This is a genomic window from Nitrospirota bacterium (genome assembly GCA_016207885.1).
In the GTDB taxonomy this organism is placed as follows: domain Bacteria; phylum Nitrospirota; class Thermodesulfovibrionia; order UBA6902; family UBA6902; genus JACQZG01.
Genome location: JACQZE010000005.1, coordinates 1 through 57,671, shown reverse-complemented (window position 1 = coordinate 57,671; position 57,671 = coordinate 1). Strand labels below are relative to the sequence as shown.

The window sequence follows — 57,671 nt, the reverse complement described above, 5'->3', positions numbered from 1 at the left end:
CCTGAAAATGTGCGAGTGTTTCGATACGGACCGCTTCAGTCAGACGGCGCAAGTAAAACAGATCAGAAAGTTGTATTTGAAGGGGACGCGTTCTTTCCCAGTGCAAACTCACATTGGAAGAGTAATGTCGAAGGGATGCACCGTGTCGGACGGTCCGGAAAACTTCTGAATGTTGGCAAGACGATATATCACCGGCTTTACTGGGATTCATTTTCAGCCAAGACCCTCGACAACATTTGGCTGGACACGCAGTCCGGCGGGTTCAATGATCCGAAAGTGTACGTTGTCCAAACAACCACTAAAGTCGTTCAACGTTGCCTTCTCATGGCCACCGACCCCGGCGATCTCGTGCTCGACCCTACCTGTGGCTCTGGAACCACCAGCTATGTTGCCGAACAATGGGGCCGACGCTGGATAACCATTGATACATCTCGCGTTTCTCTTGCGCTTGCCCGTGCCCGTATCATGGGCGCTCGCTATCCCTATTATTTGCTTGCCGACTCACCTTATGGTCAGCGCAAGGAAGCTGAATTCACTCGCTCAATGCCATCAAGCCAACCAACGCGTGGTGATATCCGGCATGGCTTCGTTTATGAGCGTGTGCCGCATATCACTCTGAAGTCTATAGCCAACAATACAGAAATTGATGTCATATGGGAGAAATATCAGGAAACTTTGGAGCCGCTGCGTGATCAACTCAACAAGGCTCTGAACAAGAAATGGGAAGAATGGGAAATTCCCCGCGATGCTGATGACAAGTGGCCGGACAAGACAAAGAAGCTACACGCCCAGTGGTGGGAACAGCGGATTGCCCGACAGAAGGAGATAGATGCATCTATCGCTGCCAAGGCAGAGTTCGAGTATCTTTACGATAAACCATATGACGATAAGAAGAAGGTTCGAGTTGCCGGGCCATTCACAGTTGAAAGTCTTTCCCCTCATCGCGTGCTGACTGTAGGTGCTGATGATGAGTTGATTGATATCGTATCAGAAGCAAAGGACGGCTACGGCGGAGAACATGACTTCGTGCAGATGATCCTGGAAAATCTTAAGACCGCCGGAGTACAGCAAGCACATAAGGAAGACAAGATCACCTTTACATCATTGACACCTTGGCCTGGCGATCTGGTCTGCGCTGAAGGACGATACGAAGAAAAGGGTGAAGAGAGAAGTAAGAAGAGTGAAGGGGAAAAGCGAGCAGCTATTTTCATCGGCCCCGAATTCGGCACAGTCTCACGTCCTGATCTGGTCGCCGCCGCTCGTGAGGCTGGTGATGCTGGATTCGATGTGCTCATTACCTGCGCCTTTAACTACGATGCTCACTCTTCGGAATTCAACAAGCTTGGCCGCATTCCGGTGCTGAAGGCGCGTATGAACGCAGACTTGCATATGGCAGATGATCTTAAAAACACCGGCAAGGGGAACCTGTTCGTCATCTTCGGTGAGCCTGACATAGATATTCTTGATGCCGAAGACGGACAGATTAAGGTCAAGGTAAACGGCGTTGATGTCTTCCATCCAAATACAGGCGAAGTCCGCAGCGACGGCGCTGAGGGAATAGCCTGCTGGTTTATTGATTCCGATTACAACGAAGAAAGCTTCTTCGTAAGACACGCCTACTTCCTGGGTGCAAACGATCCTTATAAAGCTCTCAAGACAACACTCAAAGCCGAGATTAATGAAGATACATGGGCGACATTGAACAAAGATATATCTCGTCCATTTGATAAACCCAAGACCGGGCGGATTGCGGTGAAGGTGATTAATCATCTTGGGGATGAGGTGATGAAGGTTTTTAGGGTGGAATAATGCAATTCCGCATAGCCGATACATTTACCGACAGCCTCGCAAAACTAACCGGTGACGAGCAGAAGGCAGTAAAAACCACTGCCTTTGACCTGCAACTGAACCCGGCTAATCCGGGCATGCAGTTCCACAAGCTCGACAAGGCAAAGGACAAAAACTTCTGGTCGGTGCGTGTTAGCAGTGATCTCAGGATAATTGTCCATAAGACCAGCGAAAGTCTTCTACTTTGCTATGTGAATCACCATGACCCTGCTTACCGTTGGGCTGAAAAGCGCAAACTGGAAATACACCCCAAGACCGGAGCGGCACAATTAGTGGAAATTCGGGAGACTGTGCAGGAGATCATCATTCCCAAATACGTGGAGGCGGTACAACCGGCCCCTCCCAGTCTGCCTTTGTTTGCTCATCTCTCTCAAGATATATTGCTCGGTTATGGCGTGCCTGAAGAATGGATTGATGATGTGCAAAAGGCTGATGAAGATTCTCTGTTGACTCTGGCAGAACATCTGCCCGGCGAGGCGGCTGAGGCGCTGCTTGATCTGGCAACTGGTGTAACACCGCAAATTCAGCAACCTGTAACAGCGGGGATCAGTCCCTTTGATCATCCTGACGCACAGCGCAGGTTCAGGGTGATGAATAATGTTGAAGAACTGGAACGCGCCCTCGACTATCCCTGGGAGAAGTGGACAATATTTCTCCATCCGGCACAACAGCAGCTTGTTGAACGTGATTACAGTGGCCCCTGTCGGGTCTCGGGATCGGCAGGCACCGGCAAAACAATTGTCGCTTTGCACCGGGCAGTCTTTCTTACACGATCCAACCCTGATGCACGGGTACTGCTTACTACATTTTCCGATACGTTGGCGAGTGCATTGAGAACAAAACTGAGACGATTGATTGGCAATGAACCCCGTCTTGGCGACCGGCTGGAGGTGCATGCCATGAATGCAATCGGCCGTCGGCTCTATGAATTGAATTTCGGTCGGCCACAGATAGTATCAAAGTCTGTTATGGACAAGCTGCTTGCTGAGGCTGCTGACGCTGTCACCGGGCACAAGTTCAGCCTTCACTTCTTGCGGACTGAGTGGGAGCAGGTGGTAGATGCGTGGCAGTTGGATACATGGGAAGCGTATCGTGACGTAACGCGTCTGGGACGAAAGACCAGATTGCCGGAACAGAAGCGCCAACAGCTCTGGTCAATCTTCGATCAAGTTAGGTCTCAACTCATAAGCCGCAATCTTGTTACGTATTTCGGCATGTTCAGCAAACTGGCGACACGTCTTGCTGACAGTAAACATCCACCATTCGACTTCACCGTTGTGGACGAGGCGCAGGACATTAATGTGTCCCAATTGCGATTTCTCGCTGCGCTGGGCGCAGGACGGCAAAACAGCCTATTCTTTGCCGGTGACCTTGGACAAAGGATCTTCCAGCAGCCTTTCTCATGGAAGACGCTTGGTGTTGATATTCGAGGCCGCTCCAGGAACCTGCGCATCAATTACAGGACTTCTCATCAGATCAGAATGCGGGCTGATAAATTATTGGGGCCGGAATTGTCTGATGTTGACGGCAATACCGAAGAGCGGCGTGGCACTGTATCAGTATTTAACGGCACTGAGCCGGCCATAATGGTATTGGACACTGCGGACAAGGAAATTGAAACAGTCGGGCAATGGCTTGCAAATCGAATCGACGAGGGACTCAAGCCCCATGAAATCGGTTTGTTTGTACGATCAGAGGCAGAACTTGACCGCGCCCGTGCTGCTGTTGAACAGGCGGGGCTTTCCTTTAAAGTGCTTGATGAGAATGTTGAAACAACAATTGGTTGCGTGTCTATCAGCACCATGCACCTCGCAAAGGGGTTGGAGTTTCGCGCCGTTGTTGTTATGGCATGCGATGACGAGATTATCCCACTTCAGTCCCGCATTGAAACGGTAACTGACGACGCTGATCTTCAGGAAGTCTACGACACCGAAAGGCACCTTTTGTATGTCGCTTGCACTCGCGCACGGGACCATCTGCTGATTACAAGCGGCGGCGAACCATCAGAGTTTCTGGATGATCTAAGGATGTGAGTTAGGCGATGTCTCAAAAGGCTGTCTATCATTAACCCATTATTATTTTAATTACCTTTCCGTTTATAATAGGATGAATATTTTCCGGGATATATCTGTCATATATCCAGTTAAGGAGAAGGGATGCAGATAGGTTTTATAGGCCTCGGCAGGATGGGTATAAATATGGTTCAGCGCCTGCTTGACGGCGGGCACGAGGCCATTGTTTATAACCGCACTCCTGAAAAGGTAAAGCAGGCTGAAGCATTGGGCGCGATTGCGTCTGATTCCATTGAGAGCCTTGTCAATAAACTCCAATCCCCGCGCATCGTCTGGCTCATGGTTCCCGCAGGCGCAGCCACAGACGAGATCATAAAAGAGACTACCTCATTCCTAAAAGAAGGCGACATACTCATTGACGGCGGAAACTCTTTTTACAAAGACTCTGTTAAAAGAGCTGAGATGTTCAAGGAGCAGGGAATCTATTTTCTGGATATCGGCACAAGCGGCGGCATATGGGGGCTGAAGCGCGGCTACTGCATGATGATCGGCGGAAAGAGAGAGGTGTTTGAGAGAGTCGAGCCGATTCTTAAGACGCTTGCGCCGAAAGACGGTTATGCCCATGTCGGCCCTAATGGCGCCGGGCATTTCGTAAAGATGATACATAACGGAATTGAATACGCGATGCTTCAGAGTTATGCCGAGGGTTTTGAGATATTAAAGGCGAAAAAGGACTTTGATCTCGACCTTAAGCAGATATCCGAACTATGGAATCACGGGAGCGTTATAGAGTCCTGGCTTCTGGAACTTGCGGGATATGCTTTTGATAAAGACCCGAAGCTCGATTCGATAAAAGGTTATGTCGAAGATTCAGGAGAGGGGCGATGGACAGTTGCCGAGGCGATCGAACAGGACGTACCCGCTCCGCTTATAACCTTGTCATTGCTGGAACGCTTCCGCTCAAGGCAGGATGACTCTTTCAGCGCAAAGGTCATCGCCGCGCTGCGTAATGAGTTTGGCGGGCATGCTGTTAAGAAGAATACTTAAAATAAAGAAAAGGGGAAATACATCTGTGAATAAACTTGATGAACTGGCAAAAATCGGACAGAGCATATGGCTTGATAATATCAGCCGTTCGATGATCGAGAGCGGCAGGCTTCAGCAGGAGATAAATAAGGGCCTGAGGGGAATGACCTCCAACCCAAGTATCTTTGACAAGTCAATAAGCTCAAGCAATGATTATGACGCTGCCATGAGGGATCTGAATGCGAAAGGGCTCTCGACTTTTGAGATATATGACGAACTCACAATAAGGGATGTGCAGGACGCGGCAGACCTGTTTAAGCCTGTCTATGAAAGGACGAACGGGCTTGATGGTTATGTCAGCCTTGAGATAAACCCTGACCTTGCTATGCAGACAGATGAAACAATTAAAGAGGGCAGAAGGCTTTATAAAAAAGTTAACCGGCCTAACCTGATGCTGAAGGTTCCCGCTACTGACGCGGGGTTCGAAGCTGTTTCAGAACTTTTAGGCGACGGCATCAATGTCAATGTCACGCTTATATTTTCTATGAGCCAGTATATAAAGACCGCGAACGCGTATATAGAAGGCCTGAAACGTTTATCAAAAAAAGGCGGAAACCTGAAACATGTCCATTCTGTCGCAAGCGTATTTGTGAGCAGGATAGATACCGCTATTGATAAGCTCATAGATGAAAAATCTGAAGAAAAACTGAAAGCATTAAGAGGCAAAGCAGCGGTCTCAAATTCAAAGCTGATCTTCAGTAAATACGGAGAGATATTCTCAGGAGCCGGCTTCAGCGAGCTCAAGGCAAATGGCGCAAATATGCAGAGGGTCTTATGGGGTTCGACAGGCTCAAAGGACGCTTCATACAGCGATATAAAATATGTGACAGAACTTATCGGAAATCCTACAGTCAATACCCTGCCTGACAATACATTCAATGCGTTTCTGGATCACGGCATAATAGAGGAATCCCTGAGCAAGGATGTTGCCGGCGCCGAAAACACGATTGATACACTCAAAGCGGATGGCATTGATATAAATGATATATGCCTTAAACTTCTTGATGACGGGGTTGTCGCGTTTCAGAAATCTTTTGAATCACTCCTGAAAGCGATCGAGACAAAGAAGAAGTAGTTCTAATTACAAGGGGGTATATAATGGAGATTTTGAAATCAAAGCTGGAAGTCCTTTTAAAAGACATGCCTGACAAAGTTGATGTTGATGATTTTATGTATCGCATCTATCTTCTGCAGAAAATTGATGCAGGTGAAACAGATATTAAGGAAGGGCGGACATTGTCACACAAAGATGTTGTTGAAAGGCTCTCTAAAAAATGTCAAAACTGATATGGTCTGAAAGTGCCATTTCGGATATGGAAAATATGTATGATTATATTGCCAAAGATTCACCGATGTATGCGCGATTAAATGCTGAGAGAATTTTCGAATCTGTTGAACGGTTACAGTATTTTGCTGAATCAGGGCGTCATCTTCCCGAGTTCCCATATCTGCCCCATAGAGAGATAATTTCTAACAATTATCGAGTCATCTATCGATACGATACTGAGAGTAGTGAAGTTAAAATTGTTGCTGTTGTTCATGGCAGCCGTCTTTTGACAAAGGAAATTCTTTCGGGATAAAGAGAAGAATTAATCATCTGTTTTTAGGGAGCACTTCATGAACCGCACTGAAAAAAACAACCTTGACCAACTCTGCATCAATACCATCCGCACTTTATCCATGGATGCGGTGCAGAAGGCGAACTCCGGGCATCCGGGAACGCCGATGGCCATGGCGCCGGTTGCGTACTGCTTATGGCAGCGGGTCATGAACTTCGACCCTGCAAATCCCCTCTGGCCGAACTGCGACCGCTTTGTGCTTTCAATGGGGCATGCCTCAATGCTGCTGTACTCTATCCTTCACCTCTGCGGCGTAAAAGATGTTGATAAAGAGGACAGGCTCTCCATAGAGCTTGATGACATTAAAAACTTCCGGCAGCTTGGAAGCAGGTGCGCCGGGCATCCTGAATACGGACTGGCTCCGGGCATTGAGACCACAACCGGCCCGCTGGGGCAGGGCGCGGCGATGAGCGTCGGCATGGCTCTTGCCGGAAGATGGATGGCGAACTGGTTCAACCGCGTGGGCTTTGAGCTCTTCGATCATAATGTCTACTCCCTCTGCAGCGACGGCGACATGATGGAAGGGATATCATCTGAGGCCGCCTCTATTGCAGGGCATCTTAAGCTCTCCAACCTCTGCTGGATATATGACGACAACAAGATAACGATAGAGGGGATCACATATCTCGCTTTCAGTGAAAATGCGGCCGCCCGCTTTGTGAGCTACGGCTGGAACGTTATACGCATAGAAGATGCAAATGACATCAGCGCGTTTGAAGGTGCTTTGACAATATTCAGGAACACAAATGACCGTCCCACCCTGATCATTGTTAACAGCCATATCGCGTATGGTTCGCCCAATAAACATGATACCAGCGCTGCCCACGGCGAGCCGCTCGGGGAAGAAGAGGTAAGGCTGACAAAGAAAAATTACGGCTGGCCTGAAGATTCGAAATTTCTTGTTCCGGACGGGGTGCGCGAGCATTTCCGGTTCGGCATCGGCAAACGCGGTAAAGAAGTTTATGATAAATGGACTGAGAAGTTGGAAGATTACCGAAATAAATATCCCGAACTTGCCAGGCAGATAGATATAATGCAGAGCCGCGAGTTGCCTGAAGGATGGGATGACGGCCTGCCTGCCTTTGCCCCAGATCCAAAAGGAATAGCGACAAGGGTATCTTCCGGCAAGGTTTTAAATGCAATTGCCAAAAATGTCCCCTGGCTAATGGGCGGTTCAGCTGACCTTGGACCTTCTACAAAGACGCTGCTGGAGTTTGAAGATGCGGGAACGCTTACACCTGATAATCCCGGCGGCCGGAACATTCACTTCGGCATTCGCGAGCATTCAATGGCTGCGATACTTAACGGCATGGCCTTGTCGAATATACGCCCTTACGGCGCGACATTTCTCATATTCAGCGATTACGCGCGTCCTGCCATCAGGCTGAGCGCTATTATGGAGCTTCCTGTCATTTACATCTTTACACATGACTCGATAAGCCTTGGTGAAGACGGCCCGACACATCAGCCTGTTGAGCACCTCGCCTCATTGCGCGCAATGCCCGGGCTTATAACGATCCGCCCTTCTGACGCCAATGAGGTGGTTGAGGCATGGAGGGTTGCAATGAAGCTGCGCGATAAACCCGCTGCGCTTGTTCTTTCAAGGCAGAATCTGCCAACCCTTGACCGCAATAAATACGCACCTGCCTCAGGATTGGCAAAAGGGGCGTATATTCTGGCTGACGCGAATAACGCAGATCCTGATGTCATACTCATAGCAACAGGCAGCGAGGTATCGCTCTGTATTGAAGCATATGAAGAACTAAAGGCAGATGGGATCAGGGCGCGTGTGGTGAGCATGCCTTCATGGGAGCTCTTTGAAAGGCAGGAGAAAGAGTATCGTGACAGCGTATTGCCGCCTTCAGTCACGGCTCGTGTCGCTGTTGAGCAGGCTTGCGGCTTTGGATGGGAGAGGTATGCCGGCAAAGACGGGCATATTATCGGCATGCACTCTTTCGGTGCATCCGCGCCTGACAAGGATCTCAGGAGATGGTTCGGATTTACCGCTGCCAATGTGATCTCTGCTGTAAAAGCAGTCATAGAAAAAAGAGGATGAATAAAGAGAAAGAGGTTTTGATCTTTAAAGATATTGAAGAGATATCGGGTTTTGTTGTGAAGAAATGGCTGGAGATATCGGGCCGTGCCGTATCGAAAAAGGGAAGATTCAGTGTTGCCCTCTCCGGCGGCAGGACTCCCCTTCCGCTGTATAAACGTCTTGTTGAATCAAAAGGACTCTTCCGTTGGGATAAGACAGACATATTTCTTGTGGACGAACGTTTTGTCCCCTACAGCGATCCGGAGAGTAATTTCGGGATGATCAGAGAAAACTTTTTCAGGCATATTAATATCCCTGCTGAAAACCTTCACCCTGTTCCCATAGAAGAGGATGCTGAATTATCAGCTGCACGATATGGAAAGGATCTGGCCTCATCTTTCGATCTTACGGCGGGCGCTGTGCCGCAGTTCGACCTGATCCTCCTCGGCATCGGCCATGACGGGCATACGGCTTCGCTATTCCCCGGAACGCAGGCGTTAAATGAAAAGGCGCATCTTGCGGCGGCTGTTATACTGCCAGACATATCAAAAAAGAACAGGGTCACAATTACCTTGCCTGTGATCAATAATTCCGATAACATATTCTTCATGGCAGCAGGAGCAGATAAGGCAGAAACAGTTAAAGAGATTATTGAAAATAGAGACTCTCTCTTGCCCGCCGCAATGGTCAAGCCGGAGAAGGGCAGGCTCTTTTTTTTAATGGATGAGGGCGCAGGCTCTCTTTTGTCGAAATTTTAAAACTGATTTAAAGGAGGCTGCAATGGCAAAGGTTGAAGATACACCGGAAAACGCTTCAGTATGCCTTGAGTTTTGCGGGCCATGCCCCACCTTCCCGGAAGTCGAAGGTGAGGCATTATTTTGCGCAAGGGGCAAAAGCATCGCGCCGAAGCAAAAACACGGCTGCAACTGCACTATGTGTACTGTCCAGGGCAAGTCAGGATGCAGGGGCACTTACTACTGCATAAACGACAGATGTGAATGAAAATTATCGATCAGAAAAGCGGCAAGGAATATTTAAGGCTTTTCTGATAAAATATTGACCAGTTATTTATTATTGACTATGTCAATCTCATTTTGTATTCTTTTACCCGTAACCCAGGAGGTTAAGTAATATGGTATTAAGCAAGATGTTTCCGAAAGAGACCGACTTTTTTTCTATGTTCGCACAGGCAGGTGAAAACCTTAAAGACGGCGGGATCCTTCTTGTTGAACTTATGGAGAACCTTGAGAAATCCGAGTATCTCGCAAAACAGATATATGAGATCGAACAGCAGGGCGATATGCTTACGCATGAGATAATGCGCAAGCTCAACAAGACCTTTCTGACGCCGTTGGACAGGGAAGACATACACGCGCTTGTCTGCCGCATTGACGATGTGCTTGACCTCATATGGACCTGCGCCGACAGAGCCTTCCTCTTTAAACTTGATGGAATAGACCCTGCTGCAGTTGAGCTCTCAAAGACGTTAAGCACAACTACAGAAGTGATAGAAAAAGCCATAAATTCCCTGAAGAATAAAAAGTATTCCTACATACAGGAGTTCTGTATAGAGATAAACCGCCTTGAGAACAGGGCGGATACAACCTTCAGGGCGGCCCTTGCAAGGCTCTTTAATGAAGAGAAGGACCCTATCCAGATACTTAAGTGGAAGAATATCTATGAACATCTCGAAGACGCGACAGACGCTTGCGAAGATGTCGCAAACATCCTTGAAGGCATAGTTCTCAAACATGCATGATACTTTCTTTCTTCTTATCGCCGTAATAGTACTCGCTACGGTTTTTGATTTTATAAACGGCTTTCATGATACGGCAAATGCCATAGCAACATCTGTATCAACGCGCGTGCTCTCTCCCAAAACAGCTGTCATAATGGCTGCAAGTTTAAATCTGTTAGGGGCCTTGACCGGCACTGCTGTGGCTGCAACAGTTGGAAAAGGGCTTGTAGATATCCACTCTATCACTCAGGTAACGGTCATTTCAGCCCTCTTATCAGCTATCGTGTGGGATCTTATCACATGGTATTTCGGGCTGCCTACATCTTCAAGCCATGCGCTGCTTGCAAGCATACTCGGCGCGTCAGTCGCCACTGCCGGCACCGAGGTTATCATTCAAAAGGGTGTTTATAAGGTATTGATAGCGCTGATATTATCGCCGCTTGTAGGCCTGCTCTTCGGTTTTCTCCTTATGCTGCTTTTGATGAAGATCTTCGGGCACTCGCCGATCTCGTTCGTAAATAAATTTTTCAACAAGATGCAGATCGTATCAGCGGCATATATGGCGTTCAGCCACGGCAACAACGACGCTCAAAAAACAATGGGCATTATTACAATGGCGTGGGTGAGCTATTACAAACTTCCTGACTTTATCGTTCCTAAATGGGTAATGCTGCTGTGCGCAACCGCAATGGCCTTAGGCACGGCCCTGGGCGGCTGGAGGATCATAAAGACACTTGGCGTGCGCCTTGTACACATGCAGCCTATCCATGGATTTGCGGCAGAGGCGTCTGCCGGAACGATCATAGAGATAGCTTCCAGGTTCGGGCTGCCCCTTTCAACAACTCATATAATCTCTTCAACGATCATGGGTGTCGGAGCTACCAAAAGATTGTCAGCGGTCAGGTGGGGGATTGCATTGAATATAGTGATAGCATGGGTCTTGACCCTTCCGATGTGCGCTATGTTCGCCTGGGGGATATATAAGCTTCTGGCAATGACGCTGTAAGGCTGCTTATAACACAATCCTGCCTTCTCTCAAGACCTTCTGCGGTTTCACTGTAACATCCACTATGGTTGAAGGCTTGCCGCCAGGAGTCGCTCCTGCATCGATAATCAATTCGATACGGTTTCCAAAGTATTTTATGACTTCATCAGGATGCCTTGCGGGAGGCATTGACGAAGGATTGGCGCTGGTTGCGGTGATCGGGAAGCCCGCCGCCCTTGCCATAGACAATGCAAAGCCTGCTCCCGGCACCCTTGCCGCTACCTTGCCGAGGCCTGCGGTCAGCAGCTCCGGCAATCCAGCCCTGGCTTCAAATATCATTGTCAGCGGGCCGGGCCAGAACTTCTTCATCAACATCCGCGCTTCTTCAGGCACAGATCTTACAATTGTCATAAGAGCCTTTTCACTACCGACTATAACCGGCAGCGCTTTTTGGATCGGCCGCTTCTTAATATCATAAAGCTTCCTGAGTGCGGCCTCATCTGAAGCCATGACCCCCAAGGCATAATAGCTCTCTGTGGGATATGCTACGATACTCCCTTTCTTGAGCGCGGCAACAGCCTCTTTGACGGCAGCTTCCGAATCACTCTCAATAGATAATATGCGCATTTCCCATTGTAACACAGACAACCTCTGTGAATAGCGCCCGCATTTGTTATAATCTTCCACTTGTAATTTATAAAGGATTTTGTTAATTTCATATACTTATATTTTGTAAATCTCAGGAGGAGATAAATGAAGAAGCCTGCAAGATTGATCGCCTTACTTTTTGTATTAATGGTTTCATACGGATGTGCGGCAGCCCTCTTGGTTGTCGGCGCAGGCGTCGGTGTCGGCGCTTATAAATATATCGACGGAAGCCTTAGCAGGGCCTATCCCGTTGAATATTCAAAATCATGGGATCAGGCAAATACCGCGCTTGAGAATCTCCACATAAGCATTACCGCAAGTTTAAACGAAGGCACGAAAGGCACTATTGAAGGTGTAAAGCAGGACGGCCAGAAAGTGGTGATAAAACTTGAGGATAAGGGCCAGAAGGTCACATATATCTCAATCCGTGTGGGAATGTTCGGCAATCGTGAGGAAGCAGAGCGCATACATGATGAGATAGCAAAGATCGCCGGTATATAGGGCGCTATTTCAGGAGGCCCTTCATCTCTTTTGACACAGCTTCAAAACCCTTTTTTCTGAGGGTATTGATTATTTTAGGGGAAGAAAATTTCTTAAGTATTCTCTCTCTCTTTTTGCCGTCAGTTATCTTTATCAATGCCTTTCCGCGCAATGACCTGAGAAGCTTCAGGTATTTTGCAAAATCCGCGTCATAAACCTCCTGTATCTCTTTCCGTATCATCTTTGCGGCGGCAGGGCTTGCGCCTTGTGTTGATATTGCGATAGTCAGAGGGCCCCGCGTCAGCAAAGAGGGTACGATAAAATTGCCTTCGGACGGGTTGTCCGCGACATTGATAAGCGGGCAGGAGAGCGCCTTTGCGTCATTGGCGATCAGGATATTGGTTTCTCCGGATGAAGTGCATGCTGCAACCACAAAGGCGGACTTAAGGTCTCCCTTTGCATAGTTTCTTGCTTTATGTTTTATCTTCCCTTCGGTTTTGTACTTCTGAAGGCGGGGTGTCAGCGAAGGGCTTACCAGTTCTACGGCTGCGCCTGCTTTAATAAGTGTGGATGCCTTTCTCCCGGCAACGCTTCCGCCGCCGATCACAACAGCTTTTTTAGATTTCAGGTCAAGAAAAAGCGGGTAATATTTCATTCACCTTACTTTAATGAAGTGATAATTTCCTGTGCATCTTTGGCAAGCCCGGTAGCAGGGAACTTCTCGATAAGTGTGGAGAATGCCTTCAGCGCCTTCTCTTTCTCCCCGAGGTTCTTGTATGAAAGGCCTAAATAATAATATACGTCAGCCTCTTTGTTCAGGTCAGGATATTTCTCAAGCAGTTCATTGAACCTGCTTGCTGCTGAGGCGTAAGCCTCTTTCTTGAAATAGAACATCCCGACATATAACTCATGTTCGGCAAGAATGCTTAAACACTTGGCTATCCTTGTCTCGGTAACATCCATATACGGGTTTCTCGGGTAATTCTCCTGCAGCGTCCTGAACTCCTTTAACGCCCTGAGCGCAAGCGAATAGCTGACATCCACCGTGGTCATCTGTTTGTAGAAGCTCATCGCCAGCTGGAACTGAGCGTACGGGGCGTATTTGTTGTACGGATGCATGGAGAGAAAATTTTCATACTCAATGGAAGCTTCGTCAAAGAGCTCCTGCTCAAAATATATATCTGCCAGACGGACCTGTGCCAGGGCCGAGAACTTCATGGTGGTATCGGTTGTCTTGACCTTCTCAAGCAGCGTTTTTGCCGCTTCATAGTCCTTATTCGTTATCTTCTCGTTTGCCTGGATCAACGCCTCTTCTGCCTCGGAGATATTCGAATCCCTGACAGCTGCTTTATCCGAAGAGCATGCGGCTATAAAGAAGAGAATAAATACAGGGAGGAAAAGCCTTTTTAGAATATTAAAGTCTTTCATAAATAGATATAGATAAAAAATGGCGGGGCGGACGGGACTCGAACCCGCGACCTCCTGCGTGACAGGCAGGCGTTCTAACCGACTGAACTACCACCCCACTCTTTATTTATCGTTTGAGACGGGAGTATCAAAAAATGGTAGGCGGAACAGGGATCGAACCTGTGACCCCAGCCTTGTAAGGGCTGTGCTCTCCCAGCTGAGCTACCCGCCCGGCCAACTCAAAACGAGTTATTAATATAGCAGATAAGTATATCAAATTCAAAGTTCTTTTGTCTTGCAACAGGCTGAAGAGGATATCTGCAAAAATCAACGGGTTAGGATCAGTCTGCCGGCAATAATTTGTTCCGCTTTAAAATATCCTCAATTTATGGCAATATTATGTAAACCTTTTAAATTAATCCTATATTAAAGGAGATAACTTATGAAAAGATCAGCCTCAATAATCGCATCTGTCTTTTTCGGCATCTTCATCTTCACATCCTTTGTCCATGCTGCATGCACAGAGGGCAGCTGTGCAACAGGGACCGGAACAATGGCCTTTGAAAACGGCGACAAGTATGCAGGAGAATGGAAAGAGAGCAAGAAGAACGGGCAAGGCACGATGACATATGCTAACGGCAATGTGTATGTCGGCGGATGGAAAGATGACCTTAGGGACGGGCAGGGCACCATGACTTACAAAGGCGGGGACAAGTATGTAGGCGGATGGAATAACGACCTGATGGACGGGCAAGGCACATATACATGGATAGAAGGGGACAAGTATGTAGGTGCATGGAAGGACGGTTATCGGGCAGGGCACTTACACATGGCCAAGCGGCAGTAAATATGTGGGCCAATGGAAAGACAGTTATGAGAGCGGCCAGGGAACCATGACCTACACAGACGGCGGCAGGTATGTCGGTGAATTCAAAAATGACACAAGGGATGGACAGGGCACATACACATGGGCAAATGGAGATGTGTATGTTGGCGGATGGAAGAACGGCCAAATGAACGGACAGGGCAGAAAGACATGGGGAACCGGACAATGGCAAAACGATCTTTATGTCGGTGAATGGAAAAATGACCTGATGGATGGATACGGCACTTATACATGGGGCAATGGACAATGGCAGGGCGATATGTATGTCGGTGAATTTAAAAATCACATGAAGAGCGGGCAAGGCACATATACCTATACAGACGGCAGCAGGTATGTAGGCGGATGGAGCAATGACATGATGGACGGGCAAGGCACATATACCTATCCGGACGGCGGCAAGTATGTCGGTGAATTCAAAAATGACGAGCGCAACGGATACGGCACATACACATGGCCGGACGGCGGTAAATATTCAGGCGAATGGAGCAACGGCATGCAGAACGGCCAGGGCACGCATGTATGGGCAGACGGCCAGCAATGGTCAGGACAATGGAAGAACGGGGAACAGGTGCAGTAGGATTTGGGTCATATAACTGAACAGGGCTTGAAATGACAACGGATCCGCGATTTGCAAACCGTAATGATCAGGAGAACAGAAGACGCAGTAAAGGCCCGGATGAGAAATTCTGTGAATCATGCGGGGAGGCCATAAAGGCAAATGCTGCGGCATGCCCTGTCTGCGGCGCCGGTCAGAAAGATAAGCTGAACAAAACAGCCTTGCTGCTGCTCACATTCTTTCTCGGAGGATTTGGCGCGCACAAGTTCTATACACGCAGAAACCTGGAAGGCTTTTTTTATCTGATATTCTGCTGGACGATGATCCCGCGCCTCATCTCCCTGGTCGAATTTGTTATTTACGCATTCACAAGCAGTGAGGATCTTCAGAAGAAATATTCCGCGACCGGCAACGGGGTGGTTATCGCTATCGCAGCCGCAGGCATTGTACTGATATTGCTGATCGGAATAATTGCCGCAATTGCCATCCCGGCATTCCTTACAAACAGGAACGCTGCCCGTCAACGATCCATAAGAACAGAATTAATGACTTTAAAGACTGCCGAGGAGATATATTTTGCCGACAATAACAGATATTCAATAAACATTAGAGAGCTGAACTTTATACCTTCCTCATCGGACGTAAACATTGAAGTAGTAAGCGCTGACGAAAATTGTTTCTTTGCAAGAGGCGCACATAATAAATCGGAAAAGTTCCTGCTTATAGATTGCCATGGATCAGAGCAGTATTCAGATTAAACAATAACCTGCTTTAAGATATCATCACTTTATTTTTAATAATACCAAGGAGAAATATATGGCTGACGAAAAAAAGGAACCCTGGCTTAACTACCTCGCGCTCGCGACCGTCCTATTAGCGGTCTGCGCCACGCTCGCGACCTTTAAAGGCGGCGGCTTCTCCACGCGTTCAGTGCTTGCGCAATCACAGGCCTCAAATCAATGGGCTTACTATCAGTCTAAAAGTATAAAAAGTTATATATACGAGATGCAGAAAGACAAGCTTGAGCTTGAACTTAAGGAGAAGAGGCCGAAGCTTGCCCCTGAAATAATCGGGGATTACGAGAAGAAGATCGAGGCATATTCTGGCAAGATAAATAAGTACGAAGAAGAGAAAGCGGCAATTGAGAAGGACGCAAAAGCGCAGGAGGCCATAAGGGACAATGCCCAAAAACATTCCCAGATGTTCGGCATGGCTGTCATATTCCTGCAGATAGCGATACTCCTCTCATCAATCGCGGCACTGCTCAAGCAAAAACCGGTCTGGATGATAGGGCTTCTAAGCGGCGCAGTCGGGATATTCTATTTTGTGAATGGGTTTTTGATGGTTGTTAAATAGAGGGGAGTTCTTAATCTGGAACACCATGCGTTATTCTAAAACCCGAAATCAGTTTTGTTATCGCTTCTTCTATAAGCGCGAATTTCCCGGCATCGATCCATTCTTTTTTAAATATGCCTCCGCCGAAGGCAACAGCATCCGCGCCTGAAGAAAAGAACTGGCCGATGGTTTCGGCTGATATGCCGCCGCAGGCAAGGAGCTTTATATCCTGAAACGGGCCTTTTATCTCTTTCATGTAAGACGGGCCGAAGAACTTTGCGGGGAAGACCTTGACCATTGTTGCACCGGCATTCCACGCGTTATATATCTCCTGAGGGGTGAGCGCTCCGGGAAAGACAGGGATGGAGTTCTTTACGCAATATTCCATAACATCAGAAATAAGTGTTGGCATTACAATGAATGTCGCACCGGCATCAAGGGCTGAGTGCAGGTCTTTAAGTGAGAGCACGGTTCCGGCGCCGACAGCGATGCGGCCATCAGCCGCCCGGACCATCTGGCTTATAAGGCCGGCTGCATCAGGAGTGTTCATTGTGATCTCTATCGCTTTGAGGCCGGAGGATACCGCAGTTTCAGTAAGCGGCTTCACGCTCTCTGACGTGATGCCGCGCAGTATCCCCAAGATGGGCAGTTCTTTAAAGCGGTTTACGTCCATATCTCAAACAATATACGGAAATTATCTAATCAACAATGCTGTCGTAAAAGGCCTTGTAGTCTTCCTTTTTATCGCTGTCTCTTAAAGCGATCGCGTTTTTTGGATGTTCATTCAGCATACCTGCTATGGCATAAGGTATGATGTACCCCCACTCCATCTTCTCCCTGAGCGGGATGAACTCTTTGGATATCAGGTCCAGGATGGGGCGTATATCATATTTCGGATTCTTTAAAAAACCTATAAGCAGTTCAAGCGGGCAGTTGCCTGAGCCGCGCCCTATTCCGTAGACTGTGGCATCCATATAATTGGCATTATGGATGATCGCCTCTATCGTGTTTGAGAAGGCAAGCTGCATGGAGTTATGGCCGTGAAAGCCGATCTCTTTTGTCTTGATTATCGACTTGAACCTTTTGACCAGTTCCTCAATGTTTTCCTGATACAGCGAGCCAAAACTGTCAACGATATTGACAACATTCGCCTTGCTCTCTTCCTCTATCTGGTGAAGGGCCTCATCAAGCTCAGGCCCCCTGTCTTTTGATATCGCCATTATGTTGATGGCGGTCTCATAGCCCTTGTCTGCAAAATGGTTGCACATGTAAATAGCCTTGTCTATGCCCTTTACATAAGTGGCAGTTCTTATAACATCTACAGGGCTCTGGTCAGCAGGCTTTATATCATCAAGATGAACGCGCCCGACATCCACCATGACGGAGATCTTGGCCTTTGATTCTATCCCGTCTATGACTTTTCTGATCACATCATCGTCACAGAACTTCCACGGCCCGTATTCAGCGGGAGAGAAATACTCTTTGGAATTCTTATACCCTATCTCAATGTAATCCACGCCTGCCGCTGAGATAGCCTTATATACCTCGCGCACAAACCTCTCGTCAAAATTGTGCTTATTTATAAGACCGCCGTCACGGATCGTGCAGTCTAATACTTTTATCTGTTCCCTGTACATAATTCCTCCTTGATAAGCAAATACATTAAAATATAATGGAAGTATAAGTGTAATTTAATGGAATATGGATTGTAAAGCGCGGTTTAAGATTTTAATATCCGGTTCATGCCCTGTCCTGCTCCAGCCTCTGATCAAGGTGTCTCTGAACTGATTCAACCGCTTCCAAGATCTCATCGGTCTTGGGAAGGTGCTTAGCGACCTTTTTTATATACTCTCTCTCAGAAAATAATTTTAATGATGAATAAAAATTAAGGTCAAAGACCCAGGAGAGATGCATAAGCTTAAAGTCATTCAGCGTCTTTGCGTCATTAAAAGATGCGATCTTCCCTTTACAGATAGAGGAGAGTATCTCCTTTGAATATTCATCATTATCAGGAAGTCCATGTGCCGGGACTGCTGACCTTTCCCCGCCGGCGTCTTCGTAATATTCGATAAAGACCCTGAGGATATCCAGTTTGTCGGCATCACGGATGAGCCGGAGATAGAGGATCATCTCATCCTGAAGTTTTGGTATTGAAAAGGCGTTGTGAAACTTAACTCCTGTAATAACCATTCCGGCATCTCTTTCAGAAAGGTTTTTCAAAACCCCTTCTTCCACAAGCACGTCAGCGCCGAGCATCCCATGGTTAATAGATATCCTGTCATTAAATGTTTTGAACTTTGCATATTGCGGGAACCTGCCGATGTCATGAAAGAGGGCTATGGCCTCGGCAATGATTGTCTTGTCAGCGCTCAGTGATTCAGCCTGCGCGATATGAACAATATTTTCACATACATTGCGGGTGTGTTCGATCTTGAGGTTATAGTTTTGATTATCTTCTTCCGCAGATGAATGAAAAGAGGAGGTGTAATCTGAAAACCATTTTTTTAAGGACTTCAGGTCGTCAACTGTCATGGAATTTAATTTCTCTTCTTCAGGATGATAACCACATTGGGATAAAAAAATTCTTCGGCTGATATCTCTTTCGGCGAGCCCTCAGTGATCTTTTCATCAGGATAACCGAGATGTTCGCAGACATAAATGCGGGTATCTCCGGCAGATGCCTGCAACAGCGTTTGAGCTATCTTTGAGGGATTATTTATCCTGTCAGTCAGCACTGCAATCTTGTCATATACATCAAGAAGCTTCGGGATATCATCAGCCTCATACTCAAGCGTTCTCCTCTTGCCGGGGTCAGGCCCGCCGTGAAGGCTCATGAGAAACGCGTCGCCCCACGCCTCCTTTATTCTTGAGAAGGCGACCTGAACGCTTGAGAGGTCAGGGAATATCTCTACAGCCTCCTTATCGAATTCTTTCAGCACCGCCCTGCCAAAACCGAAGAACATCGGGTCGCCATCCGCGAGCACTGAGATCTTCTCTTTATCAAAATTGCCGCGGATATATGCGATGGTCTCATGAATATCGGCTGTAACTTTCAGTTTGCTCTTAACATCCGCAAACTCACGGTATCTCTTAAATACATCAACGAGCCGTTCCGTAGCGAGTACCACATCAGACCTCCGTATAATGTAAGAGGCTTTTTCCTCCAGCGGCCTGTAGCCGATGCCTATGACGTAGAATTTATTCATTTGTCACTTCCTTAATACTGATACTCATACGCCATCTGATCCATCGAGTCTGTACGCAGTAAATATTTTACATTATCTTCAGCTATCATCTTGAAGGCATGTACGATTATCTCTTTATAGAAATCACAGAAGACTGCTTTCTTATTGATATTGCCGCGCGAGTACATCTCGGCAGGGCATGGCGAACCGCAGATGTGCCGGAAATCGCAGACATCGCATTCTTCAATATTCTCAACCATTCTCGATCTTATCTCTTTAAACGGCTTCGATTCCATCGCTTTGGCGATTGACGTCCTGAAGATATTTCCGCCTGAGAATTCCTTCATGCCGATAAATTCCCCGCATGGAACCATTGCCCCATCCGCAGTGACAGTCAGGAATGTCCTGCCTCCGCCGCATGGAGAGATGTCGCACATCATGCGCCTTGCGGTCGGCGATATGATAGCCAGCAATACGTTTGCAAAGTTACCGATAACGATCTGCTGTTTGGTCTTCTTTGTAAGATCCATTGCGGTATCAACAGCCTTTATCAGGTTCTGCGCAAAGACCTTGTCATCAGGCTTGACCTTGTCAGAGCGTTTCTGTGTCACACGGACGGGATTAAGAAGCACCATCGGCACCTTTTTCTTATGGAGGAATTTAACGTGCTCAGAGAGTTTATCTACATTGAATGTATTAACGGTGCAGATAACATTAAGGCCTTCATATCCCTTAAACCAGTCAATCGCCTGCACAGCCTTTTTGAAATTCCCCTCGCCCTTTCTTGATACGCGGGAGCGGTTATTCACCTCGGCGGTTGAAGCGTCAAGCGAAATGCCGATACCCACGCGATACTTCTTTATGAAATCCACGTCCTCTTTTTCGAGCAGAAGCGCATTGGTCTGTATGCCGAAGAGCATCTTCTTGTGATACTTCTTTATCGCGCCGAAGAGAATATCTTTTACGAGAAGCGGCTCGGCAGCGTGAAATACGATCAACGGTTTTTTCTTCGCGCCCTTAAAATGATCTTCGACCTTACTGAGGACTGTATCGAGTTGTTCAGCAGTCATCTGCGTTCCCTGCTGTCTTATCTTTGAAGGTATGTAACAGTACGGGCAGTTGGCGTTGCACCTGTCTGTAGGGTCAATGTATACGCAGTTTAAAGGCTCATTGAACCTGAAGTTATGCATCTCAGTCTCAAGGTGTTTCATCTCTTTTTTATAAAGGCCTATCAAATCCTGGGGAAGCGTGAAGCTGCCGTTATTTTTCGGCAATACGCTCCAGAATATATTGTCAGGGTCAAGCGCCAGCTTCCAGTCAGCGTCAATATCAGAGAATGAGAGTCCGCGGTTAGTTGGTTTCATTGTTTTTAAATCTCCTTTTGGGTTGTTTTTTTATTATTGAAAAATCTCCCCTAACCCCTCTTTTTCAAAGAGGGGAACTACAAAAAGACTCCCACTTTAATAAAGGGGGACTGAGGGGGATTTTAAAATTAGCAATTAATAAGTCAGGCATCCTGCAGGGGCGTATCGCGATACGCCCCTGCAGAATAAAATCCTATAACGGCATCTTCTTTTTAGGCACGTCTCCGTACATGACGAAATGTGTCAGGCCGTTAGCGGTCGTGGCGCACTTCATATGATAAGAGATGGCCTGAACTTTTTTTGCCTTCTTCGCCTTCTTCAAACAATTCACCCCCTTTTATTATCTGATCTTATATCAGTAACAGCCTTGATCCTTTCAAGCGCCACTTCAGCCAGCTTGTCGTGAAAGCCGAGCGGCTCTGTATAAATAAACTTCACATCAGGATGTATCTCTTCCGCTTCCCTGATTATTTTTGGAATGCTCTTTATCACATGAATACCGCTGCTTAAAAAGAAGGGGTGAACAATTATTCTTTTTGCGCCGTCTTTAACAGCCCGGTCTATCGCATCTTTTATGGAGGGCTTGTTGAACTGAAGATACGCAGCCCTAACGCAATCCTTATTACATTCAGGATGTATCATCTTGTGAAGATGCTCAGCAATATCTTCTATATTGCCTGCATCATTTGACGGGCTTCCGTGTGCCGCAATTATGATTATCTCCATAACGCTCCTTTAACTTAATTTTGAAAGTTCTTTTAAGAGCACTTCGTTGTTGCCCCGTGATTTAACCGCGACTCTGATGTAAGAGCTGTTAAGCCCTTTGAAGTTTGAACAATCCCTCGCAAGGATACCTTTTCCAATTAAACCTGAAGTGATGCCTTGCGCATCTTCTGTCTTTAACAAATAGTAATTCACACTTGACGGCAGGTATTCAATATTCAATTCCTGAAAACCCTTTTCGAGAAAATCTTTTTCTCTCTTTATCAATTCATATGTTTCAGCCGCATACTCATCATCTTGCACAGCGGTTATTGCGGCCTGTTGCGCAAGGGTGTTGACCGTCCACGGTTCTTTGAATTCTTTGATCCTATCAATTAAATCACCGTGAAAAACCCCGTACCCGATCCTCAACCCTGTCAGTGCGTAAAACTTTGTCATTGACCGAAGCACGATCAAATATGGATTCTCCTGAACATCCCGGATCACTGATCCTCCAGGCACAAAATCGATGAACGCCTCGTCAACGATAAGATAGCATTTCATCTTCCTTGCCGCTTCAGCAATTCTCAACATATCGTCTTTCTCCAGGAGATGCCCTGTCGGATTGTTCGGGTTGCAGAGAAACGCCATGTCACAGCCTTGCATGGCTTTGATAAACCCATTGGGAATTACCTCAAAACCATTCTCTTCATTTAACTCATAACTCACAATTCTTAACTCCGAGCTCAATCTGCAAGCCCTCTCATATTCGGAAAATGTCGGAGCAGGTATCAGAACCTTCTTTGGCTTTAGCGCGCGCGGTATAAGATAAATAAGCTCAGTGCTCCCATTGCCGCAGATGATAGTCTCAGGGCCAATGCCATTATATTCGGCAATCTTATGCCTCAGCATCTTTGTGTCAGGATCGGGATAATTGACCAGGTTATCCAGCTCTCTGTTTATCACGCCCTTAACCTTCTCTGAAATGCCGAGAGGATTGATGGATGCGCTGAAGTCAATAAGCCTCTCTTCAGGGATGCCGAGCTCATCCGCAATCCTGTAGATATTCCCGCCATGCTCAAGCGAGTTCGGGGTAACCGTTTTCATATAGCAGTCCTCAGATACAGCAGTATCAACGCAATGCCAAAGCCGAGCAGAGATGTGATCTTAACAATTAATAATGCATTCTCTGAAGCATTAAGATAAGACACATCATCTTTAACCTCTGGCTTTTCCTCTATGCCTATGTAGGGCTTCTCAACAAGCATGCCTGAATAAAATGAAGGGCCTCCGAGCCTGATGCCGAGCGCGCCTGCCATTGCGGCCTCCGGTATCCCGCTGTTCGGGCTTAAATGTTTCCTGCCGTCGCGGAGCATCGTTCTTAATGACAAACGACTTGTTGCGGCTGACATCTTCAGAATAAATGCTGCAGCTACGATCAGCATGCCGGTGATCCTCGCGGGGATAAAATTGGCGATGTCATCAAGTCTCGCAGATGCCCATCCGAAGTTCTTATACTTCTCATTTCTGTAGCCGACCATTGAATCAAGTGTGTTGACCGCTTTGTATGTCATAGCCAGTGGCAGGCCTCCGATAGCAAAGTAAAAGATCGGAGCGATTATTCCGTCAGATGCATTTTCAGAAAGCGTCTCAATAACTGCTTTCAATATGCCTTTGTCATCCAGCTCTTTTGTGTCCCTGCCGACGATCAGGCCGAGCTTCTTCCTCGCGCCTTCTTTGTCGCCTGCGCTTACAGCGGCAATTACAGCCTTGCCGGATTTAATAAGGTCATTGGTAGCGAGAGTTGTTGATGTCAGATATACAAGAAATATAAAGGTGAAATAAGAAATCGGCTTCGACAGGCTCGGGCTCAGCAGAAATGAATTTAAGAAATAGAAGAAACCGTAAGTCAGGCAGACAATTATTATCACGAGAAGAATTCCTGTAAATCTTTCAATTCTCTCTGAGACATGTTCCTTGTATCTTAACACCCCTTCCATTTTTTCAATCCCCCATCCGATGATCCTCACAGGATGCGGGAACCATTGCGGATCGCCCATTATCAAGTCCAATACATATGCCGCTGCCAGCACCATCGCCTCTGTCATGCTTTATCTTTCGCCATACAGTCTTCCATCCCAACCTGTCTGAGCATAAAAGAGACATCAACGCTCTTCTTCAAGATACCGGCCCATCTGTCTATGGCTTGCTCTTTCTTTATGTGATAACTAAAACCCGTCTCCTGAACCGGCAGCCCTTTTTTCTTCCTGATCGAGTTCAGCAAAGCCGTGCGGAAGTCGTCATTATCAAAGATGCCGTGCATATAAGTTCCCCATACATTGTCTTTAACAGAGCCGTCGGAAACAAGCTCAGAGTTGTCAGATCTTTTTAATTCAAACAACCCGATGTCACCTGTTGTGTTGCCCATATGGATCTCATAGCCTTTTAATTTTTCACTAACCCCTGATCCCCAATCCCTGAACCCTGCTGTATACTGACCCTCTACCTGACATGTCGTCTTTGTCCTGTCAAATGTTGTAACAGTATCAAGAAGCCCCATACCGGCAATTTCATTTGACCCGCTTTCAACACCATAAGGATCAAGTATCTTCCTGCCTAACATCTGATAGCCGCCGCAGATACCGACAAGCAGGCTTCCTTTATTAACAGCTGACTTTACAGAATCTTCAATGCCGTGCTCCCTCAAAAGAAGGAGATCGCTCACAGTATTTTTTGATCCGGGGATGATGATAATATCCGCGCTCCTGATATCAGCTTCATCCAAAGAGTACTGAAGCTCGACATCCTCTTCATACATGAACGGGTCAAAGTCCGTGAAGTTGGATATGTAGCGCAATCCCAGCACAATGATCTTTAAAGGTTTGAGATGATTTTTCATATAACGCGGAATGATCCTTTCAATCGGTATCGCGTCTTCTTCATGAAGCCCGAGGTCGCCCTGATAATCGAGCACGCCGATAACAGGCTTGCCTGTCTTATCCTCTATCATATCCAGCCCCGGCCGGAGGATCTCAATATCGCCCCGGAATTTATTCACGATAAACGCCTTGATAAAATCCGCATCGGATAACTCCCCTCTATCAAGAGGGGTAAGGGGTGTGTTTTGCCCTTTAGCAAAGGTCATGTCCTTCAGCAACTCCACAGTACCGTAAAAAGCCGCGAATACCCCGCCTTTATCAATATCTCCGACAAGGACTACGGGCGCATTAGCATAACGGGCGATGCTCATATTCACTATCTCTGCTTCCCGAAGGTTGATCTCAGCAGGACTGCCTGCGCCTTCGATAACGATAAGGTCATACCCTGCAGCAAGCCTGTCGTAAGCCGCTGTAACAGACGCCCATGCCTTTTCCTTAATGCCATAGTATTCGTCTGCCCTCATGTTTGCATGTACCTTGCCGTTCAAGATGACCTGGCACCCTGAGTTTGAAGACGCCTTAAGCAGCACAGGGTTAATATCGTTGCACGGCTCTATGCCCGCTGCTTCAGCCTGAAAAGCCTGCGCCCTTCCTATCTCACCACCCTCTTTAGTGATGAAGGAATTCAGCGCCATGTTCTGCGCCTTGAATGGCGCAACCTTGATGCCCATGTCCCTGAATATCCTGCATAGGCCTGCAACGATGACGCTCTTGCCCGCGCCGGAACCTGTTCCCTGTATCATTAATGCCTTAGCCATAGTTTTTTTTGTCATGGGAATGAAAATGTCATTCCGGCTTGCCTGTGCCCTATGTTTGGGTATCCGGAATCCAGATTCCCGATGCGCTTCGCTTACGGGAATGACAGATTATTAAATCCTCCATTAATTAATGTTACAACCGGATAATCCCACATCTCGACAATATTCAGACATCCGTAATCCTGTTCGACCCTGAATATATTCTCAAGCGGAATGCCGAGCAGATGGCAGAGTATAACCCTGTTTATCCCGCCATGAGCAACGATCGCTATATGCTCTCCCTGATGTTTTCCAATGATCTCGCTAAAAACCTTCAATGCCCTGTCTCTTAATTCGATGGTGCTTTCTCCATTCATCGGGCTGAACTCAAGAGGGTTGTCTGCCCACGCATTAAAGGCATCGGGCCACTTCTCCCTTATCTCATCAAAAGACATCCCTTCCCATAAACCGAAATTCCGCTCTCTCAGTTCAGGCATGATAACAGGTTTCAATCCATACGGTTCTGCGATGATCTCCGCGCTCTTTACTGCGCGTGAAAGGTCAGAACAGTAAACAACATCAACCCTCTTTTGCCCACTCTTAGATAAGAGGGGGATGGGGGAGTTATTTAAATATTCCGCCAGCCTTCTGATCTGTTCGATTCCATTCTCAGACAGCGGAACATCAATATGCCCCTTGTATCTTTTTGTCTCCGCGCCCTCTGTCTCACCGTGCCTTATGAGGTAAAGTTTCGTAAGCATATCACCGCCATCATTAAGAATAATATCTCTGAAAGTTCAGATACCGCGCCGAATGTATCGCCTGTCATTCCGCCGAACCTTCTGCCGCAAAACCAGGCCGTTATCAATGAGAATATATACAGCGCAGGCAAAGAAAAGACAACATGAGCAAGTTCCGGCGTATTAAAGATCACAAAGACAGAAAGAAATGAAAAGAGCAGCGCCAGAACGGTAGCTGTCAATAATTCCTTTACGCCTACATTCTCAATAAAGGCCTTGCCAAGCCCGTCTTCTCTTGCTGATTTACTGTGAAATATCGCAGGCACCATCGCCCAGCGTGAGTATATCGGCAATAAGAACAGTATCAAATAATAAGCCGCAGGGGCGGCGTCTGAATACGATTCATTGAGCAGGAGATACTTGAGCATCAGACTAAAAACTATCGCAATGACCCCGGCCGGGCCGATAGTGCTGTCCTTCATTATTGCAAGCTTCTTCTGCCTGTCGCCTCTTGATGCTATCGCGTCAAATGTATCGGCAAGGCCGTCAAGATGAAGCGCGCCGTTAGTTATGACAAGAAGGAGCAGGAGAAGCAGGTTGGCCAGCCCGACAGGAAAGACCCTTAACAATGTTACCACAGCAAAGACAAGAAGCGTTCCCTGCACAAGGCCGGCCAGCGGGAAGAAGGCGGCAGAGCCGCCGGCCTCCCTGTCCGTAACTATCCCGGTATCTTTAACAGGTATGATCGTCAGGAACTGAAACGCAAGAAGCAGCTTCTTCATGTATTATTCTTTTCCCGAGACAGAGGCTTCGGCAAATGTCGCCATCTCTTTATATATTTTAAGCCCGCCTTCTATCATCATCATCGCAAGCGCCGCGCCTGTTCCCTCGCCGAGCCTGAGATCCAGGTCAAGGATCGGCCTTAAGCCTATCTTTTCCAGCATCGCTTTGTGCCCGACTTCCTGAGACATATGCGCTGAGAACATGTAGTCTCTTGTCTTGGGCTCAATGGAATAAGCGATGAGCGCGCCGGCAGTTGAAATGAAACCATCAATGACTACAGGAACTTTATTTGCCGCTGCACCGATGATCAGTCCAGCAATACCTCCGATCTCAGCGCCGCCGACCTTTGCGAGAACGCTGACAGGGTCAGCAGGGTCAGGCATATTAAATGAGATGGAATCCTTGATGACCTGAATCTTATGCTTTAAGGTATCATCATTTATACCTGTGCCCCTTCCGGTAATCTCCTCAACCGATCTTCTGGTGAGCACTGCTGCGATCGCGCTTGAAGGCGTTGTATTGGCGATGCCCATGTCGCCCGTGCCGAATATCTTATACCCCTTCTTTGCATACTCATTTGCCAGTTCGATCCCGACGTTAATACACTTCAGGGCTTCGTCCCGTGTCATTGCCGGCCCCTTCCGCATGTTCTTTGTTCCTGACACTACTTTTCGTGATATGAAAGACCCCCTCTCAATTCCCCCCTTGATAAGGGGAGACACAGAGGGGTTGCCGAAATCATAATCAACTCCCATGTCCACAACTACGATATCTGCGCCTGCGTGCCTTGCAAGAACATTAATGCCTGCGCCGCCTGCGATAAAGTTCAGCACCATCTGGGGCGTCACCGCCTTTGGAAATGCCGAGACCCCTTCATCAGCAACACCATGGTCTCCCGCAAATGTGAAGACCGCCTTCTTATCAAGTGAAGGCATCGGGTTTTCCGTAATGGCGACAAGCTGCTTTGCAAACTCCTCAAGCCTTCCGAGGCTGCCCTGCGGCTTGGTGAGGCTGTCAAGACGCTCTTGCGCCTGCTCTGCGAACTTGCTGTTAACGCTTGTTATGCCTGAACATATATTTTTTAAATCCATTTATTCTCCTTTTATTGTTATTGATATGGAAATGACTCTGTTTGAATTAAGTAACTCCCCCTTCGCCCCCTCTTAAATTAAGAGGGGGTTGGGGGGCGTTACTTAAAATATTTCTTTCATCCTTTTATCTTTATCGGTATTCCTGCAGTTACCAGATAGACCTCATCTGCGATCTCCGCAGCCTTCTGATTTAAAAATCCCGCCGTATCCCTGAACCTTCTCGCAAGTTCGTTCTCAGGCACGATGCCCATGCCGACCTCGTTTGAGACGATAAAGAGTTTTGAGTTATTAGTTTTCTGCCTGGAGTCTTCCAACACAGCGATCAAGTCATCTATCTTCCTGCTGCAATCCATATCGGCGCAGATCAGATTAGAGAGCCAGAGCGTCAAACAATCAAGTATAACAACGCTGTACTTAGTATCTGCATCGGAAATGATCTCAGGAATTTTGAACGGCTCTTCAAAAGTGTCCCAGTCAGCGCCGCGCTCTTCCTTGTGCTTTCTGATGCGTTCCTTCATCTCATTGTCAAGCGCCTGAGCGGTTGCGATATACGCCTTCCGCCCTTTGATCTTCTCTGCCTCTCTTAAAGCAAAAGAGCTCTTCCCGCTCCTTGCTCCTCCTGTTATAAAGACTATCTTATTCTTCATATCTTCCTAATCGTTCAGCCTGTAAGTGACAGGTATCTCGATGCGGCTTTTAATGTAAGGATACGGCGCTGCCTTCTTAATTACCTTCATGGTCGCTTCATCAAGCATCTTATATCCTGAACTCTTCAGAACTTCGATCTCTCTCGGCTCTCCGCTTGCTCCTATCCTGAAGCTGACATATACAGTTCCTTCGATGCTCCTTCTTCTTGCTATGGCAGGATAGGTTTTTGCCCTTTCAATCGCGGAGCTGATAAGGATAAGCGCATCAGCCTCAGAGAGTCCGGCTCTATAATCGTCCGCTGTTTTGGAGCTTATAATAATTTCTTCTCCGCCTTGCGCAGCATTTGTATATTCAATCTTCTCGCTGGGGAATGTTATGTCAGAGCTATTAGCTGCGCCTGATGCATCTCCGGCATTAATAGAGAGGGACTCCGTAAAGCTAACTTCTCTATTGTCAGATACGGCATCTTTCGATATTGTTTCTTCAGCATACTCTTTTTTTTCTACGATCAAAGCTGGCTCTTTCTGCATCTTCTTTACCGCTATTTTCTTTAATGAGACATCTTTTGTAATTACCGACGCCGGTTTCCCGACATCAGGCTTAAGGTCTATGAAGAAGACCTTTTCATTCAGCATCTTCCCGCTCTCCCCCTGAAGTCTCACTGAGAGCAGGAGAAGAGCGGAAAAAGCAAGATGCAGCAGCAATGAATAAACAAATGTCCTTTGCAATCCCGCCATCTTCTATCCTTTAATATTCATCATTTATAAGCCCGGAGCAAGCAATGGCTAAAAAACATCTTGAATGCGATAGATTTTTTATAATCAGGAATCGCACAATATGTTTTTTCTCCATACTTGCTCCGGGCTTGCATAGCGACTACATCTCGAATTTGACCCCTGCATAGGCGGAAAGCCCCGGCGTGTTATATCCGCCCGCTGTCTGATAATCTGCGTCAAAGAGGTTATCCACTCTTGCAAAGAAGCTGATATCCTTTCTTAACCTGTAGCCGCCGCTCAGGTTGACAAGCGAGTAAGAACCAAGATGCCCCACTGAAGCGGAGTCAAAAACCTTTCCGACAAATGTGTATTCCGCAAAGAGCGTTAAAGGCCCGCCTGAATATTCCGCGCTTATGCCGGCCTTGTCTTTCGGCCTCCTTCTGAGGCGCTCTCCGGTCTCCTTGTCCTCGGTATCAAGGTATGTGTATGAAGATTTTACTGTTACATCCCCAGTCACCTTCGCGGAAGCGCCTGCCTCAAATCCCTGCACCTCTGCCTTTGATATGTTTTGCGGAGAATAGAGCCAGGATCCCGGAGGGGTTTCCACCCAGTCAATAAGGTCATCGTAGTTCTGGTCAAAATAGGTGACAGATACAGAAGCCCTGTCCTTGACGATCTCCTTCTCAAGCCCTATCTCCCATGAACTGCTCTTTTCAGGCTTAAGGTTCAGGTTCCCGCTGCTGCCCCACGGGTCGTTGTAAAAGAGCTCATTAAGCGTCGGCGCCCTGAAACCCGTGCCGTAGCTCGCCTTGACGGTAAGCGAAGCCGGCCTGATATTGTAAACAGCGCCGACCCTTCCGGTTGTCTCTTCGCCGAATGTCTCATGGTCGTCGATCCTCAAACCTGCATTGATCACAAGGTCATCATTAAAGAGTTTCGCTTTATTGTTGAGATACAGCGCCTTGTTATTCACCGCCTCGTCAAATATACCCTTGTTCTCGCCTGCCTCCTCACGGTATTCAGCGCCGAACGTAAATGTGTATGCCTCAGAAATATAAAAATTATTCTGCCAGTCAATAGTGCTCATGCCGGTTATTATATCGGCGTTATTCCATGAGGTATCAGGATCCCTGTACCTCAAAGAGTCTTCCACTGTTGAGAGGGATAAGACCTGTTCCCATATATCAAAGAGATATAGCTTTCCTTTGCCTGCAATCATGTGGTGATTTCCGCGCTGGACATAATTCAGATCGTCGCTGCCAAAGGCATCAAGGTCAGAGCGGTCATAATAATATTTGCCTGAGACCTCTATCTCTGCGTTGTCTGCCAGGTTGAGGCCGAACTTTCCGGATACAGAGGCATTTTTATACCCGTCCTTCTCTATGCCTTTTCTGGCAGCGGATATCCCCTCGGTTTTAAAATATGTTCCTGTCAGCCTGTAGCTGAGAAGGTCCTTATATCCTCCTGAGAGCGTTGCTGAGGGTTTAGTCGTTCCATATGCGCCTGTCTCAAAGGAAGCTGCTATTTTAGGCGCGCCTTTCCCCTTCTTTGTGATGATGTTGATAACCCCTGCCATCGCCTCTGACCCGTATATAGTGCTCTGCGGGCCCTTCACTATCTCTATCCTCTCTATGTCATCCACATTGAGGCCCGAAAAATCAAATGTGCCTGTGGTTGTGCTCTTCACCTTCACCCCGTCTATCATGACAAGGGTATGTTCCGTGTTGCCGCCCCGGAGAACGACTGCCGCCTGTTTGCCAGCGCCTCCGTTCTGGACGACATTTAATTCAGAAACGCCTTTTAAGACATCTGAGACAAACTGCGTATTCATCTTCTTTATCTCTTCGCTTTTGATCACGATAACATCGCTTGTTGTCTCTTCGATAGCCTCTTCTATCTTGGTCGCAGTAACAACAACCTCTCCGGCCAGTACCGCTTCATCAGCAGCCATTACCGGCGCGGCTGTAAAAAGCATTATGAGTATCAATATAATTATTCGCTTCATTATTTATTCTCCTGTGGTTTATTGTTTTAGTTATTATCTCATCTTAACCGTTCATCATGATCTCCATCATGAAGTATTCATTCTCATTGCAGCCTCCTCTTCCCGCGAAGGGTTTAGTATTTTCAAGGTAACCAGGATCTCCTGACTCAGGTCGCGGCGACTCGTTTCCGAGGCCTCCTACTCGCCCGCCTTCCCATTCCGATATATCGGGACAGTGGCATTTCGGGCTTTCGCTCCCTTTACAGTTGCGGGGCAGTCTCTGCTTCTCACAGAATTCCCCTGCATCACCTTGCGCAGATTAATATTTAATGTAAACCTCGCCTGAATCCTCCCTCTTTATCTCCACCTCAACATCAAACGCCTCTTTAAGCAGATCCTTTGTCAGAACCTCATCAGGTTTTCCTGTGCCGAGAATACGGCCGTTCTTTATCAGTACTATCTTGTCAAACTGCAATGCGATATTTATGTCATGAAGCGCCATGACCATTGATATATTTCTCTCTCTTCTTAACTCCTTCAGAAGCCTCAGGAGTTCGATCTGGTACTTGATATCCAGATTGGCAAGAGGCTCGTCAAGCAGCACCAGCCCGGCGCCCTGAAGCAGAGTCATCGCAAGATATACCCTTCTTCTTTCCCCGCCGCTCAGGTTTGTTATAAGCGTTCCGCTGTTACTGGAAAGCCCTACCATCTCAATGGCCTCATCAACCGTAAGCTCAGGCAATGTCTCATACGGATAGAGCCCCATGCTCACAAGCTCCTTCACTGTAAACGGGATGCTGATATCAAGAAGCTGCGGAAGATAGCTCAGGAGTTTTGCTCTGTCCTTATTCTTGTAAGATTGGACCGGCTTGCCCCACAGGTTTATATCTCCGCTTGAAGTATGTAATAATCCACTCGCCAGCTTAAGAATCGTTGATTTGCCCGAACCGTTGGCTCCAAGAAGGCCTATGAATTCGCCATTCTCTATGGAAAATGATATCTCCTGTATAAAGGGCTTATTCTTGTCGTAAGAAAAACCAGCGTTAATAAAATTCAGGATATGCCTGTCAGATACTGAGGACATCTTTCCTCCTGAGCAGAAAAAGAAAATAGGGCGCGCCTAAAATAGCCGTGATTATCCCGGCAGGAAGCTCCATCGGCGAGACAATGGACTTTCCTATGAGATCGGCTATGCATAAAAGCACTCCGCCTCCGATAGCTGAGACCGGTATGAGAACCTTGTTGTCCGAGCCGACCAGAAACCTTCCGATATGCGGGATGAGCAGACCGATAAAACCTATCATTCCGCCAAGCGCAACAGAAGCCGCTGTCATCAATCCGACTGAAACAAAAAGGATGAATCTCTCTTTACGCGGCGAGAATCCGAGGCTGTGTGCGAGATCATCGCCGAGCACAAGCGCGTTGAGCGCCTTCGCTCGGGCCATCGCAACAACAAGGCCTGCTGCTATAAAAACAGATCCATAAGGAATGATCGACCAGTCCGCTATCGAGAGGTCGCCGAATATCCAGAGCGTGGCGCGCCTCAGACCCTCATCGCTTGATATGCTCATTAAGAGCATGAGCATTGCTGAAAAGAGAAAGCCGAGCCCAACTCCTGCAAGCAGAAGCCTGTCCGGCCAGAAACCGCCGCGCTTCCATCCCATTGCGCCGACAAATACACCTGTGATCAAGGCTCCGATAAACGCAAGCAAAGGTATCGTCACAATTCCAAAAAGAGAAAGCCCGGTTATTATGCCGAATGCAGCGGCAAGCGCTGCGCCGCTTGAAATGCCTAATATGTATGGGTCCGCGAGTGGATTTCTGAGTATCCCCTGAAGCACCGCGCCTGAAGCGCCGAGAGCCATGCCCATCAGGATAGAGACCAGCACCCTCGGCAGCCTGATGGAAAAGATTATATCTTTTCCCATCTCACCAAGATTAAATGGGCTTATCGGCTTCGGCCCGATAAAGAGGGCGATCACAAAGACCATCGCCGCAAAAATTGTTATGAGTGTTAATTTTGTCTTCATCTCAAATAATACCGTTCAAATAATACCGTCATTCCCGACCTGATCGGGAATCCAGGTCTTTAGTCTTTAGTTTCTTTATTAAGTAACCCCTCAAGCTCTTCCAGCCCCTCTATCACCCTCGGGCCGAGCCTGTATAAACCATCGCCGACATAAAAGACCTTATTGTTTTTTACCGCAGGAATATAAGAGATCCTCTTCAGAAGCCCTCCGGCAGTCTCCTCCATATTCATGCCGGATCCTTTGCCGACAAAGATAATATCAGGCGACCTGCGCACAACCTCTTCAATAGAATATTTGGGATACTGGATAACTGCATCATCAGCTATATTGGCTGCGCCGAGCAGGTTAATGGCATCATCGATCGCTGTTCCGGGGCCTGCCACTATTAACGGCTCAGGCCAGATCATAAAAAGCACCTTCTTACTGATGCCCTGCCTGCGCGCCTTATAGCTACCCAGAGCTTTTTCTATATCAGAAGCAAGCGTATTGAAGCTGTTTTCTTCATTAAGCGCTCTTCCAATATCCCTTATGCCGTCAGGAAGCTGGCTCATTGTGCGCGCTGTAAAGACATAGGTCTTGATATTCATGGAGCGGAGCCTCTCTTCAAACTCCTTAGGATTGCCGTCCGTGGTCATTATTACAATGTCCGGTTTTAAAGTAATAACCGCTTCAAGCGAGGGGTTGGACATACCGCCTATCTTCGGCTTGAGCTTCGCCTCTTCAGGATGATCGCAGAAGGTTGTTACACCAACAATATTATCCCCAAGCCCTGCGGCAAAGAGTATCTCAGTCGTGCTTGGTGAAAGGGAGATGATGCGCTTCGGCGCTTCAGCGTAAGAAGAAGTTATGAGTGAAGGATGCAGAGTGAAGAGTAAAAATAGAACTGCTGTCGCCTTCCAAAAATAATTACTGTACCGTTTATCTCTTGCTTTCATAAAAAATCCCCTGCCTTCGAAAAAGAAAGCAGGGGGATAAAAGCCGAAATAACCTTTATCCTCACCACCTCTTGCCACGAAGGTTTATTCTGTGAGGTATGTTCAGGCCGGTCTTCTGGCTCTCCTGCCCTCAGCCTTCCTTCCCATCCCGGAACTTCGGGAAAGTGGCATCTTCAGCAAAGGTTTTATCCCGAATGAATCGGGATCAGGATTACAGCGGCGGGTCCGCTCCCGAATCTTACGGGATTCCCCATTAAGCCCCTAAAGGGCGCCTGAACAACGTAGGTGATTATAACCCAAGACTGTTATCTTTAGTCAAGGCAGCGTCATAATTTTAGAAGTCGGACTTCCATAATTATATGCTATAATCATACGATTATGAAAAGACCGGTTTTTGCAGATAATGAATTGTACCATATCTATAACCGTGGTGTGGAGAAGAGAGACATTTTTATGGATGAAAGGGACTATTACCGTTTTGTCCATAACCTTTATGAGTTCAATGATCAAAATCCTGCTGTGAATATAAGTTATTATTTTGATAAGGGCTCAGGAACCGTTAGGTCAACTCCTTTGAAAGTGAGAAAAGAGCCTCGAAAAAATCTGGTAGATATCCTTGTATTTACTCTTATGCCAAATCATTTTCATCTGCTATTAAGACAAAAGAAGGAGAACGGTATTTCAAGATTTATGCAGAAACTGGGAACAGGTTACACAAATTACTTCAACGTAAAACATAAGAGGGTAGGCGGCCTTTTTCAAGGGAAATTCAAAGCCGTACATGTGAATGAAGAAGCACATTTCATCCATCTCCCGCATTATATCCATACAAATCCCCTGGAACTGAAATATGGAAGTCGGACTTCCATAGATTTAATCTTAAACTACAGGTGGAGCAGTTTTCAGGATTATATAGGCAGGAAGAACTTTCCTTCAGTTACCAGCAGGGGTTTTCTGCTGAATATCTTTGGCGGAGAGGAAGGGTATCTTAAGCATACTTTAAAACGTCTTGATGGTTTAGACAATGAAGATCTCCCAAGAGTGGTGAAAGATGTGGCTTTAGACTAAACTATGGAAGTCGGACTTCCATAATATGGACTTGCTTTAATCACATGAAAATATATGGCTTGTTTATTATCTTCAATTGAATATATTGTGTATGCAGCTTATTTTATTTTAAAGATGGGAACCGGTTTAACAATCAATGCTTGATACATTAAAAAAGGTCTTTGGATTTGAGGAGTTTCGCCCAAACCAGGAGGATATTATCAAAAAGATCCTGGAGAAGACGGATGTCTTTGCGGTAATGCCTACAGGCGGAGGAAAGTCGCTCTGCTATCAGCTGCCTGCCAAATTAATGAAGGGCACAACGGTTGTCATAAGCCCTCTGATATCCCTGATGAAGGACCAGGTGGATGCTGCTTTGGAGAACGGCATATCCGCGGCTTTTATAAACAGTTCAATGAAACCGCAGGAGATGTCCGGCATATTCCATGATCTCAAGAAAGGAGATATTGAACTGCTGTACGTTTCTCCTGAACGATTTGCAATGCAGGGCTTTATTGATCAGCTTAAAACTCTCCCCATCTCTCTCTTTGCCATTGATGAAGCGCATTGTGTCTCTGAATGGGGGCACGACTTCCGGCCTGATTATCTGAGCCTCTCAAATATTACAAAAATATTCCCCGATATCCCGGTCAGCGCCTTTACAGCCACAGCCACTTCAAGGGTGCAGGATGATATTATCAGCAAGCTCGGCCTCAGGTCTCCATTTACAGTGCGCGCGTCATTTAACCGGCCTAATCTTTTTTACAAGGTCAAGAGCAAAAGAGAACTGGAATCACAGCTCCTTGAATTCATCAGGGAACATCCCGGCGAGCCGGGCATAATTTACCGTACGACCCGGGATTCTGTTTCAGAGCTTGCCGATCTTCTATCAGCCAACGGCATCAAGGCGCTGCCGTATCATGCGGGTTTGTCCTCTGAAGAGCGGAAGAAGAACCAGGAGGCGTTCAACAGGGATGAGGCAGCGGTCATTGTGGCGACTATCGCTTTTGGTATGGGGATAGACAAATCAAATGTCCGCTTTGTTATTCATGCTGATCTGCCCAAAAATATGGAAGGCTACTACCAGGAGACAGGCAGAGCAGGACGAGACGGCGAACCGGCAGACTGCATCCTCTTCTTTGGAAGGGGAGACATACCGAAGATCAGGTACTTTATAGACCAGATATCTGATGATCAGGAACGGTCTGTAGCCATGGAGAAGCTGAACATGACGGTGCGGTATGCCTCACATAATTTATGCAGGCGCAGGCAGCTTCTTGAATATTTCGGCGAGCATTACCCTGATGAGAATTGTAATACCTGCGACATCTGCACAGGCATGGTTGAAAAGATAGATGTTACGATTGACGCGCAGATAATCATGTCAGCGATGTCCCGGACAGATCAGCGTTTTGGGGCCCAGCATATCATTGATATTGTCACAGGCGCTGATACAAAACGCATACGCGAGCTGGGGCACGACAAGATCAAAACCTATGGAAGAGGCAAAGATAGAGATAAGAAGCACTGGCGGTTTCTGATCGATGAACTCCTTGCGCAGGATGCCGTATGTCAGGACGGCGGGCAATATCCGGGATTAAAACTGACAGCAAAGGGCGATAACATTCTCTACGGCAGAGAAGAGATCACAGCATTAAAGAGGGAAGAGGCCGGCAAGAAGCATGCTGCCGGAAGAGACGGCAAGTTTGCGCCATATGATGAGGCGCTCTTTGATAAGCTTCGCAAACTGCGGAAAGAGACAGCTGATGAACATCATGTCCCGCCATATATAATATTTTCAGACAAGACCCTTCATGAAATGTGCAGATACTATCCCGCGGCCTTGTCTGATATGAGAAATATCAATGGCGTTGGAGATGCCAAGCTTGAACGGTACGGAGCTGCTTTTATAAAGGCTATCAAGGCATATCTTGATGAAAATCCAGGCATCACCATACCTTTATTGAACACTTCTGCGGCAAAGCCAGTTATGAAGAAGTGAAATTTGTAAGGGCATTTCTCCAGCGGAATGCCTAAGCAACGACTGGGCATCACCTGTTATTTGCGGCAGGATCACTAAGATATTGCCCATCCCGGATAAAACCGTATATAATCCATTTACAAACCAATGAAGACAATTGATTCTTTCAACCTGCAGCCGGGGTACATAATCGCCGGAAAATACAAGGTCGTCTCAAAGCTCGGTGAGGGATGGGAGGGCGAGGTATATAAGATCGCTGAGCTCCGCACAGGCATAGAGAGGACGGCGAAGCTTTTCTACCCGAAGCGGGATATCGGCAGCAAAACCTCCATGCGTTACGCGAAGAAGCTTCACAAGCTGCGCCACTGCCCCATGCTTATCAAATACCACGCAGGAGAGACATTCACATTTGAAAAGGCCGCGATCACCGCTTTGATATCTGAATACGTCAAAGGAGAGGTGCTCTCAAGATTCTTAAAAAATCTCCCCGGCAAAAGGCTGCATCCTTTTGAGGCGGTACATCTGCTGCATATTCTGGCAAAAGGCATCGAGGAGGTGCATCAGTACAATGAATACCACGGCGACCTGCATCTGGACAATATAATCGTCAGCCGCTCAGGTCTCTCATTTGAGGTGAAGCTGCTCGACTTTTACCACTGGGAGGCGACAAAGAGCGAAAATCAGCAGAATGATATCATCGACCTGATCAGGGTCTTTTATGACTCGCTTGGAGGGGCAAGATACTATTCGAGGCATCCGGATTTCATAAAACATATCTGCTGCGGTCTGAAGCGTTCAATGATACTCAAGAAGTTCCGCACCGTATCCATCCTGCGCAAACACCTTGAGACTATGGAGTGGTGATTAGGGAAGTCGGACTTCCATAATTATCTGTTCCCTACAGCTCTGAGTATCCCATTGAGAATCGCAGCCGGTGTCGGCGGGCAGCCGGGGATGACAACATCTACGGGGATGACTTTGTTAATTCCGCCGATGGATGCGTAGCTCTCTCCGAATATTCCGCCGTTGCATCCGCAGTCGCCTACAGCGACAACAAGTTTTGGGTGAGGCGTTGCGTTATAAGTCCTGCGGAGGGCTATCTCCATGTTCCTCGTCACAGGCCCTGTGACCAGAAGCATATCCGCGAACCTGGGCGATGCGGTGAAATGTATGCCGAATCTTTCGCAGTTGTAGATCGGATTATTTATCGCGTGGATCTCAAGCTCGCACCCGTTGCATGAACCCGCGTCCACCTGCCTTATCGTGAGGCTTCTGCTGAAGCGTTTTCCAACAGCCTCTTTCAGCCTCGCGCCAACTTCCTGAATTTCGGCATCAACCTCCGGCAGAAGCGGTTCTGTCACAATGCCTGTCCTGAATATCTGTTTAAGTATCCTTATCATAGGTCATTCCCCGAATATGACTGGTTAAAACTTTTATTGCAGAGAGGAAAGTCAGGCACGATGTTGCCTAACACAGCCTGCTCAAGCCCCAGCCAGTTGACGCTGGAAGGGTCTCGCACCATGCACCTGTTGATCTCGCCCTTCGGCCCTGACTGAAGCCAGTAGATGATCTCCCCGCGCCATCCCTCGACAGCGGAAAATCCGTATGTATCAGGAGCCGGATCGCCAACGTCTGATAATATCCCGCCTGATGGAAGCGTATTAAGTATTTCGCGTATGATGCGTATGGATTCCCTTACCTCCTCGACCCTGACCCAGGCGCGAGCGTGCACATCGCCTGAGATAAGGACAGGCACATTCACCTTGATGCGGTCATACGGCGGGAAAGGATTTTGCGTGCGGCAGTCGAGGTTCAGGCCGCTCGCCCTTGCCACGATCCCGACCTGGCAGAGCCTTCTCGCCTTGTCAGGGACGAGGATGCCGGCATCCCTCACCCTGTCTTCAAGTGATGAATTCTGGTCATAGATGGTCACGAGCCTGTTGAACTCCTTTGCAATTTTTTTAAGCTCTGCCAATATTATTTCCTTCCCGTTCGCGTCAATATCAACCGCAACGCCTCCGGGAATGATCCGGTCCATCATGAACCTGTGGCCGAATAATTTGTGATTGGTGCGCAGCATGATCTCCCTGAGCCGCGACATCTGATAAAGCATAAAGGCAAATGCCGCGTCATTACATATAGCTCCGAGGTCTCCAAGGTGGTTGGCTATGCGCTCTCTCTCAAGAAAGAGCGCGCGCATCCACTGCGCCCGTTCAGGAACTCTGCATCCTGTCATGGACTCCAGCGCCATGCAATAACCGAGGCTGTGCGCAGCGGTTGTATCGCCTGAAACCCGGCCCGCAAGCCTTGATCCGTCTTTCCACGCAAGCGACTCAAATTTCTTTTCAATCCCCTTATGAACATATCCGAGCCTCTCCTCAAGGTTGAGTATATCTTCGCCGACAGCCTGAAAGCGGAAATGCCCCGGCTCAATTATCCCGGCATGCACAGGCCCTACAGGTATCTCATAAACACCTTCGCCCTCTGCCTTGACGAATTTGTATTTGCCGTAGACGCGCGGCATAGGCTTTGACGCGTCAAAGGATTTTCTGAGCGGCCACGCGTCCTCAGGCCAGTCCTCGAACTTTATCCAGGGCCTTGAGTCAGGATGGCCTGCGGCAGTAACTCCCATAAGGCTTTTGATCTGACGCTCAAAGCGGTATGCCGGAAGGAACTTTTTTGTGAGTGTCGGGAACGCCGGGTCATCAAACGGCGCCTCTGTCTTGACTATCAGATATTCCGCCCCCCATCTGTAACAGGCGTATATGCCGAAGCCTCTGTTGAACGGAGTTTCATCTGCTGCCCATTCGGCAACGAGCAGGGCATGCACCTTTTTCATCGCCTTTGCGGCATCTGCAAATTTCACCCTCGGCACGCTGCAGAACATTGTTGAAGACGGATACTGGCACCTGTCATCACATCCGGCATCCGTACCGAGAAAGGCTTTTATCGCATCTAATAATACGCTCATTTAATCAGCTCCGCAGCGGTATGAAACCATTTACTGAGAAAATCCGGCAGATAAATGCCGAGAATAAAGACCAGAATCAGATGCAGCAGCACAGGCACATGCGCGACTTTGAGCATCTTTTGATAAGGAGGAATTTCGCCTGAGACCATGGGCTGGACCTTTCTGAAGAGCGCGGCAAAGGCCACCGCAAGCCCCAGCAGAAGGAACGGCGTTAACAGAGGCGCGTCCTTGATCGTCGCGGTCAATATAAGAAACTCGCTTGTGAATATACCGAACGGCGGCATTCCGGCGATAGCCATTACCCCGAACATCATGCCCCAGCCTACAAGAGGATTGCCTTTGAAAAGGCCTTTGATCTTGTCCATCTCCTGTGTCTTGTGCATCTGCGAGGCGTGCCCCACGGTAAAAAATATGGATGACTTTGCCAGGCTGTGGCCAAGCATATGCAGAAGGCCGCCGAAAGTGGCGATGGGGCCTCCAAGGCCGAAGGCAAATGTCGCGATGCCCATGTGCTCTATGGATGAATATGAGAACATGCGTTTTATATCCTTCTGCCTCAGGAGCGAAAAGGCAGCCACCAGTATAGAGAGAAGGCCGAAGCCCATCATTATATTGCCTGCGTGATGAGTGCCTGTAGAACCGTCCACGAGAACTTTGCACCTGACCAGCGCGTAGAGCGCGACATTCAGCAGCAGGCCTGAAAGCACGGCTGATATGGGGGTCGGGCCTTCGCTATGCGCGTCCGGCAGCCAGTTATGAAGAGGCACCAGTCCCACCTTTGTGCCGTAACCGACCATGAGAAAGACGAATGCCAGCGAAAGCACTGTTGGTTCAAGGCTTCTGCTCACCTGGTTCAGGTTTGTCCAGAGCAGGGCATCGCCGCCTTCGCCAAGCACCTTTTCAGCGGCAAAGTAGAGAAGCACGGTTCCAAAGAGCGCCTGTGAGATGCCCACGCCGCAGAGTATAAAGTATTTCCATGCCGCCTCGATCGCGGTAGGCGTCCTGTATAAGGATACGAGCAATACCGTGGACAATGTGGCAAGCTCCATCGCGATCCAGAGCACGCCGATGTTGTTTGTCAAAAGGCACAGGAGCATCGCAAAGATGAAGAGCTGGAACATCGCGTGATAAAAACGCATGCCCATATGCCCCACCCGCCCGTGCTCCCTCTCCCGCCTCATATACCTCCTGCTGAAGATGGCGGTTGTCATTGAGACAAAAGATGTAAGAACCGCCAGGTAGACGTTAAAGGCGTCAACAAAGAAGAACTTCCCGCCTGCCAGCATCGGCCCCTGCTCGTAAACCTGCAGAGCCAGCCCCACTCCCGCGACAAACGTGGCGGCGGAGCCCAGGATATTTATCTCCGGCGCCAGCCTTCTGTCGCCCACGAATGCGAGCATGACGGCCGCGAAAAGCGGCACGAGCAATAATATTAGAAGTATCATGCCTGCTCCATGGTATCAGTCATCCTCTTTCAGCCTTTCCATCTGTGCGACATCGAGGCTGTCAAATGTAGTGTGTATATGAAAAAAGAATATCCCGAAGATGAACGCAGCTATCAAAACATCAAGCGCGACACCTAATTCCACCACAAGCGGCATCCCGTATGTCGCGCTGGTGGCCGCGAAGAAGAGGCCGTTCTCCATGGCGAGAAAGCCTATTATCTGGGTGACCGCGTGTTTTCTCGTTATCATCATGAGCATTCCTATCATGACGGTGGCAAGAGCGACAGCAAGAGTCGAGCGTGTTACAAGCGTGGAGAGCTCCCTGACAGGAGCGGTGAGGTGATAAGAGAATATGACAAGGGCTATGCCTATCAGCATGGTCATAGGTATATTCACAACCACTTCCACCTCTTTCTGGAGTTTAAGACGCCGTATGAGAACATGCAGTATATACGGCAGCAGTATGACCTTCAGCGTCAGCGTGAGCAGGGAAGAGATATAAAGGTGATGCTTCCCTGCGACAAAACCGACGATCGCGGTATTGATAGAGAGAAAGAACCCCTGCCACGCAAAGAGGTTCACAAGGCCGTACATCCTTCTCTGCACCAGCATGCCGAATGCGGTCAGCAGCACGAATGCCGCTAAAAAACTTGTTAATTTTATGGCAATTTCTATATTCATTTTTTCTGATTTTATTAACTCCCCCCTGCCCCCTCTTTGCCAAAGAGTGGGGATTTATCTCCTCCCTTTAAGTTAAGGGGAGGTCGGGAGGGGTTATCACTCCATTTTACTCCAGCATAAAATAAGAGAGCATACCGAGCGTCGCCAGCAGGAACGCGGCCCCGAGGAAATCGGTCAGCCGGAATATCCTCATCTTCGCAAGCCCGGTCTCTATCAGCACAAGCCCTATTCCTATAAAAAAGAGCTTCAGCGCCATAAAGAGAAACGCGACAGCGAGTATGGCAAGATCACCTGATTCCGCGATCCCCCACGGAGCAAAGGTCGCAATCCCGATCATTACAAAAAGAAAGAGCTTCATCATGCCTGCCCATTCAATCAGCGCGAGGTGCCTGCCTGAATATTCCAGTATCATGGCCTCATGGATCATGGTGAGCTCAAGGTGTGTTGCCGGATTATCCACCGGTATCCTGCCTGTTTCAGCCAGGGCTATCAAAATAAAAGCGAGCATGGCGAATCCTATGGAGGGCCTTATAACGGTCTGGCCGCTGTAGATCACCTCTACCATATGCGACAGGGAAGTTGACCCTGTGGCAAGAGAGACCGTGAAGATAGCCATGAGCATGGCCGGTTCGGCAAGAGATGCTATCGTCATCTCGCGGCTTGACCCCATGCCGCCGAAGGCTGTTCCCATATCCATGCCCGCGAGCGCGGTGAAGAAACGCGCTATGGCAAAGAGCGCGACAAGCACGATGACGTCAGCGGTCGATGCTATCGGAAGGATGGAGAGCATGGGGATGATCGCGCCCGCAAGCACCGCGGTCCCGAATACGAGATAAGGCGTAAAGCGGAATATCCATGTCGCATTGTCAGCCAGTATCATATCTTTTGAAAATAATTTCGCGAGATCCCTGTAGGGCTGGAACAGGCCTGCTGTTGTGCGTCCCTGCGACCAGCACTTCAGCATCCTCACCCATCCGGTAAAGGCCGGCGCGCATGCGAGGAGCATCGCTATCTGAACAATTTCTATGATAAATCTGTAAAGTTTCATCTTAAGAACATCAACAGCACTATGATAGTTATAAAAGAATATATCAGGTACACCTGAATGCGCCCCTGCTGAAGCCTGCCTGCCATCCGCGCTACCCAGAAACTCGATTGAACGATCGGCATATAGAGCCATCCCCAGAAGCGGTCCCTGATACGGAGAGAATAATTCAGCCTCATGGGGAAGGCATTATGTCCCGCCTGCCGCGGAACAAGTTTTACACGCTCTTTGATGCTGAAAAAGAATCCGAATATCCTGCGCAGAGGCATTGAAAAAGATGTGGAGTTGTACTGCATTCTCTCGTTGATCTTCTGGAAACCGCAGTCCCAGATAGGCACCCTTGTTACAGAGCTGCGCCTTATGTGAAGGACGATATAAGTTGCAGCCACGACAAAGAGTATGCCGGCAAATACCGAGATGCCTGAATATGACGCCCTCTCAGGCGCAACCGGTGTAAGCCATATCCAGCCGTAAGACCCGGCTGAAGCATTGATCTTTGTGCCGATCAGCTGCGCCGGAATATTATCCAGCCAGTTAATGAAAAAAGTGGGCAGTATCCCGAGGGCGAGGCATGAAAGCGCGGCCAATATCATGCCTGAACGCATGGCCCAGCCCCCCTCGTTTATGCGCGGGTTCCTGCGGCCTCTCCAGTGTCCCAGAAAAGTGACCCCGAACGCCTTTACAAAACAGGCTGCGGCAAGCGCGCCTGTCAAAGCCAGAAGCGCGGCGCCAAGCGGGATCAGCAGCCTGAGCATCGGTATCGGCAGGGCAGGTGAAAGCAGAAAGGCCTGAAAGGTCAGCCACTCTGACACGAAACCGTTAAAAGGCGGCAGAGCTGAGATAGAGACGCAGCCGATGAGAAAGAGCGCGGCGGTCCACGGCATACGGTGTATCAGCCCGCCCATCTCTTCCATGTTGCGCTCTTTTGTGGCGTGGAGCACCACGCCTGCTCCCATGAACAGAAGCCCTTTGAACATGGCGTGATTGATTGTATGATACAGCCCTGCTATAAGCGCGAGCGCCGCCATCAGGGGCAGGTTGAAAGAAGTGAATATCATGGAGAGGCCGATGCCGATCAGGATGATCCCGACATTCTCAATGCTTGAATACGCGAGAAGCCTCTTTATGTCATTCTGCATCAGGGCATAGAGCACGCCCATGACAGCGGATATAAGGCCGAGTATCAGCACGATCGCTCCCCACCACCACGGGAATACCCTGATGAGGTCGAACGATACGCGGATTATGCCGTAGATCGCGGTCTTGAGCATCACTCCGCTCATGAGCGCCGAAACATTGGACGGCGCCACAGGATGCGCCTCAGGCAGCCATACATGCAGAGGCACCACGCCTGCCTTTGCGGCAAAACCGAAAAACGCCAGGAAAAATGCCGCTGTCGCCCATTTCAGAGGGAACTCCGCCTGACGCATGGCGTCAAAGGTATAGCCGTTGAAACTTTCAAAACCTGTGGCAAGCCCTGCCATGACCCCGAAGGATAAAAGGATTGCCATGGCCCCTACATGCGCAATTATCAGATAGAGGAAAGCGGCCCTTCTGTTCTCTATGCGCTCGTCTTCAAACATTACAAGGAAGTATGAGGCCGCTGCCATGACCTCCCACGAGATCATGAAGAAGAGGGCGTCATCAGCCAGCACGACCATCAGCATGCCGGCAAGAAAGAGGCAGTAGAAAACGACAAGGCTTGTTACCGGCCTGCGGCCGAGATATCCCTTGATATAGCCTGCGGAATAGAGTGATATGAAAAACGAGAGCAGGCATATGACCGTGATAAAGAAACCGGAAAGGGGATCGAGCCTGAGATGGAACGGGAGGTCGGGAAGCCCTAACGGAAGGACTATCTGGCTGGTAATGCCGCTTCCGACAGCCCAGACCCCTCCTGCGATGCCGAGCATGGACGCAACTGAAGAGAGGAGGAAACATGAATTGATCAAAAGACGCTGGTTCCACTTCAAAAGCGGTACAAATAAAATATACAGCAGCAGAAGCAGGACAGACAAAGAGATCAGTGCAAGAGGATCGATCATCACCTTACTGCCCTATAAACATCTCTGTCTCTTTTTGTTAAAGAACAATGTTTTCCTCATCTTTATAATTCAATTTATTAATGAACTATTGATTTTAAATCTTCCATATAGATATGTCAAAAATGCCGCCCGCCCTTCACATGAACTGAGATCCCGCTCTGGCGCGTAACTTTACACAATAATTTTCTATGTGATAATATAGGTGTCTTTAATTTAATAAACTTTTTATGGAAAGATAACAGAGGAGAATGCCTTGAAAGTTGCGATCGGCGTTGACATAGGCGGGACAAACATAAAGACCGTCATAGTTTCCAAAGAGGGCGCGGTCCTTGCCAGCCGTAAATATCCGACGCCTTCTGTGCCTAAAGATAGATCCGTCAATGCCGCAGATCTCTTTACCGGGGTTTTGGAGAGGTTTTTAAAAGAAGAATCTGTCGCTGCCCTGCTCACTCCAGCGTCAACAGAGATCGTCGGCATAGGGATAGGTATCGCAGGGCTCATTGACAGCAAAAATGGTGTTGTGATCGAATCTCCGAATATACCTTCTATAAACGGGTTTCATATTAAAGAGGCTTTTGAAAAGGGATTTTCCCTGCCTGTGACAGTTGACAATGACGCCAACACATGCGCGTACGGCGAAAAATGGGTGGGAGTGGGAAAGAACTTTAACAGCTTCATCATGCTCACTCTCGGCACAGGGCTTGGAAGCGGTTTTATATATAATGGCGAACTCTTTACCGGATCTTTTGAGACCGGGCATATCGTTATTGAGCCAAACGGCAGGTTATGCACCTGCGGCAACCTCGGATGCCTTGAGTCTTACGCTTCAGGAAGGGCGATCATGGAAAGGGTCATATCATCACTTGAGAAGGGCGAGGCGAGTATGCTGACCGAATCCTGCGGCGGAAGTTTCTACAAGATAACGCCGGAACTTATTTACAAAACCGCGCTTGACGGCGACAGCCTCTGCCGCAAGGCATTCAGGGAGTTCGGGCATTATTTGGGGATAGGCATAGCAAATCTGATAAACCTGCTGAGCCCTGATGCCGTAATAATCGGTGGCGGCCTTGTCGGCGCCTGGGAACTCTTTATGCAGGATCTTCAGCAGGAGGCTTCAAAACGCTCCTTTGACCCTCTGTATGCCAATGTTAAAATAATCAAAAGCACCCTTACTGAAGAGTGCGGATCCATAGGCGCTGCCGGGCTTATATTCAGGGCAACGGCTTAACCCACATGTCTGCAAACAACATCAGAAACTTCTGCATCATCGCCCACATTGACCACGGCAAATCCACACTCGCCGACCGCATCCTTGAATTCACCGGCACACTCTCACAGCGAGAGATGAAGAAGCAGGTGCTGGACAGCATGGATATAGAGCAGGAACGCGGGATCACGATAAAGGCCACGCCTGTAAGGCTGAACTATACGGCTTTAGACGGCAGGCAGTATATATTGAACCTGATAGACACGCCCGGGCATGTTGACTTTGCCTATGAGGTCTCACGCAGCCTTGCGTCATGTGAAGGCGCGCTGCTGATAGTTGACTCAACGCAGGGCGTTGAGGCGCAGACGGTCGCAAATGCCTATCTCGCGTCAGAGCACAACCTTGAGATCATACCTGTGATAAACAAGATCGACCTCCCAAACGCAGACCCTGAGAGGGTGAGGGAGCAGATCGAGGAATCGCTCGGCATAGACTGCAGCGACGTGATACTCGCCTCAGCCAAAGAAGGCATCGGCACCCGCGACATACTTGAAGCGGTGGTCAGAAAGGTGCCGCCTCCTGCTGATAAGATAGAGCAGCCGTTAAAGGCGCTTGTCTTTGATTCATGGTTTGACGCCTATCAGGGCGTTATCGTGCTTGTCAGGCTCTTTGAAGGAAGTGTAAGAAAAGGGTCAAGCATAAAGTTCATGGCAACAGGCAAGGCCTTTGAGGTGCTTGAGGTCGGGGTCTTCATCCCCTCCAGAAAGAGCGTTGACAAGCTTGAGGCCGGAGAGGTCGGGTACATAATAGCCGGCATCAGGAATGTAATTGACACAAGGGTGGGCGATACCATCACAGATACAAAAAAACCTGCTTCAGAACCGTGCCCGGGCTACAAAGAGATCAAGCCCATGGTCTTCTGCGGCATCTACCCCGTAGAGACTAACCAGTATGAGCTTCTCAAAGACGCCCTGGATAAACTTAAACTAAATGACTCGTCCTTTGCGTTCGAGCCGGAATCTTCAGCAGCGCTCGGTTTCGGTTTCCGCTGCGGCTTTCTCGGACTGCTGCACATGGAGATAGTGAAGGAGAGGCTTGAGAGGGAGTTCAATCTCCTTCTGATAAATACGGCCCCGACAGTTGTCTACAGGGTAACAAAGACCGATGGAACGGTTTTGAACCTGGACAGCCCGGCAAAGCTGCCTGAGAATTACGCGATGATGGAAGAACCGTTTGTAAAGACGATAATCTTTGTCCCCGCAAAGTTCATAGGCCCTGTCTTTGAACTCTGCCAGGAAAAGAGCGGTGTTCAGAAGGACTTCAACTATTTGGGAAAAGAGAGGGTCGTTGTCACTTACGAGTTCCCGCTGAGTGAAATCTTGTGGGATTTTTATGATAAACTAAAGTCCTGTTCAAGCGGCTATGCCTCAATGGACTACGAGCTTATCGGGTACAGGGAATCAAAGCTCATCAAACTTGACGTGCTCCTGAACGGCGAGCCTGTCGATGCGCTCTCAATGATCATCCGCAAGGACAGGGCATTTGAGAAGGGCAAACAGGTGACCGAAGAGCTCAGGAAGGTCATCCCCAGGCAGATGTTCGAGATCGCCATCCAGGCTGCCATAGGAAACAAGGTCATAGCAAGAGAGACCATAAAGGCGTTAAAGAAGAACGTCATAGCAAAATGTTACGGCGGCGACATCACAAGAAAGAGAAAGCTCATTGAGAAACAGAAAGAAGGCAAACGCCGCATGAAGCAGGTAGGAAGGGTTGAGATCCCGCAAGAGGCTTTTTTATCCGTGCTTAAAGTAAAATAGATAAAATCGAAATTTCAGAAAGGTTAAATTGGCATCAAAAGAGCCGGTCAATAAATCAAAGTCCAGGGAATACGCAGAGGCGATAATAATAGCTGTTATCCTTGCGGTCATTATCAGGGGATTTGTTGTGCAGGCCTTCAAGATCCCTTCCGGGTCAATGATACCGACACTTTTGATAGGCGACCATTTACTCGTTAACAAGTTCATTTACGGGGTCAAGCCTCCGCTTGCGGATACGCGTTTCCTTACCTTCAGCTCCCCGAAAAAGGGGGATATCATTGTATTTGAATTTCCCGGCGACAAGGAGAAGGACGAGTGCAAGGGCCTCAGCATAAGCATACCGGCACGGTTTAACAAAGTCGTGGAAACAAAAAATCCTTTTGCCTTCTTCAGCGGCGAGTGCAGGGATTTTATAAAAAGGATCATAGCTGTCGGCGGTGATACTGTCGAGATAAAGGACAAGGCTGTTTATGTTAACGGGGTTGCTCTTTCAGAACCATATAAGATACACAGCGACAGTTCTGTATTCAGCGCTGACGTGACGACCAGAGACAACTTCGGGCCGGTAACAATTCCCATGAACAAGTTCTTCGTTATGGGGGATAACCGCGACAACAGCCACGACGGCCGCTTCTGGGGCACGGTTGATATCGGCGACATTAAAGGCAAGGCGTTCATTATATACTGGTCATGGGACGGCACGGGCAGCCTGCTAAACAAGATAAGATGGGGCAGGATAGGCATGTCGATCCATTAAAAAATAACCGGCAGTTATCCTTGTTCAAACAAAGGGGGTTGAAATGGTTAAAAATATCTTTGTCGTAATTATCAGTCTCGTAATAGCATACTCTTTTTATCTTACATTTATTCCTAACTACAATTACCATATGTTCAAGAACGAGATAAACGCGAGCATGGATATAGTCACCCAGAACGATAAGCCTAAAGATGTTATGAAAAGGATCATGAGGCTTGTAGATGAATACGATATTCCGGTAAGCGATGAAGACATTGAACTTGAGCTGGCAGAGGGTAAATATACCGCAAGGCTCAGCTGGGAAGATACTGTGCAATACTTTCCTTTTTACCCTTTATATCAGAAGACCTATGCGTTTCAGGTAGACACAGGCAAATAATGTTTACCGGACTTGTTGAAGCATTGGGCAATATTACATCCATTGAGAAGGCCTCGAACGGCATGAGGCTCTCCATGAAGCCGTCAACTGACATGGATGTCAGCATAGGCGACAGCATAGCGGTCAACGGCGTATGCCTTACCGCTACGACCGATAAAAAAGATATCATCTTTGATGTATCTCCCGAGACGATGCAAAGCACAAATCTCGGCGGGCTGAAGGTAAATCAGAAGGTCAACCTTGAACGCGCGCTCAGGCTCTCAGACCGTTTGGGAGGGCATATGGTTACAGGACATGTCGACGCTGCCGGGAAGATCAGGGAGAAGAGGCGGGAGGGAGAGTATACGTTCTATACTTTTGAAGCGCCTCCTGAAATATTAAGGTACATCGTAAAGAAAGGCTCAGTCGCGATAGACGGTATAAGCCTTACCGTGACCGGGCTTGACAGCAGGTCTTTCAGTGTGGCGATAATCCCACATACGCTTACCGCCACGAACATAGGCGGCAAAGATAAAGGTGATACGGTCAATATAGAGATAGACATTATAGGCAAGTATGTTGAAAAGTTCCTCCTAAATGCTGACAATAAGAAGGACTTTGGCGAACTGCTCAGAGAAAAAGGGTTCACAGGCTGAAATAATAAGGAGCTAAAGAATAATAATGCGGAGCAAATATAAGTTCGATAAAATTGAAGACGCGATAAAAGAGATAAAGAAGGGCAATATGATCGTGCTCGTTGATGACGAGGACAGGGAGAATGAGGGCGACCTCACAATGGCGGCTGACAAGGTCACACCACAGGCGGTGAACTTCATGGCGACACACGGACGGGGACTCATATGCCTCTCACTTACGCCTGAAAGGGTTGAAGAGCTTCGTCTGCCCATGATGTCAGAGTTCAACACCTCTCATTTCGGCACCGCCTTCACCGTCTCTATCGAGGCGAAAAAAGGGGTCACAACCGGCATATCAGCTGCTGACCGCGCAAAGACGATCAAGACAGCTATTAATCCAAAGTGCGGGCCTGAAGATGTTGCAAGGCCGGGGCATACATTCCCGTTAAGAGCCCAGCCGGGCGGAGTGCTTCAGCGCGCGGGACAGACCGAGGGTTCTGTTGACCTTGCGAGGCTCGCGGGGCTTTATCCCGCAGGAGTGATCTGCGAGATCATGAATGAAGACGGCACAATGGCAAGGGTTCCGCAGCTTGCGAAGTTTGCCAAAAAACATAAACTGAAGATGGTCACGATAAAAGACCTTATTCAGTACAGGATGCAGAATGAGAGCCTTGTTACAAGGATCGCCACAGCAAAGATACCGACAAGATACGGCGGCGACATGACCGCCATCGTCTTTGGGAATATGGTGGACAAATCAGAACATATAGCGCTCGTCAAAGGCGATATCTTCCCTGAGGACAATGTGCTCGTCAGGGTGCATTCCGAATGCCTTACAGGCGATGTCTTCGGTTCAAAGAGATGCGACTGCGGCGGACAGCTCCACCAGTCCCTGGAGATGATAAAGAAGGAAGGCAAGGGCGTGCTCCTCTATATGAGGCAGGAAGGAAGGGGCATCGGGCTTGCGAACAAGCTCAAGGCATACGAGCTTCAGGACGGCGGCCTTGATACGGTCGAGGCTAATATTAAGCTCGGGTTCAAGCCTGACCTCAGGGATTACGGCATCGGCGCGCAGATACTCGTCAACCTCGGCGTCAGAAAGATGCGCCTCATAACCAATAACCCGAAGAAGATAATAGGGCTTGAAGGCTACGGTCTGAAGATAGTGGACAGGGTGCAGATCGAGACAACGCCCCATAAAAAAAATATAGGTTATCTCAAAGTTAAAAAGAAGAAGCTCGGGCATCTTTTAGAAAAAATATAATACAGATAACAGGCTTTAAGGAGGATATAATGAAAACTTACGAAGGTCAGCTTCAGGCAAAAGGGCTCAAGTTCGGCATAGTGGTCAGCCGTTTTAATGACTTTATAAATACCAAGCTTCTTGAAGGCGCGCTTGATGCTTTGCTGAGACACGGAGCTGCCGAGGGGGATATCGATATCGTAAAGGTTCCCGGCGCTTTTGAGATACCGCTTGCAGCCAGGAAACTCGCAGTTAAAAAAACCTATGATGCCGTTATCTGCCTGGGAACGATCATCCGCGGAGCCACACCTCATTTTGAATATGTAGCCTCCGGAGCGGCAAAAGGCGTTGCCTCAGTATCACTTGAAACCGGCGTGCCTATATCGTTCGGAGTCCTTACCACAGACAATATTGAGCAGGCTGTTGAGAGGGCAGGCTCAAAGAGCGGCAACAAAGGCTGGGACGCTGCGTTGGTTGCAATAGAGATGGCGCAGCTCTTAAAGAAGCTATGAATCCAGCTTTCAGCCTTCAGCTTTCAGCCGAAAAAATGAAGCACAGCTTTATCCTGACAGCTGACAGCTATATGCTCTCTTTTTATGAGTAGGCGCAAAGCGAGGGAATGCGCCCTGCAGATACTCTTTCAGCTTGATTTCACCAACAGCGGCCTTACCGGCGAGACCCTGAGCGAATTCTGGGCCGGCACAAAAGAGGATGACGAGACGATGGAGTTCGCCCATGCCATTATCAAAGGCACGCGTGAGCATATGGCCCGGCTTGACGAGATCATAACGCGCGCTGCGGATAACTGGTCGGTTGACAGGATGTCGGTTGTTGACAGGAACATACTCAGGGCTTCGGCATACGAGCTGGTTTACAGAAAAGATATCCCTCCTGCCGTAGCGATAAATGAGGCTGTTGAGATATCCAAAAAATATTCCACAGAAGACTCGGCTCCGTTTATAAACGGCATCCTTGACAGGATATATAAGCTCAAGCTGAAAGAATAGCAACCGCTTTCTTATTTCTCCGCTCCCTCTGATTCGGGTATAATCAAGATATGCGCTATGCGTTGATATCCGATATCCACAGCAACATTGAGGCCCTGAATGCCGTGATCGAGAAGGTCAAGGCAGAAATGGTTGATAAAGTCATACTGCTCGGCGACATTGTAGGTTACGGCCCTGACCCGAATGAATGTATTGAATCCTTAAGAGGGTTTGCGGATATCCTTATCGCCGGCAACCATGACCATGGGGCGGTCGGCATGACAGACATAAGCTGTTTTAACAAACATGCCAAAGCGGCAATTCAATGGACATCCGGAATACTGAGCGAAGAGAACAAGGCATTTTTAAGCAGCCTTCCTCTCACATCCAATATCAAGAGCGGGAGCATATATCTTGTTCACTCCTCGCCTAAGGAACCCGAAGAGTGGGACTATCTTCAGAATGCCAAAGATGCCGATGCCAACTTCAAGCTCTTCACCGAAACTAACTGCTTTATAGGGCACAGCCATATACCTTCCATTATAGAGATGTCGCCTGAAGGAAAGATAAAGATCTATACTGACCAATCAGAGATAAAGGCAGGCTGCCGCTATATCATCAACGCAGGCAGCGTCGGCCAGCCGAGGGACGGGAACCCTGACGCAGCTTACGCCATCTTTGATACGGATTCCGTAACAATAAAGCGGGCGGCTTATGATATATTATTAACACAAAAGAAGATGAAGGACGCGGGGCTTCCTTCGTACCTTATAGACAGGCTTTCGGAAGGAAGATAAACGTAAAAAGTAAAAGTATGTGTCATTCCCGCAAGCGAAGCGCGTCGGGAATCTTTTTGCTTAACGATTCCGGACAAGCCGGAATGACAAAAATACTGTTAGCTGATTTTTCAGGGAGGATATTTTGATACAGCGCTATACAAGAGAGAAGATGGGAAGCATATGGGAGCCGCATAACCGCTACCAGAAATGGCTCGATGTTGAGATAGCAGCCTGCGAGGCATGGGCTAAGCACGGCGAGATACCGAAGAAGAGTCTTGCGGTGATCAAGAAGCGCGCGAAGTTCAGCGTTGCTCGCATTGATAAGATAGAGAAGACCGTTAAGCATGATGTCATCGCATTTCTCACATCTGTCAATGAAAATGTCGGGACTGAGTCACGGTACATACATAAAGGGCTGACATCTTCTGATGTGCTTGACACTGCGCTTGCGCTTCTCATGAGAGAGGCGGCAGACATTATCATCAATGACATAAATGACCTCCTCGTTGTTCTCAAGAAGAACGCGCTGAAATATAAGGACACACTTCAGATGGGCAGGAGCCACGGCATACACGCGGAGCCTGTGACATTCGGCCTCACATTCGCCGTATGGTACGAAGAGATGAAGCGCAACCTTACTCGCATGAAGGCTGCCAGAGAAGTTATCAGCTATGGAAAGCTCTCAGGCCCGGTCGGCACATTCTCAAATATCCCGCCTTCGATCGAGACACAGGTCTGCAAGATGCTGAAGCTCAAGCCCGCGCCTGTATCAACGCAGATAATCCAGAGGGACAGGCACGCTGAATATATGAACACGCTCGCGGTCATCGCAGGCTCAATAGAGAAGATGGCGGTTGAGATAAGGCATCTTCAGAGAACAGAAGTGCTTGAGGCGGAAGAGCCCTTTGCAAAGGGACAGAAAGGCTCATCAGCCATGCCGCACAAACGCAACCCCATCGGCTCAGAGAACCTGAGCGGCCTCTCAAGGATAGTCCGTGCAAACGCAGTCGCCGCGATGGAGAACATCCCTCTGTGGCACGAGCGAGACATCAGCCACTCGTCAGTCGAGAGGGTGATAATACCTGACAGCACGATACTTGTTGATTACATGCTTGCGAGACTGACCGTGATACTCAAAGACCTGCAGGTCTATCCTGAAAAGATGATGGAGAATATCAACAAGAGCTACGGCCTCTTCTTCTCTCAAAAGGTCATGCTGCGGCTCACTGAAAAAGGTCTCAGCCGTGAAAAGGCTTACGCAATCGTTCAGGAGAACGCCATGAAGAGCTGGAAGGAACGAAAGGACTTTAAAGACTTCCTCAATAAAGATGCTGTTGTCAGAGAGTATCTTTCAGAGAAAGAGATCGATAAGATATTTAATCTGAAAGATTATACTAAGAATGTAGGGCAGATATTTAAGAGGGTGTTTGGTGGGAAGACGTAGGGAAAGATTATACCCTGCGGTCTCTGTAACAGTTTCATGTTTCTGTCATTCCTATCCCTCAACGTGAGCTTATTCGAATGCTTGGCGTTATGTGTCAAAATTAGACTTGGTGCATAGATTTGCTAGACCACGGATTGAATCGTAAAGCTTCAGAACTGCTTTTGTGGCTTCTATCACAGCGTTTGCTAAAAAGAAGCGAGACAAATCATTGGTTAAAACTTCATTGATTTCGGAAAGCCGTATACTTTTGTACTCGTCCGAATGAAAATAATATGCATTGAACCATAGGTCTAACAGTTGTGAGGGTGTAACTTCTGTATCGTTTACAGCAATATGCATCATTTCTTGAAAAAGAGCACCGGACCAAAGACGTTTGAGGTTGTCTATGTTTTGGCGAGCCAATGCGTCATCCGCTACCCGATGAATGATGTTAGTAATTCGTAAGAAGTTAGCGGGTTCTTTTTGCAAATAGAAGAAGCGAAAAGCTAGATAAAATGATCTGAGATCATCTTCATCAGGCAGGTCAACAGTAATTGCAATACCTTTGCCGGCCTCATACTTCAAATTAGACGATATCTTCAGACCGTTTTTCATTATGCGCGTCTCTAAGAGCTCCTTTGCCCGTCTAAGATATGCGCATATTGATTTTATTTCGTCGGCAGTTAGTTTACTGCTGACATGGACTTCTATGTGTCGTCGATTATCACTCATGATTTCTTTCTATCCTCATAACGATGCGCATCGGTCATTTGGGGCACAGAGCTAAAATGAAAAACACAAGAGGCTATTTCGGGTCAGCTCGATGCTTTTGTTGTATGCTGACTTATTGATTTAAATTCAATCCTTGCCGCCATTCTAAGTGAAGTTGTAGCCGTTTTCTAATAATTTACTCTTCACATTCTTTAAGTTGATATCTTCTTCATATGTAAAAGAAATTAATTCTATATTATTGGCTTTACAAAGAATGATTTTTCTGGAATCCCTCTCTTGGCTTCTTGCTAAGCCATCCGTGCCTCCCCATATATCCATCGGCTCAAAATGCTGTATACCGTGATATTCTATTCCGAGCTTTTGTCCGGGGACATAAATATCAAGCTCTAGGCGTTCCAACCACTGACTTCGATAGTGATGAATCACTTGTTGATCTGGAAATAATGATTTAATGATTCTGTATAGTTCAGTTTCAGTTGCCCATTTCTCCCCGATAGGCGAAAAGCCAAGCTCTTGTCTTACTAAATTGTTTGCAACAATTTCCAGTTCTTTTTCATCTGTTTTGTTGTAATTTTCCAGTTTCAGTTCAACCATACGTTTTCTGACATAAGCACCATATCTGATTTCAAAAATGCTTCGCGCATACATCGCATGGCAAAATATGTTTGAGGAAGGATAATCTCGGCATATATCGCAAGCTTTTTCATGAAAATGTAATTCAGAAGGACGTATATTAATTTGTTTCCCAAATATTTCTAAGTAATCTTTTCTGTATGGGCTCGCCTTGATAGCTTTCTCAAAACAAGAACAATAACATGTAAAGCCGCAGTTTCTGCATTCCCAGACAAGCCTCCATTCCCATGTGCCAAGATACAGGGCGCGAAAATCATGATGACAAGATGTCTTCGGTGGTAATGCGGTGGGCTGTAACAGGGGGAAATTGATGCCAATAAAAACTTTGAATCTGTAATTGTCTTGCGTCCTCAAGTTTTTAATATTTGCTGAGTGTAGACGAATTTCCCAAGGATAATTCACACCTATATACTCAAATGATGATTCGCTATCGGATGAAATCTGGGAAGGGGCTCTAAGTGAACCACAATGAGTAATGCCGACTTCAAATGCTGCGTAGCCTACTTGATGGAATCCTTCTTTGACGAAATCAATTAAACTAAATTCATCTAGTGGAATATCGTGAGCAGATAAAGTAGATGGATGATCCCAATAATACGATTGTGCAGAGATATCTTTAAAGCGTTTTATTTTTCCAGCATTTAGAAGGTCAGTAAGCGAACAAATGAAGGCGTTCTTTATGATAGTTTTCTTGTCTCTTAATAGATTTTGCCAAAAAACGAAAACTTGCTCTGGCTTATCTTGAGCCTGTGGAAGAGGTAGTGAAATAGTGAATCTTAACGGGTCTCTTGGATCATCCGGCGTGGATTTTCTTAGTGGAACTATTTCTTCGAAAATCGGCGTGAAAGGGCTATTTGTTTTAAGTGCAATATCTTGATTGTTGTCTAATATAATTCTTATCCCTGCACGACCCTCTCTGTCAACACACCATCGGCAACGACATGGGTTGTTATCTGTCCCAGTTCCATAAATGCATGTCGTAAATCTTCCGCAAAGGGGACATTCAGATAAACCCATAGCCTCTTGAGTCGTGCGATTAACTTTTAGAATATTGCTTAAAGCAACTAAGTACTCGGTGTTTGCCCACGGTGGAAGGGCTTTCATCACTGCAAAAAGCACTATTCCAATTTCATACAGAACATTTGCAACTTGCACTTTACATGCAGATGCCCATTGTGAAAAATAAAGACCTCGGGGTCGCATACCAGCTGGCGTTTCACAAAGTGGACAATCAAAGGTTGCAATTATTTTCCCATCTGAAGTTCCCCCGAAACAGCGTACACACCGAAAGGTTAGGTAAAATATAAACCTTAGAACCTTAGGAGGTGTGAGATGGGAGAGAGAAAAGGGAACAGGAAATACGACAAGCAGTTCAAGGAAGAAGCAGTAAGACTTGT

At 47.7% G+C, this 57,671-nt stretch carries 58 protein-coding genes, 2 tRNA genes and 2 riboswitches (1 of these 62 running past the window's edge); of the genes, 29 read left to right on the top strand and 31 right to left on the bottom strand.

What is annotated here, in order from left to right; translation table 11 throughout:
- The 11 genes from HY807_04215 to HY807_04165 form a co-directional block, all read left to right on the top strand.
- Window positions 1–1,809 carry the 3' portion of a site-specific DNA-methyltransferase gene (locus tag HY807_04215; protein MBI4825608.1) on the top strand. 1,005 nt of this gene lie to the left of the window's left edge, so 1,809 of the gene's 2,814 nt are visible here — the last part of the coding sequence; the start codon falls outside the window, past its left edge; it ends in the stop codon at window positions 1,807–1,809.
- Window positions 1,809–3,881, top strand: coding sequence for a DEAD/DEAH box helicase (locus HY807_04210; GenBank protein ID MBI4825607.1), 2,073 nt, complete (start codon window positions 1,809–1,811; stop codon window positions 3,879–3,881). The genes HY807_04215 and HY807_04210 overlap by 1 nt, the downstream gene beginning before the upstream one ends.
- A gap of 123 nt (window positions 3,882–4,004) precedes the next feature.
- Complete coding sequence (gnd, locus tag HY807_04205) at window positions 4,005–4,907, top strand: decarboxylating 6-phosphogluconate dehydrogenase (GenBank protein MBI4825606.1); 903 nt, start codon at window positions 4,005–4,007, stop codon at window positions 4,905–4,907.
- Window positions 4,908–4,932: 25 nt separating this feature from the next.
- Window positions 4,933–6,021, top strand: coding sequence for a transaldolase (tal, locus tag HY807_04200; protein MBI4825605.1), 1,089 nt, complete (start codon window positions 4,933–4,935; stop codon window positions 6,019–6,021).
- Window positions 6,022–6,044: 23 nt separating this feature from the next.
- Window positions 6,045–6,233: a hypothetical protein gene (locus tag HY807_04195; GenBank protein MBI4825604.1), complete on the top strand. Its 189-nt coding sequence runs from the start codon at window positions 6,045–6,047 to the stop codon at window positions 6,231–6,233.
- The gene (locus HY807_04190; protein MBI4825603.1) at window positions 6,221–6,526 is read left to right on the top strand and encodes a type II toxin-antitoxin system RelE/ParE family toxin; all 306 of its coding nucleotides are present in this window, start codon (window positions 6,221–6,223) and stop codon (window positions 6,524–6,526) included. Before HY807_04195 ends, HY807_04190 begins: the two co-directional genes overlap by 13 nt.
- A gap of 37 nt (window positions 6,527–6,563) precedes the next feature.
- Window positions 6,564–8,621 carry a transketolase gene (tkt, locus tag HY807_04185; protein MBI4825602.1) on the top strand — a complete coding sequence of 686 codons (2,058 nt, stop codon included), beginning with the start codon at window positions 6,564–6,566 and terminating at the stop codon, window positions 8,619–8,621.
- Window positions 8,618–9,358, top strand: coding sequence for a 6-phosphogluconolactonase (gene pgl / locus HY807_04180; GenBank protein ID MBI4825601.1), 741 nt, complete (start codon window positions 8,618–8,620; stop codon window positions 9,356–9,358). The genes tkt and pgl overlap by 4 nt, the downstream gene beginning before the upstream one ends.
- 22 nt (window positions 9,359–9,380) lie before the next feature.
- On the top strand, window positions 9,381–9,602 hold the full coding sequence (locus tag HY807_04175; protein MBI4825600.1) for a DUF2769 domain-containing protein: 222 nt from the start codon (window positions 9,381–9,383) through the stop codon (window positions 9,600–9,602).
- A 130-nt stretch (window positions 9,603–9,732) separates the two neighbouring features.
- On the top strand, window positions 9,733–10,359 hold the full coding sequence (locus HY807_04170) for a DUF47 domain-containing protein (GenBank protein MBI4825599.1): 627 nt from the start codon (window positions 9,733–9,735) through the stop codon (window positions 10,357–10,359).
- On the top strand, window positions 10,352–11,344 hold the full coding sequence (locus HY807_04165) for an inorganic phosphate transporter (GenBank protein MBI4825598.1): 993 nt from the start codon (window positions 10,352–10,354) through the stop codon (window positions 11,342–11,344). Before HY807_04170 ends, HY807_04165 begins: the two co-directional genes overlap by 8 nt.
- 6 nt (window positions 11,345–11,350) lie before the next feature.
- Here HY807_04165 and HY807_04160 read toward each other — a convergent pair whose 3' ends face one another.
- Window positions 11,351–11,950 carry a threonylcarbamoyl-AMP synthase gene (locus tag HY807_04160; protein ID MBI4825597.1) on the bottom strand — a complete coding sequence of 200 codons (600 nt, stop codon included), beginning with the start codon at window positions 11,948–11,950 and terminating at the stop codon, window positions 11,351–11,353.
- A gap of 126 nt (window positions 11,951–12,076) precedes the next feature.
- Between HY807_04160 and HY807_04155 the strand changes: the two genes are divergently transcribed.
- Window positions 12,077–12,472: a DUF3568 family protein gene (locus HY807_04155; GenBank protein MBI4825596.1), complete on the top strand. Its 396-nt coding sequence runs from the start codon at window positions 12,077–12,079 to the stop codon at window positions 12,470–12,472.
- Between the two features lie 4 nt (window positions 12,473–12,476).
- On the opposite strand, the gene HY807_04150 is transcribed toward HY807_04155, so the two are convergent.
- The 4 genes from HY807_04150 to HY807_04135 all read right to left on the bottom strand — a co-directional run bounded on the left by HY807_04150 (window position 12,477) and on the right by HY807_04135 (window position 14,090).
- Window positions 12,477–13,106: a bifunctional precorrin-2 dehydrogenase/sirohydrochlorin ferrochelatase gene (locus HY807_04150; protein ID MBI4825595.1), complete on the bottom strand. Its 630-nt coding sequence runs from the start codon at window positions 13,104–13,106 to the stop codon at window positions 12,477–12,479.
- 5 nt (window positions 13,107–13,111) lie between these two features.
- Complete coding sequence (locus HY807_04145) at window positions 13,112–13,879, bottom strand: tetratricopeptide repeat protein (protein ID MBI4825594.1); 768 nt, start codon at window positions 13,877–13,879, stop codon at window positions 13,112–13,114.
- Window positions 13,880–13,899: 20 nt separating this feature from the next.
- Window positions 13,900–13,976: transfer RNA gene (locus tag HY807_04140), tRNA-Asp, on the bottom strand.
- A 38-nt stretch (window positions 13,977–14,014) separates the two neighbouring features.
- A tRNA-Val gene (locus tag HY807_04135) sits at window positions 14,015–14,090 on the bottom strand.
- 210 nt (window positions 14,091–14,300) lie between these two features.
- Here HY807_04135 and HY807_04130 point away from each other — a divergent pair.
- The 4 genes from HY807_04130 to HY807_04115 are packed head-to-tail and all read left to right on the top strand — an operon-like array spanning window position 14,301 to window position 16,656.
- Window positions 14,301–14,705 (top strand): hypothetical protein, encoded by a 405-nt coding sequence (locus HY807_04130; protein ID MBI4825593.1) that lies wholly within the window; start codon window positions 14,301–14,303, stop codon window positions 14,703–14,705.
- Window positions 14,650–15,321 (top strand): molecular chaperone Tir, encoded by a 672-nt coding sequence (locus HY807_04125; protein ID MBI4825592.1) that lies wholly within the window; start codon window positions 14,650–14,652, stop codon window positions 15,319–15,321. Before HY807_04130 ends, HY807_04125 begins: the two co-directional genes overlap by 56 nt.
- Window positions 15,322–15,353: 32 nt before the next feature.
- Window positions 15,354–16,058: an NINE protein gene (locus tag HY807_04120; protein MBI4825591.1), complete on the top strand. Its 705-nt coding sequence runs from the start codon at window positions 15,354–15,356 to the stop codon at window positions 16,056–16,058.
- Between the two features lie 58 nt (window positions 16,059–16,116).
- The gene (locus tag HY807_04115; protein ID MBI4825590.1) at window positions 16,117–16,656 is read left to right on the top strand and encodes a DUF4337 domain-containing protein; all 540 of its coding nucleotides are present in this window, start codon (window positions 16,117–16,119) and stop codon (window positions 16,654–16,656) included.
- A 10-nt stretch (window positions 16,657–16,666) separates the two neighbouring features.
- Here HY807_04115 and HY807_04110 read toward each other — a convergent pair whose 3' ends face one another.
- The 18 genes from HY807_04110 to HY807_04025 all read right to left on the bottom strand — a co-directional run bounded on the left by HY807_04110 (window position 16,667) and on the right by HY807_04025 (window position 34,489).
- Window positions 16,667–17,308, bottom strand: a complete 642-nt coding sequence (locus HY807_04110; GenBank protein ID MBI4825589.1) for a bifunctional 4-hydroxy-2-oxoglutarate aldolase/2-dehydro-3-deoxy-phosphogluconate aldolase — start codon at window positions 17,306–17,308, stop codon at window positions 16,667–16,669.
- Window positions 17,309–17,333: 25 nt separating this feature from the next.
- The gene (locus HY807_04105) at window positions 17,334–18,272 is read right to left on the bottom strand and encodes an aldolase catalytic domain-containing protein (protein MBI4825588.1); all 939 of its coding nucleotides are present in this window, start codon (window positions 18,270–18,272) and stop codon (window positions 17,334–17,336) included.
- A 103-nt stretch (window positions 18,273–18,375) separates the two neighbouring features.
- Window positions 18,376–19,167, bottom strand: a complete 792-nt coding sequence (locus HY807_04100; GenBank protein MBI4825587.1) for an HD domain-containing protein — start codon at window positions 19,165–19,167, stop codon at window positions 18,376–18,378.
- A 5-nt stretch (window positions 19,168–19,172) separates the two neighbouring features.
- Window positions 19,173–19,841, bottom strand: coding sequence for a precorrin-6y C5,15-methyltransferase (decarboxylating) subunit CbiE (gene cbiE / locus HY807_04095; GenBank protein ID MBI4825586.1), 669 nt, complete (start codon window positions 19,839–19,841; stop codon window positions 19,173–19,175).
- An 11-nt stretch (window positions 19,842–19,852) separates the two neighbouring features.
- Window positions 19,853–21,184, bottom strand: a complete 1,332-nt coding sequence (gene cbpB, locus HY807_04090; protein ID MBI4825585.1) for a peptide-modifying radical SAM enzyme CbpB — start codon at window positions 21,182–21,184, stop codon at window positions 19,853–19,855.
- Between the two features lie 327 nt (window positions 21,185–21,511).
- Window positions 21,512–21,910, bottom strand: coding sequence for a CbiX/SirB N-terminal domain-containing protein (locus HY807_04085; protein ID MBI4825584.1), 399 nt, complete (start codon window positions 21,908–21,910; stop codon window positions 21,512–21,514).
- A gap of 9 nt (window positions 21,911–21,919) precedes the next feature.
- Window positions 21,920–22,993, bottom strand: a complete 1,074-nt coding sequence (locus tag HY807_04080; protein ID MBI4825583.1) for a threonine-phosphate decarboxylase — start codon at window positions 22,991–22,993, stop codon at window positions 21,920–21,922.
- A complete protein-coding gene (gene cobD / locus HY807_04075) occupies window positions 22,990–23,982 on the bottom strand; it encodes a cobalamin biosynthesis protein CobD (protein MBI4825582.1) in 993 nt (330 codons plus the stop codon). Before cobD ends, HY807_04080 begins: the two co-directional genes overlap by 4 nt.
- 8 nt (window positions 23,983–23,990) lie before the next feature.
- Window positions 23,991–25,583: a cobyric acid synthase gene (locus HY807_04070; GenBank protein ID MBI4825581.1), complete on the bottom strand. Its 1,593-nt coding sequence runs from the start codon at window positions 25,581–25,583 to the stop codon at window positions 23,991–23,993.
- Window positions 25,584–25,675: 92 nt separating this feature from the next.
- Entirely contained in the window at window positions 25,676–26,323 is a 648-nt protein-coding gene (gene cobC, locus HY807_04065; GenBank protein ID MBI4825580.1) for an alpha-ribazole phosphatase, read from the bottom strand.
- Window positions 26,299–27,084: an adenosylcobinamide-GDP ribazoletransferase gene (gene cobS, locus HY807_04060; protein MBI4825579.1), complete on the bottom strand. Its 786-nt coding sequence runs from the start codon at window positions 27,082–27,084 to the stop codon at window positions 26,299–26,301. The genes cobC and cobS overlap by 25 nt, the downstream gene beginning before the upstream one ends.
- Before the next feature lie 3 nt (window positions 27,085–27,087).
- Entirely contained in the window at window positions 27,088–28,176 is a 1,089-nt protein-coding gene (gene cobT, locus HY807_04055; protein ID MBI4825578.1) for a nicotinate-nucleotide--dimethylbenzimidazole phosphoribosyltransferase, read from the bottom strand.
- Between the two features lie 116 nt (window positions 28,177–28,292).
- On the bottom strand, window positions 28,293–28,823 hold the full coding sequence (cobU, locus tag HY807_04050) for a bifunctional adenosylcobinamide kinase/adenosylcobinamide-phosphate guanylyltransferase (protein ID MBI4825577.1): 531 nt from the start codon (window positions 28,821–28,823) through the stop codon (window positions 28,293–28,295).
- A 6-nt stretch (window positions 28,824–28,829) separates the two neighbouring features.
- Entirely contained in the window at window positions 28,830–29,561 is a 732-nt protein-coding gene (locus HY807_04045) for an energy transducer TonB (protein MBI4825576.1), read from the bottom strand.
- A 139-nt stretch (window positions 29,562–29,700) separates the two neighbouring features.
- A complete protein-coding gene (locus HY807_04040; protein ID MBI4825575.1) occupies window positions 29,701–31,545 on the bottom strand; it encodes a TonB-dependent receptor in 1,845 nt (614 codons plus the stop codon).
- 113 nt (window positions 31,546–31,658) lie between these two features.
- Window positions 31,659–31,861: riboswitch (cobalamin riboswitch) on the bottom strand.
- On the bottom strand, window positions 31,844–32,608 hold the full coding sequence (locus tag HY807_04035) for an ABC transporter ATP-binding protein (protein ID MBI4825574.1): 765 nt from the start codon (window positions 32,606–32,608) through the stop codon (window positions 31,844–31,846). Its footprint overlaps the riboswitch before it by 18 nt.
- Entirely contained in the window at window positions 32,592–33,554 is a 963-nt protein-coding gene (locus HY807_04030) for an iron ABC transporter permease (protein MBI4825573.1), read from the bottom strand. Before HY807_04030 ends, HY807_04035 begins: the two co-directional genes overlap by 17 nt.
- A 59-nt stretch (window positions 33,555–33,613) precedes the next feature.
- Window positions 33,614–34,489, bottom strand: a complete 876-nt coding sequence (locus HY807_04025; protein ID MBI4825572.1) for a cobalamin-binding protein — start codon at window positions 34,487–34,489, stop codon at window positions 33,614–33,616.
- An 87-nt stretch (window positions 34,490–34,576) separates the two neighbouring features.
- A riboswitch (cobalamin riboswitch) is annotated at window positions 34,577–34,780 on the bottom strand.
- An 87-nt stretch (window positions 34,781–34,867) separates the two neighbouring features.
- Here HY807_04025 and HY807_04020 point away from each other — a divergent pair.
- From HY807_04020 to HY807_04010, 3 genes are all read left to right on the top strand, one after another.
- Window positions 34,868–35,557 (top strand): transposase, encoded by a 690-nt coding sequence (locus HY807_04020; GenBank protein MBI4825571.1) that lies wholly within the window; start codon window positions 34,868–34,870, stop codon window positions 35,555–35,557.
- Window positions 35,558–35,693: 136 nt separating this feature from the next.
- Complete coding sequence (gene recQ / locus HY807_04015; protein ID MBI4825570.1) at window positions 35,694–37,538, top strand: DNA helicase RecQ; 1,845 nt, start codon at window positions 35,694–35,696, stop codon at window positions 37,536–37,538.
- Between the two features lie 126 nt (window positions 37,539–37,664).
- Window positions 37,665–38,381, top strand: coding sequence for a protein kinase (locus tag HY807_04010; GenBank protein MBI4825569.1), 717 nt, complete (start codon window positions 37,665–37,667; stop codon window positions 38,379–38,381).
- A gap of 23 nt (window positions 38,382–38,404) precedes the next feature.
- Here the strand turns inward: HY807_04010 and HY807_04005 are convergent, their stop codons facing one another.
- The 6 genes from HY807_04005 to hyfB form a co-directional block, all read right to left on the bottom strand.
- Window positions 38,405–38,917 carry an NADH-quinone oxidoreductase subunit B family protein gene (locus tag HY807_04005; protein MBI4825568.1) on the bottom strand — a complete coding sequence of 171 codons (513 nt, stop codon included), beginning with the start codon at window positions 38,915–38,917 and terminating at the stop codon, window positions 38,405–38,407.
- Complete coding sequence (locus tag HY807_04000) at window positions 38,914–40,488, bottom strand: NADH-quinone oxidoreductase subunit C (GenBank protein ID MBI4825567.1); 1,575 nt, start codon at window positions 40,486–40,488, stop codon at window positions 38,914–38,916. Before HY807_04000 ends, HY807_04005 begins: the two co-directional genes overlap by 4 nt.
- The gene (locus tag HY807_03995) at window positions 40,485–41,933 is read right to left on the bottom strand and encodes a hydrogenase 4 subunit F (protein ID MBI4825566.1); all 1,449 of its coding nucleotides are present in this window, start codon (window positions 41,931–41,933) and stop codon (window positions 40,485–40,487) included. Before HY807_03995 ends, HY807_04000 begins: the two co-directional genes overlap by 4 nt.
- Before the next feature lie 15 nt (window positions 41,934–41,948).
- Window positions 41,949–42,614: a formate hydrogenlyase gene (locus HY807_03990; protein MBI4825565.1), complete on the bottom strand. Its 666-nt coding sequence runs from the start codon at window positions 42,612–42,614 to the stop codon at window positions 41,949–41,951.
- 106 nt (window positions 42,615–42,720) lie between these two features.
- Window positions 42,721–43,662, bottom strand: coding sequence for an NADH-quinone oxidoreductase subunit H (locus HY807_03985; GenBank protein MBI4825564.1), 942 nt, complete (start codon window positions 43,660–43,662; stop codon window positions 42,721–42,723).
- Window positions 43,659–45,704, bottom strand: a complete 2,046-nt coding sequence (gene hyfB, locus HY807_03980; protein MBI4825563.1) for a hydrogenase 4 subunit B — start codon at window positions 45,702–45,704, stop codon at window positions 43,659–43,661. Before hyfB ends, HY807_03985 begins: the two co-directional genes overlap by 4 nt.
- A gap of 253 nt (window positions 45,705–45,957) precedes the next feature.
- Here hyfB and HY807_03975 point away from each other — a divergent pair, with 253 nt between their 5' ends.
- The 10 genes from HY807_03975 to HY807_03930 all read left to right on the top strand — a co-directional run bounded on the left by HY807_03975 (window position 45,958) and on the right by HY807_03930 (window position 54,930).
- Window positions 45,958–46,932, top strand: coding sequence for an ROK family protein (locus HY807_03975; GenBank protein MBI4825562.1), 975 nt, complete (start codon window positions 45,958–45,960; stop codon window positions 46,930–46,932).
- A gap of 5 nt (window positions 46,933–46,937) precedes the next feature.
- The gene (gene lepA, locus HY807_03970) at window positions 46,938–48,728 is read left to right on the top strand and encodes an elongation factor 4 (protein ID MBI4825561.1); all 1,791 of its coding nucleotides are present in this window, start codon (window positions 46,938–46,940) and stop codon (window positions 48,726–48,728) included.
- A 28-nt stretch (window positions 48,729–48,756) separates the two neighbouring features.
- A complete protein-coding gene (lepB, locus tag HY807_03965; protein ID MBI4825560.1) occupies window positions 48,757–49,485 on the top strand; it encodes a signal peptidase I in 729 nt (242 codons plus the stop codon).
- Window positions 49,486–49,528: 43 nt separating this feature from the next.
- Window positions 49,529–49,864, top strand: a complete 336-nt coding sequence (locus HY807_03960) for a hypothetical protein (GenBank protein MBI4825559.1) — start codon at window positions 49,529–49,531, stop codon at window positions 49,862–49,864.
- Entirely contained in the window at window positions 49,864–50,499 is a 636-nt protein-coding gene (locus HY807_03955) for a riboflavin synthase (GenBank protein MBI4825558.1), read from the top strand. Before HY807_03960 ends, HY807_03955 begins: the two co-directional genes overlap by 1 nt.
- A 25-nt stretch (window positions 50,500–50,524) precedes the next feature.
- Complete coding sequence (locus HY807_03950; GenBank protein MBI4825557.1) at window positions 50,525–51,742, top strand: bifunctional 3,4-dihydroxy-2-butanone-4-phosphate synthase/GTP cyclohydrolase II; 1,218 nt, start codon at window positions 50,525–50,527, stop codon at window positions 51,740–51,742.
- Window positions 51,743–51,771: 29 nt separating this feature from the next.
- Window positions 51,772–52,233, top strand: coding sequence for a 6,7-dimethyl-8-ribityllumazine synthase (locus tag HY807_03945; protein MBI4825556.1), 462 nt, complete (start codon window positions 51,772–51,774; stop codon window positions 52,231–52,233).
- An 84-nt stretch (window positions 52,234–52,317) separates the two neighbouring features.
- Entirely contained in the window at window positions 52,318–52,728 is a 411-nt protein-coding gene (gene nusB, locus HY807_03940) for a transcription antitermination factor NusB (protein MBI4825555.1), read from the top strand.
- Window positions 52,729–52,778: 50 nt separating this feature from the next.
- The gene (locus HY807_03935; GenBank protein ID MBI4825554.1) at window positions 52,779–53,504 is read left to right on the top strand and encodes a metallophosphoesterase family protein; all 726 of its coding nucleotides are present in this window, start codon (window positions 52,779–52,781) and stop codon (window positions 53,502–53,504) included.
- 124 nt (window positions 53,505–53,628) lie between these two features.
- Complete coding sequence (locus HY807_03930) at window positions 53,629–54,930, top strand: adenylosuccinate lyase (GenBank protein MBI4825553.1); 1,302 nt, start codon at window positions 53,629–53,631, stop codon at window positions 54,928–54,930.
- Between the two features lie 87 nt (window positions 54,931–55,017).
- Here HY807_03930 and HY807_03925 read toward each other — a convergent pair whose 3' ends face one another.
- Window positions 55,018–55,524: a hypothetical protein gene (locus HY807_03925; GenBank protein ID MBI4825552.1), complete on the bottom strand. Its 507-nt coding sequence runs from the start codon at window positions 55,522–55,524 to the stop codon at window positions 55,018–55,020.
- Window positions 55,525–55,785: 261 nt separating this feature from the next.
- Window positions 55,786–57,429: a hypothetical protein gene (locus HY807_03920; GenBank protein MBI4825551.1), complete on the bottom strand. Its 1,644-nt coding sequence runs from the start codon at window positions 57,427–57,429 to the stop codon at window positions 55,786–55,788.
- Between the last annotated feature and the right edge of the window lie 242 nt (window positions 57,430–57,671).

Coding starts and splice junctions, on each gene's coding strand:
- HY807_04210 (MBI4825607.1), top strand. CDS start 1,809: ATGCAATTCCGCATAGCCGATACATTTACCGACAGCCTCGCAAAACTA.
- gnd (MBI4825606.1), top strand. CDS start 4,005: ATGCAGATAGGTTTTATAGGCCTCGGCAGGATGGGTATAAATATGGTT.
- HY807_04195 (MBI4825604.1), top strand. CDS start 6,045: ATGGAGATTTTGAAATCAAAGCTGGAAGTCCTTTTAAAAGACATGCCT.
- HY807_04190 (MBI4825603.1), top strand. CDS start 6,221: ATGTCAAAACTGATATGGTCTGAAAGTGCCATTTCGGATATGGAAAAT.
- tkt (MBI4825602.1), top strand. CDS start 6,564: ATGAACCGCACTGAAAAAAACAACCTTGACCAACTCTGCATCAATACC.
- pgl (MBI4825601.1), top strand. CDS start 8,618: ATGAATAAAGAGAAAGAGGTTTTGATCTTTAAAGATATTGAAGAGATA.
- HY807_04175 (MBI4825600.1), top strand. CDS start 9,381: ATGGCAAAGGTTGAAGATACACCGGAAAACGCTTCAGTATGCCTTGAG.
- HY807_04170 (MBI4825599.1), top strand. CDS start 9,733: ATGGTATTAAGCAAGATGTTTCCGAAAGAGACCGACTTTTTTTCTATG.
- HY807_04165 (MBI4825598.1), top strand. CDS start 10,352: ATGCATGATACTTTCTTTCTTCTTATCGCCGTAATAGTACTCGCTACG.
- HY807_04160 (MBI4825597.1), bottom strand. CDS start 11,950: ATGCGCATATTATCTATTGAGAGTGATTCGGAAGCTGCCGTCAAAGAG.
- HY807_04155 (MBI4825596.1), top strand. CDS start 12,077: ATGAAGAAGCCTGCAAGATTGATCGCCTTACTTTTTGTATTAATGGTT.
- HY807_04150 (MBI4825595.1), bottom strand. CDS start 13,106: ATGAAATATTACCCGCTTTTTCTTGACCTGAAATCTAAAAAAGCTGTT.
- HY807_04145 (MBI4825594.1), bottom strand. CDS start 13,879: ATGAAAGACTTTAATATTCTAAAAAGGCTTTTCCTCCCTGTATTTATT.
- HY807_04130 (MBI4825593.1), top strand. CDS start 14,301: ATGAAAAGATCAGCCTCAATAATCGCATCTGTCTTTTTCGGCATCTTC.
- HY807_04120 (MBI4825591.1), top strand. CDS start 15,354: ATGACAACGGATCCGCGATTTGCAAACCGTAATGATCAGGAGAACAGA.
- HY807_04115 (MBI4825590.1), top strand. CDS start 16,117: ATGGCTGACGAAAAAAAGGAACCCTGGCTTAACTACCTCGCGCTCGCG.
- HY807_04110 (MBI4825589.1), bottom strand. CDS start 17,308: ATGGACGTAAACCGCTTTAAAGAACTGCCCATCTTGGGGATACTGCGC.
- HY807_04105 (MBI4825588.1), bottom strand. CDS start 18,272: ATGTACAGGGAACAGATAAAAGTATTAGACTGCACGATCCGTGACGGC.
- HY807_04100 (MBI4825587.1), bottom strand. CDS start 19,167: ATGACAGTTGACGACCTGAAGTCCTTAAAAAAATGGTTTTCAGATTAC.
- cbiE (MBI4825586.1), bottom strand. CDS start 19,841: ATGAATAAATTCTACGTCATAGGCATCGGCTACAGGCCGCTGGAGGAA.
- cbpB (MBI4825585.1), bottom strand. CDS start 21,184: ATGAAACCAACTAACCGCGGACTCTCATTCTCTGATATTGACGCTGAC.
- HY807_04085 (MBI4825584.1), bottom strand. CDS start 21,910: ATGGAGATAATCATAATTGCGGCACACGGAAGCCCGTCAAATGATGCA.
- HY807_04080 (MBI4825583.1), bottom strand. CDS start 22,993: ATGAAAACGGTTACCCCGAACTCGCTTGAGCATGGCGGGAATATCTAC.
- cobD (MBI4825582.1), bottom strand. CDS start 23,982: ATGGTGCTGGCAGCGGCATATGTATTGGACTTGATAATGGGCGATCCG.
- HY807_04070 (MBI4825581.1), bottom strand. CDS start 25,583: ATGGCTAAGGCATTAATGATACAGGGAACAGGTTCCGGCGCGGGCAAG.
- cobC (MBI4825580.1), bottom strand. CDS start 26,323: ATGCTTACGAAACTTTACCTCATAAGGCACGGTGAGACAGAGGGCGCG.
- cobS (MBI4825579.1), bottom strand. CDS start 27,084: ATGAAGAAGCTGCTTCTTGCGTTTCAGTTCCTGACGATCATACCTGTT.
- cobT (MBI4825578.1), bottom strand. CDS start 28,176: ATGGATTTAAAAAATATATGTTCAGGCATAACAAGCGTTAACAGCAAG.
- cobU (MBI4825577.1), bottom strand. CDS start 28,823: ATGAAGAATAAGATAGTCTTTATAACAGGAGGAGCAAGGAGCGGGAAG.
- HY807_04045 (MBI4825576.1), bottom strand. CDS start 29,561: ATGGCGGGATTGCAAAGGACATTTGTTTATTCATTGCTGCTGCATCTT.
- HY807_04040 (MBI4825575.1), bottom strand. CDS start 31,545: ATGAAGCGAATAATTATATTGATACTCATAATGCTTTTTACAGCCGCG.
- HY807_04035 (MBI4825574.1), bottom strand. CDS start 32,608: ATGTCCTCAGTATCTGACAGGCATATCCTGAATTTTATTAACGCTGGT.
- HY807_04030 (MBI4825573.1), bottom strand. CDS start 33,554: ATGAAGACAAAATTAACACTCATAACAATTTTTGCGGCGATGGTCTTT.
- HY807_04025 (MBI4825572.1), bottom strand. CDS start 34,489: ATGAAAGCAAGAGATAAACGGTACAGTAATTATTTTTGGAAGGCGACA.
- HY807_04020 (MBI4825571.1), top strand. CDS start 34,868: ATGAAAAGACCGGTTTTTGCAGATAATGAATTGTACCATATCTATAAC.
- recQ (MBI4825570.1), top strand. CDS start 35,694: ATGCTTGATACATTAAAAAAGGTCTTTGGATTTGAGGAGTTTCGCCCA.
- HY807_04010 (MBI4825569.1), top strand. CDS start 37,665: ATGAAGACAATTGATTCTTTCAACCTGCAGCCGGGGTACATAATCGCC.
- HY807_04005 (MBI4825568.1), bottom strand. CDS start 38,917: ATGATAAGGATACTTAAACAGATATTCAGGACAGGCATTGTGACAGAA.
- HY807_04000 (MBI4825567.1), bottom strand. CDS start 40,488: ATGAGCGTATTATTAGATGCGATAAAAGCCTTTCTCGGTACGGATGCC.
- HY807_03995 (MBI4825566.1), bottom strand. CDS start 41,933: ATGATACTTCTAATATTATTGCTCGTGCCGCTTTTCGCGGCCGTCATG.
- HY807_03990 (MBI4825565.1), bottom strand. CDS start 42,614: ATGAATATAGAAATTGCCATAAAATTAACAAGTTTTTTAGCGGCATTC.
- HY807_03985 (MBI4825564.1), bottom strand. CDS start 43,662: ATGAAACTTTACAGATTTATCATAGAAATTGTTCAGATAGCGATGCTC.
- hyfB (MBI4825563.1), bottom strand. CDS start 45,704: ATGATCGATCCTCTTGCACTGATCTCTTTGTCTGTCCTGCTTCTGCTG.
- lepA (MBI4825561.1), top strand. CDS start 46,938: ATGTCTGCAAACAACATCAGAAACTTCTGCATCATCGCCCACATTGAC.
- HY807_03960 (MBI4825559.1), top strand. CDS start 49,529: ATGGTTAAAAATATCTTTGTCGTAATTATCAGTCTCGTAATAGCATAC.
- HY807_03955 (MBI4825558.1), top strand. CDS start 49,864: ATGTTTACCGGACTTGTTGAAGCATTGGGCAATATTACATCCATTGAG.
- HY807_03950 (MBI4825557.1), top strand. CDS start 50,525: ATGCGGAGCAAATATAAGTTCGATAAAATTGAAGACGCGATAAAAGAG.
- HY807_03945 (MBI4825556.1), top strand. CDS start 51,772: ATGAAAACTTACGAAGGTCAGCTTCAGGCAAAAGGGCTCAAGTTCGGC.
- nusB (MBI4825555.1), top strand. CDS start 52,318: ATGAGTAGGCGCAAAGCGAGGGAATGCGCCCTGCAGATACTCTTTCAG.
- HY807_03935 (MBI4825554.1), top strand. CDS start 52,779: ATGCGCTATGCGTTGATATCCGATATCCACAGCAACATTGAGGCCCTG.
- HY807_03925 (MBI4825552.1), bottom strand. CDS start 55,524: ATGAAAAACGGTCTGAAGATATCGTCTAATTTGAAGTATGAGGCCGGC.